The following is a 57,671-nucleotide window of genomic DNA, read 5'->3' as shown; positions in this document are numbered from 1 at the left end:
CTGACCACCATTTGACTTAATCCTGGGTCTGCGACGACATTAAGTTTATGCTCTTCTCCTAATGAGGTTATAATCTCAAAAAGGGTTAAGCCAGAAACGTCCATTTGGGTGATTTCTTCTAAACCAGTCTTTGTTTTGGCTATTTCTTCTAATTTTTCTTCAATCGTCATTTGCGTATTCTGAGCACACAACACATTGATAGCTAGGAGGCAGCTAATTAATAGTATTTTCCTTATCATTCTTTATTTTTCTATAATAATTGAGTATACCTCCTCAATTGATGTTATTCCATTTTTTACTAATCGAATTGCTTTCCCCGACAAGTTCGATTCTGCATAACCTGAAATGGATTCTTCCAGATTTGTTGAATTTTTCTTTATTTCTTGAGTTAATACATTATCAATAGGTATGATCTCATAAATTGCCGTTCTTCCCTTATAGCCTGTATAATGACAATGTTCACATCCTTTAGCAACCCAATGCTCTTCTAGACCAATAAAAGCATCATTCTTATATTCATCGCCTTGTAAAACCGAATGTTCTTTACAAGAATCACATAATTTTCTTACCAATCGCTGCGCTACAGAGATTTTTAGTGTTTCTGCAATAAGAAAGGCTGGTACTCCCATATCAATTAACCTGGAAATTGTTCCTAAAGCAGAATTGGTATGAATCGTAGATAATACTAAATGTCCTGTTAGACTTGCCCTAATTGCCATCTCCGCAGTAGCTCCGTCTCTGATCTCACCTAGCATAATAATATCAGGGTCTTGTCTTAGGAATGTCTTAAGTGCACTGGTAAACGTTAATCCAATATCTTCTCTAAGCTGTACTTGATTAATTCCTTTTAACGTATATTCAATTGGGTCTTCTACCGTGACTATGTTACTGGTAATTTTATTTAATTCTTTTAAACTAGCATATAAAGTAGTTGTTTTACCAGAACCTGTCGGACCACTAATCAGTATAATTCCTTTAGATGCTTTTAGTGCTTCTTGATACAGTTCTTTTTCTTTCTGCTCCATTCCTAGCTTGTCCATACTAAGATGCGCTGTATCTCTTCCTAGAATACGCATCACAATTTTTTCGCCATGTAATGTGGGTAGAATAGAAACCCTAATATCAAATTCATCGTAGTTAATACGACCATCTTGTGGTAATCTTTTCTCAGTAATATCAAGATTTGATTTGATCTTAATCTTATTAACTAATTCGAGGTAATTTTCTTTTTCTATTTTATATTTCTCAGTAAGTTTTCCATCGATGCGATAACGAATTCTAGCTTCATCTTTAAATACTTCAAAATGAATATCACTACTTCCTATTGCTTTTGCTTCGAAAATCAGTTCTTCTAAAAAATCTTGAGATGTTGATCTGAAATTTTCTGATTTAGCGGTGTTTTGAGTATTATTAGTATTACCTGTTCTATAATATAAAATCAAGGCTCTATTAATGGTATCAGCAGAAACCGGGTATAATTCTACCTTTTTACCCATGATTAATTCTAACTCCTCCTTAATAGGGTCTTTTGCAACTGTTTCGGATATATAAAAACTAGTACTATTTCCTTTATCTTCTTTCGGAACAATCTGGTAATTATGAGCCAAATCTGTATTAATAATTTGTTGCTCCTCCGTGGTCAATGTAATTTCTTTAGCTATATCCATATTCATAAAAAATTAGTAAAGAAAACATCAAAACCTGAAATATAACTTCCGACTTTGAGTAGAATTAAATACAATGCTAATAGTCCCGCTAAGGGTACTAAATCAGTTTTAACAACTAGTTTGATCACTAAAAACCCTAGTATCGAAAACAACATCCCAGTTATAAAAAACAAGATATAATTGTAAGAAGAGAAAAAAGGAATTACAGCAACAAAGAATAACACATCTCCTAATCCCATATTCTTCTTGAAAGGATTGGTCAGTCTTCTATTTTTAGCAGATAAATACAAATACAAACCACCAAAGGTAATGATCAGAAAAGCCAAACTATATACCAGACCAATTGGACTATATCCATTATTAAAATAAGATATCAACCCAAAAATTAAAATAAAAATTGGCAATAATATATGAATAGCTCTAAGCTTTAAGTCTTGAATAAATACCAACGTAAGTAATAGTATTATGATTATTAGAATAACAGTATCCAACGAGTTAATCTTTAACTGTTTCTTTCAATGTCTTTTTCTGATCGATCTCCCAGGTGTTATAATTACCATCATCATCAAAATCAGATAAAGAAGTAGCGGAAGCCTTGAATGAGTTCGTAGTAGCTTCTATGATTTCAATTCTATACACTGCTTGCCCACCCTGTTCAATAGTTAGTGCAGGTTCAAAACCTAGTTCATCAAAATCAGCTGTATATTTAGAATGTCTAAAAAAGTAGTTTTTCTCTAATCCATATAAATGGTTTAACATACTCTGTGCTTCTATAGATTTAGCTTGTGTAATTACAGAAGTCTGACTAGGAAGTACCATTAAGAGTAAAATACCGATAATACAAAGTACAATCAATATCTCTGTCATAGAATATGCCGCAGCATACCAGTTGTTTTTGCGTTTCATAGGTTTTTTATGTAATCTTAATGAGTTCATTAAGATCGATTTAGGGTTTGCAAAAGTATTAAATTGTGTTAACAAAATCTAAATTTTTTAATTTCCATTTATTATTTTACTCAGATCAAACATTGGTGCATACATTGCTACCATTATTAAACCAACGATTAGACCAATGACAATAATTATCAATGGTTCTAAGACTACTCCGATCATTTTAGTCTTATGCTCTACTTCTTCATCATATTCATCCGCCAGTCTAGAAAACATAGTGTCTAATTCATTAATTTCTTCTGCCACTTCTACCATAGAAATTAATTTATATTCATAAATCTTATGTTTTTTCATAGCCGCCGCAAAAGGGATTCCTTTAATTACGTCATTCCTAATAGGATCAATTGATGATTCTATTGGATAAAAACCAATCATCTTTTTCACCATATCCAACGATTCGGTTAATGAAGTTTTTGAAGTCAATAGTAAATCTAAAAACTGACAATACCTTGCCAGATATACCATCTTAACTAGTTTTCCAAAAAAAGGAATTTTTAAAATGATTTTTGATTTTATATTTCTAAATGAAGGATTCTGTCCATATATTTTAAATAAAAACATACTAGTTATAACAACAACCAATATGCCTACAAATATGGTCGGGAACTTTTCCGACAATACAATAATATTTTCTGTCAATGCTGGAAGATCTCCATCGAATTGATTAAATACGGATTTAAACATTGGAACTACATAGGTCAACATAAAGTATAGAACACCAACAGTCAATACTAAAACAAATGACGGATATGTAATCACTGAGATAATTTGTTTTCTTAATTTAATCTGACGTTTAAAATATTTATGTAGCTCCAACAGAACAGTATCTAATTTTTTAGTCTCCTCACCTATCTTGATACTGAAATACTCGTATGAAGAAAAAAGCCCTGTATCTTCTAGAGCCTCATAAAAGCTTTTTCCTTTTACAATTTTGGATTTTAATTCCAAAATCAATTCTTTTAGGTATTTCTTTTTCTGCTGATTCGCTAATATTTCAAGTGCTGTTTTGAAATCTACACCTGCATTAAGCAGTGTAGATAAATCCTTATACAACACTACTTTTTCCTTTGCTCCGATTTTTTTGGAAAAACTCAATTCTTGACTAAAAAAATCTCCAACAGATGATGATTTATTATCTGTCTTAACATTAGTGTTTTTATGAATTTTACTTATATCAATTCCCATTACAATTTCAGTTTAAGATTAGGAGCATAATCTTTAGCAATTACAAACTCTATTGGTTCATTAAATAATGTCGTTTCTACGATCATTTTAGTAATAAGATCTTCTTTCGTAATGATATTAAAATCAGACGAAATCGTAAGCTTATTTATAGACAAGGTATCTAGCATATGAACTTGTCTTCTAATAAGATATTTATCAGTAATTTTATATTCTATTTCTTTATTATTATAAGGAATCACTTTAAATCCTTTATAAGATTTTACAATCCTCTCTGCATTAAAAAAATCGGTTCTTAGTTGTACATAACTTGTTGTCAATTCATTTTGTTCATCTATAGAAACTTGGTAATTTATTACCTGTTTTACAAATGAGGCATATGCAAAATATATTAACCCCATTATGATTGACATAATAGTCAGGTTAATTAACATTTCTAAAATGGTAAATGCTCTTACCTTACTCATTGCTTTTTTTATTGGCTAACAAATAGTTATATACAATAGTATCTGAAGCTGTTCGTACTATATATTTTACATTCTTCAACTCCTTTTTACTTTGAAAATCTTCAACTTTCTTTTGAATGGAATATGTTTCAAATTCATATAATTCATCATCAAAATCACTAGTTATTTTAGCGTCATTATATAATTCTGCTACTTTAAATTTTATTTTATAAGAACTCAAAGACGAGCTGCTATTTAAAACGGCAGCATACAACCTAATCGCTACTAATAAACAAGTAGCTATAATCGAAATGGCTATTACCGATTCAATTAATGAACTTCCTTTAAGGAAATATTTATTGTATGTTTTTAATTCTTTCAAGTCTATTTTCTCCCGTATTTCCAAATAATGGTAATCTTACAAAGTTATTTGGTAATTCTGTAGCATCGATTACACCGTTTAAGATAACATCAGCATACTTAGAACTTCTAGTTTCTAATTGTAACTTATGTGTATACAAAGAACCTATAATACTCCCCTTTAATTCCATGATACCATTACAGTAAACATCTCCTACAACTAAAGAGTTTTCATCAATGGAAACAAAGTTATTTTGCTTTTCTCTAAAACTCGATCCATTGATTACAATTCCACCATAAATCTCTACATCTTCGGCTATGTTAATTTTCTTTTTATAGTCTCTTGTAGAAGCCTCTATTACAATACAAGATGGATATCTTAATTTGACATCCGATTCTATTTCAACTCCTTTATCTGCATAAATTTGTAAACTTCCTTCAAAACCTTCTTCCAGCACTACTTTTGGTGCTTGAATAATAACATCTTCAATTTTTGTTGTATCATCAATACGAATGGTATCTAAAGATTTAATAATAAAATTGCCTTTTATATTCAATCTATCCAATGATTCTCCTTTGTCCAAATAAACTATAGCGGTTTTCTGGTCGAATCCGCGAAAGATTGGTTGGTTTTCCTTTAACTTGGACAAGGTCGTTTCTATAGTGTTATTTGGGTATTCTAATTTGGGAGAAATTATTTTAGGTAAATTTTGAGAAGAAACGGTAATATTCCCTTCCAGTTTTGGATTATTGGCTTGTTGATTACCTAAAATATTTACCACTTTATATCTTTTTTTTGGGAGTCTTACATTTCCCTTGATCTTAGTAATCCCTGAAATTTTAAGTTCCTCTCCAAAATCACATAGATATAGTGCTAATGGATTCGAATCAACAACTTCTCCAATTATATAATTTCTATCAATTGTATCTTTTTTGAAAAAAGCCTTTCCCAATAATTTAGAATACATCCCCCATCTTTCTTTTGTGAATTCGCATATTAATCCATCATTAAATAAATCGACTTGTTGCGTATTTGTTTTACCCAATGATGTGGAATTCGACAAAAAGTAATCAAAACAAGAAGAACAACGATCTATAAGCTGTTCTTTTACAGATTGTCTGGTTGCTAGAGTTTTATTGATTGTGAAGACGTATATAAGTCCACCACTGAGAATAGCAATAATCAGACAAACGTAAATAGCATATAATAAAGAACCCGCTTTTAGCATTTACTTATTGTTTTTTTGGAGTGTTCTTTTTACTAGCTTCTTTCTTTTTTGCTAACTCTTTACGTTTTTTCTCTATTTCTTTCTTTTGCTTTCGGATCTCTTTTTCCTTCTTAGCTTTCTCTTTTTCTTCAGGTGTTTTCTTCTTGAAAATATCTTTAAAAAAGTCTTTGGTCTTTACTATAACACCCTTCTTCTTATCATCCTCAATTTCTTCTTCAGCGGCTTCTTTAATTACTTTTTCTCCTTTTTTGAAATAAAGCGTATCATTGGTATTATGACTAATCCACCTACCATGCTTTTTATTGTTTTTATATTTTCCACTAACTAATAAAACACCAGATTCTGTAAACTCATTATAAGTTCCTGAAAGAAATCCTTTTTGCCAATTTGATATATTTTTTATTTTTCCATTTTCATACCAGTTCCTCCAGGTATCATTCTTAAGGCCATAATAAAAATCCCCTTGTTCCGCAATTCCATTACCTCTATAGGTTTTATTATAGTGTCCGTGTAAAATTTGGCCATCACCACCTCCAAAAGAGGAATGAATTTTTCCACTTTTATACCAATGATATTCTTTAAAATCTTGATAACTTAATGTATTCTTATTAGAAACGTAGAATGTATAATTATAATCATCATCAGAAATAACCTTTCTAGTTATATCCTTGTTGATATACTGGGTAGATCCGAATAGCAAAATCAGTGTAAATAATAATTTCATTTTGGGTAAATTTTAGGGTTTGCAAATAAACTACTTTCATCCGAAAAAAAGAACAAAAAATGCAGTTTTTTGATAATCAAACATATACAGATAAAACATAAAAACATGACCACGGCACACATACCCCTACGCAACCGTAGTCATTGATTTTTGAGTAAAGTTAATCTGAATAAAATGCCTACCATAATCATCAAACTAAACTATTACTATATACATGTGTCTTGAATGATTATTTTGTTACCCTCTATTCTTGACTTTTTTATATTTTTTCCTAATTAGACCAATATATGGTGTATAAAAATCAACTTCTTACCAAAAAGACTTAGTATTTAATTTTTATAATAACAAAGTTTAAAGCTGAAACCTGCTTTTGAGTTTCTAAAAAGAAATATAACTAAGCAACTTCTTCTCCTGCAGAAGCTTCCCATATTTCAAACCATTCTTCATCTGTAATCTGAAGTGATAACGAATTTACGGCAGACTGAATACGGCTTATTTTTGTGGATCCCATTACCGGTACTATTCCGGAAGGATGTTTTAATAGCCAAGCGGTTAATATCTGATCAGCAGGAACATCATATTTTTGTATTAAACGATTCACTACTTCATTGATTCTAACAACACTTTCCTCTGGTTGTTTCGAAAAAAACTTCCCTCCAGCAAGTGTAGAATATGCCATGGGTTTTATTTCATGCTTTATACACTGATCCAAAGATCCATCAATAAATGGCGATAGTTGTAATGGTGAAATTTCTATTTGATTGGTTTGTAGCGGAAAAAATGCGTTTAACATTTCAAACTGAGAAGTAGTAAAATTAGAGACTCCAAAACTCAATACTTTACCACTTGATTTTAGCATTTCAAAAGTTTCTGCTATCTCTGACGGATTCATTAAAGGACTTGGTCTATGAATCAACAACATATCTATATAATCTGTTTGTAAATTCACCAATGATTGTTCTACAGATTCTATGATATATTTTTTGGTTGTCTTATAAGATTTTATATTATTTTCAGGTCGATTAGGAGTTACTAATCGAATACCACATTTAGTAATCAATTGTATTTGTTTTCTTATCGAACTTTTGCCTTTGATGGCATTACCAAATAATGTTTCTGTAGTATAATGTCCATAAATATCAGCATGATCAAAGGTTGTTACACCAATAGCGATACAATCTTCGATTAGTTTTTGAGATTGGTCAATGGTTAGATTTGCTCCCCATTCACCCCAATTCATGCATCCTGCTACTATTCTAGAAAATAATGATTCGTTTTCTGAAACCTTTGTGTTCATTTTATTTAATTTTTAGACTATAACCTACAATACAATAGATGTTCTTAATAATTTATTGCTTCATATATCAATCTCTGAATCTCTGATCGAATATCATTGGAGATCAATTTTCGATTCGCAGAATCAGGAAATGTCCGATTACTTAGAAATACGTAGATTATTTCTTCATCAGGATCTGCCCAGGTAAACGTCCCGGTAAAACCACTATGCCCGTAACTATTCATTGATATACAACCGCAGGTAGGTCCAACATCACCTAACTGAGGTTTATCAAAACCCACACCTCTTCTTACTCTTTTATCGCAATATGTACAGGTATTAAACTCTGCAATAGTAGCACTACTGATAAACTGCTTTCCGCCATAATACCCTTTATTAAGATACATTTGCATCATCTTCGTAACATCATTAGCATTCGCAAATAATCCTGCATGACCTCCAATACCACCAAACATAGCTGCTCCCTGATCGTGAACATACCCATGAATAATCTCTTTTCTGTATGCTTGATCATTTTCGGTAGGAACGATTTGTTTTTTATCAAACCTATTTAAAGGTAAATACCCCATATTACTGGCTCCCATAGCACGATAAAAATGTTGTTGAGTCAAAGCGTCTAAATTATTTCCATAATGTTCTTCGATAAAGGATTTCATTAAGTAATACGGAAGGTCACTGTATTTATAACTAAGCCTATTTCTTAATTCACTATCTCTTATTCTCAGCATTAGAGAATCCTTCATATCACTTCTTAAATACAAGTTACCCGTCACTTTGATATTAAAATCATCAGAAGGTTTATTTCTATAGTATTTCTTATCAGGTAGTGTAGTAACAGAATCAAGTGTTTTTAAATAAAAAGGAATCCAAGCCCTTAATCGCGCATAATGCGACAACATGGATCTTACTGTAATATCTTTTTTATTAGAATCACTAAACGAAGGTAGCATCTCTCCTACTCTAGTATCTAAAGACAAAATACCTTTATCTTTTAATTCCATTGTTAATGGTAATGAAGAAAGAATCTTCGTTAAAGATGCTAAGTCATAAATATCTGAGCTTTTAACTTTTCGGGATTTCGAATAGGTATGGTATCCATAATTTTTATTGAAAATCACTTTACCTTTTCTCGCGACCATTAGTTGTAAACCAGGCGTCATTTTTTCTTTTAATGCAATATCCACTATTGAATCTATACGCGCTAACTTATGAGAGTTCATACCAACTGTTTCGGGTATACCATACGTAAGGCGTTTTAAAGATCTTGTTTCAAACCCTGTTCCTAAAGGAAAATCTACGCCAAGACTTACCGGAAGTTTTCCTTTTGCTTCTATAGCTCCAAAAAGCAATTGAGCCGCTTTTTGTTGGGCAACAGCACTATTTTGATACGCCATTAAAATACCTTCAAAGTTTGTGGTCGTTTGAAGATCTAACATTGCGTAAGGACGAGAAAAAATACTTAGCACCGTATTATTTAGTCTTGCTATTTCATATAACCATACCAATTCTTTATCCTTTAATTTATAGTCTTTCCAAGGATTATCGTTTGATTTGTGTAGACCAACAATGACATAATTATAGTTTCGCAACTGATCTAATATATCAGACAGCTGATTACCTTTTACCCAATCTACTTTAGTATACTTATTCAGCGCTTCTAAAAAGACTTCTCCAGAATCATCTCCTAAAGAAACATATGCTACTTTTTTAAGATCTAAATTCTTGACCGGTAATATTGCTCTATCATTTTTGACTAAAGTTAAAGAATTCTCTACCAGTTTATGATGCAAAACCTCATTGGCAATGCTATTAAGCTCTTCGTTAAGGTACTCAGTTTTTACAGGTTTATATTCATGAAGTCCTGCCTTATATTTTGCTAGCAGTATTTTTTTAACGGAGTGCGATAAGCGTTCCTCCGTAATTTCACCTGCATAGTAGGCGGATACAATTTTCTGAGAAGCTAGTGGAACATCTTCTGATATTAAAAGAATATCATTTCCTGCCTTCAAAGCTGCAAGATCAATATCGCCAGGGGCTTTAAAATCAGAAGCTCCTTTCATATTCAATGCATCTGTAATAATCAGCCCTTCGAAACCAAGACTGTCTTGCAAAATATTAGTAACTACGTTCTCAGAAATTGAAGATGGATATCCTGATCGGGGTTCTAAACTGGGAATATTAAGATGTGCGACCATCACACTGGACAATCCGTCAGCAATTAGTTTACGATATGGATATAGTTCTATACTATCTATTCTTTTTTGATCAAAATTAATAGTTGGTAATGTTTTATGAGAGTCACTATCCGTATCTCCGTGACCAGGAAAATGTTTTGCACTTGCCAGAACACCTTCTTTTTGCATTCCTTTCATAAAAGCTAATGCCTTTTCTGTAACATTATCTTTGTCTTCACCAAAAGAACGATTCCCTATAATTGGGTTTTTTGGATTTGTATTCATGTCAACAACGGGTGCAAAATTAATATGAACACCTAATCGTTTACAGTGTTTAGCTATTTGTCGACCCGTCTCTTCTATTAAATCATTATTCTGTATGGCCCCTAAAGTCATATTCCATGGAAAAGCTTTGGTAGAATCCAGTCGCATAGCTAATCCCCATTCTGCATCCATTCCAATAAGCAAAGGTACTTTAGAAAGTTCTTGGTACTCATTATTTAGTTTAGCCTGACGCTGCGGCCCTCCTTTTGAGAAAATAATTCCACCAATATGAAATTCTTCTATCAGCTTTTTTATTTTGTCCGTCTCTTTCTTTGGTTTTAAAGAAAAAACATCAACCATGAATAGCTGTCCAATTTTTTCCTTTAGTGTCATTCTATTATAAATACTATCTACCCACAATCTTTGGGCAGCATATTCATCTTTAACAATAAGAGGGCTTAATGAAGCTATATCAATTTTTAATTCAATAGTAAGAGAATCAGATTGACCTCCATTAATCGAATCTTCTATCTTTAAAACATCAGACTGCTGGGAATAAACTGATAAGGTGAAAATAAAAATTATACAGGAAAAGTATTTTCTAAAAGTATATCGCACAAAAAAAACTAATTTAAAAAACGGTTATGCCAACTTTCTTTAGCAGGGACTTCCCAATCTGTCTTATATTCGGCTATATTAGTTACCAGATTATTAAACACAATAGTATTAGGAGATACAGATCGGTTTTTTGCCATTTTTCTAAAATCCGTAAGCGATTTATATGCTACAAACTCCCCTTGCTTATAAGAAACATTCATTTTATCCATCAAGTCGACATTATAATCGCTTTCTAATTTCTGGATGAAATGTACAGAAGCATCTATAGAACACCCGGTAGCTGCATTCGCATCTTGATCTAGAGCAATGCTAATAAACCTTTTATATTTTATATCATATCCTGCCTTAAGATCTGCACCGTGTGCAGTCCATTGTGTTATAAAAGTATCTAACCTTTTTTTTATCTCTTCTAACTCCTCCGAAGTAAAGGATCTATTGGCCTGATATATCCAAATTCTCGAAGTATCAGGCAGCTCATTAAAATCTACTAACATCCGCTTTCTTTTTATTCTCTAAAATAACAAAAACTATTTCTAATTGTTGCAACAAAAAAGAGTTAATATGAACAAACATATCAACTCTTTAATTATTGCATTTCATTTATTAAAAAATACTTTTATAAATCTTGAGCATTTGCAATTAATTCTGCCACATCCATTACATCAATACTATCTTCTTTCTCTTTATTTTTAACACCATCAGTCATCATAGTATTACAAAAAGGACAACCAGCTGCAATAATATCAGGTTTTGTTTCCAGAGCATCTTCAGTTCTTTCGATATTAACATCCTTATTACCTGGTTCTGGTTCCTTGAACATTTGTGCTCCTCCAGCTCCACAGCATAACCCATTACGCTTGCAACGCTTCATCTCTATAAGCTCCACTTCCAATTTTCTAAGTAGATCTCTAGGCGCCTCATATACATTATTTGCTCTTCCTAAGTAACAAGGATCGTGAAAAGTAATACGTTTTCCTTTAAACTTTCCGCCTTGTACAGTTAATCTTCCTTCATCTAACAAAGACTTAAGAAATTGTGTATGATGCATTACTTCATAATCTCCTCCTAATACAGGATATTCATTTTTTAATGTATTGAAACAATGAGGACAAGCCGTAACTACTTTCTTTATTTCATAAGCGTTCATTACTTCAATATTAGTAACTGCCTGCATCTGGAACAAGAATTCATTACCTGATCTTTTAGCAGGATCACCAGTACAACTTTCCTCCGTACCTAATACAGCAAAGTCTACATTGGCACTATGAAGTAATTTTACAAAAGCCTTAGTAATTTTCTTGGCTCTGTCATCAAAACTACCAGCACAGCCTACCCAAAATAAAACTTCTGGTTTTTTTCCTTCAGCCATATACTCTGCCATTGTTGGCACCTTTACTGTTTCACTCATATGTATTTACTATTTATATATTATGATTTCCGTTTGAAAAATTATTCAAAACAAAAATTCATATTTAATCGTGTTTTCCGTCGTCAAAAACTTCGATGGTTACTACTCTCTCTACCAGTTCTGTAAATTTCCCAGTATAACGAGTAGCTTTTACCAAGTGATTATCAATCCAATGATAGTTTCCTCCTCTTGGTTTACCCATTAAAAGACTATGATACTTAAATCCATGCTTATTTAACCAAGTCTCTGTAACTTCTCTATGATCTTCTGTTCTAGATGTAAAAAAACATATAATATGTCCTTCTTCATGCCATTTGTTTAATGTAATTAATGCATCCGGGAATGGCGCACAAGTAGCCATTCTCTCTGGCTCTTCATTAGGAACATCTTCTGTAATTGTTCCATCAATATCAATAAGATAGTTTTTAATCCCTTCTGGTAAAACAGGACTGATATGCTCTCCTGCTTCTATCTTATCGTGCAATAGTTTCTCTACTTCTTCCTTCTTCATAATTTCTAAATTCTCTTAAATTTTTAAAGTTTATGGTTAATAGTTATGGTTAATAATATTATAATTTTTTATTCCTGACTCCAGTTTAATCTATCCATTTGGTTAAATGGCCAAGGAGCTCCATTATTTTCTATATTAGACATCATATTATTAAGGTCTGTCGGTGCTGCACTTTGTTCCATTACCAAATATCTTCTCATATCTAAAATAATTGATAATGGACTAATACTCACCGGGCATGCTTCTACACAAGCATTACAACTTGTACAAGCCCATAATTCTTCTGTGGTAATATAATCGTTTAACAATTGCTTACCATCATCAACAAAACTACCATTCTTATCAATATTATCTCCTACTTCCTGAAGACGATCTCTGGTGTCCATCATTATTTTACGAGGCGAAAGCTTCTTACCTGTCTGGTTTGCGGGACATTCGCTAGTACAACGTCCACACTCTGTACAAGTATATGAATTAAGTAATTGTACCCAGTTTAGATCTGTTACATCAGAAGCACCAAATTTTTCTGGTTCAGTTTCGGTTTCACCCTCCGCAGGAGCCGCAAACGGATCTGCATTAGGATCCATCATAAGCATCACCTCCTTGGTAACCGCTTCTAGGTTATCCATTTGTCCTTTAGGCTTTAGATCCCCATAATATGTATTAGGAAATGCTAAAAGGATATGTAAATGTTTAGAGAAATATAAATAGTTTAGAAATATTAAAATTCCTATAATATGCATCCACCAAGCGGCTCTTTCAACAAGAATCAAGCTTGCTTCTGATATTCCGTTAAATAATGGTGTTATATATTGACTTACTGGATAGGCTCCAGCTTTTATGTAATGCTCTGCCCCTAAACTTTGTAATTGGAAATCCGCAGCATTCATGGTAAGAAACAGCGTCATTAATACGACCTCAAAATACAGAATAATATTACCATCATTCTTAGGCCAACCTTTTAAAGTCTTAAAACGCTTAATATTAATAACATTTCTTCTTATCCAGAATATAAATACACTCACTAATACTAAAAGCGCTAAAATTTCAAAAGAACCAATTAGGAAATCATAAAAACCTCCTAAAAAAGCAAATATTCTATGTGTCCCTAAAATACCATCTATAATAATCTCTAGCACTTCTATATTAATAATAATAAATCCTAAATAGACTACAACATGTAATATCCCCGAAATAGGTCTTCTTACCATCTTAGATTGGCCAAGAGCAATACGTGCCATATTATTGAAGCGCTCTTTTTTGTTATCAGTTCGATCTACATCTTTACCCAATCGAATATTCCGAATGACTTTACGGATGTTCTTGGTGAAATATCCAATTCCTGCTATTAAAGCAATTATAAATATGATATTAGGAATATATTGCATAGTTTGGTAGTAGTTAATTTATTGAATCTGTAGGTTTTACGTAAGGTTTATTCTTTTTCCCAAAGACAGAGACATTCACATATCGTGTGGGGTTCAATCGAAGATCCTGTAGTAATAATTCTAGTTCTTTGCTGGCTTTTTCTAAATTACCATATAATTTATCATCCTTGAGTAGCTTACCTGCAGTTCCATTTCCAACTTCTAGATCTTTAGAGATTTTTTCGAAATTAGCCAAAACACTGTCTAAATCATTAACCAGCTTACCTATGTTAACCTTGGATAGGGAATCCGAGAATTGGTTAAGATTCGTTGACATTTCATCGAGGTTAGCAAGCGTACTGTTTAGTTTCCCCTCATTACCTGACAAAATATTGTTCAACGCTCCAGAGGCTCCCTTAAAGTTTCTAACGGTAATACTTAAGTCTTTAAATATAGAGTTCAGATTATTTTTATTATCAAGAGATAAAATTTCATTTACTGAAGTTAATAACGTATCCGCGTCTTTTATTGCTGATTCTAATTTCAGCTGAAGCGGTGTTAACTGTTCATTTACCAATTCCAAAAGGCCCGCTTCTACTTTTCCCGGAAGCGTATCTTGATCTTTTGCTTCTAATCCTTGTTCATAAATAGGTTCTATGGCAAGGCTTTTACCTCCAATCAAACCTCCTCCGTACACCTTTGCTAAGCTATTTTTAGAAAAAGAAAAATTACTATTAACATTGAACTTGACCAATAGTTTCCCTTTAGTGTCAGCAAAACCGATAGAGATCACTTTACCAACTACTAAGCCATTTATGGTAACAGCGGAAGAAGGTATTAAACCTTCTACATTATCATATATAGCATAAAAAGTCCTATCATCATTCAAAAGGTTTTTACCTTTTAAAAAACTATAACCAAAAATCAAAAGTGCTATAGCAGACAGTGCTAAAATTCCTGTTTTAACTTCGCGAGTAAATTTCAAAATAGCATATGTTTAGGACACAAATTTAGAATAAAAAAAATACTTCTAAAGATTATTAACGAACGAATTATCAGTATTTATTTAGATTAATTCGAAGAAGTATCAGTTTTTAACGCTTCTGTAAGTGGAATTAACTGATTATCCTTAAATGCTACCACAAAACAAGAGGTATACCCTTTATCGACAGCTACTGTTTTTAACTCCTTGATTAAATTATAATTAGAGGTATTTCCGAAATAATACTTATGCAATTCACCAAACTGAACTTTAGATAATTGATCCAATCCGTTAAAGTTTTTCGGATCGAGCTCAATGTCATTAGAACCCGCTGCAATTTGGACCTTAAAAGTTATATTCTCATACAACTGTTCTCCCACTATTCGCGTGATAGAATCATTATTAACCGTTTCTGGGATTTCAGGTTCTGGAACATAATATGCTGCATCCAGACTCTCTTTATAATCTACAATTGATTTGATTATGGATTTAGCCATTTCTTCCTGGCCTTTTTTAGAATTAAGATATTTACCTTCTTTATTATTCGTAAGAAATCCTAATTCTATAAGTACGCTTGGCATATATGTTTGATGTAATACAACAAAACCAGCTTGTTTTACTCCTCTACTTTTTCTTTTTAATGTTCTATTGAATCGATTCTGCACAAAACTTGCTAACGTAAGACTTTGATCAAGATATTCTTCTTGCATTAATGTTAATCCAATAATAGATTCTGGAGAATTCGGGTCAAACCCATCATAGTTTGCCTCGTAATTATCTTCCATTAAGATAACAGAGTTTTCATTTTTTGCTACATTAAAGTTTTCATCGTTAGCATGTAAACCAAGTACAAACGTCTCCGTTCCATACGCTTGAGAATGATGAGAATTACAATGTACAGATACAAACAAATCAGCTTTCGCTTTATTTGCTATTTTTCCTCTTTCGTGTAATTCGATAAATTCATCGGTCTTCCTCGTATAAACCACCTTAAATCTATCATCTTTTTCTAAAGCTGCTCCAACTGCTAACACTACTTTAAGTGAAATATCCTTTTCTTTATAACCATTACCTCTATTTCCAGGGTCATGTCCACCATGTCCAGCATCTAAAACCACCACAAACTTATCCTTACTATTATCCTCCGCTACTGATACAGAAAATGCAGATAGTATAAAAATCAATACAATCGACAAGGAGCTATATATTATTTTCTTTTTCATATTTACACAAAATTATCACTTAGCTTGAAACATTACCTAATTGTTTCCGTATTTAGTATAATAATTCTAAAATCATAAGGTTATGATCTTAGAAATTACAATACAAGTTTTATTTATAATAACGTTAGAGCCCTGTATTTGATATAAATATTTATTTTTTCACCAATTACAATCTCTACATAAAAAATATATGTAATTTTGGCACTTCAAAAACTAAGCCATAGTTTTACAAAAATAGGATTTAAACCATTGCAAACAACGGTACGTAACATACTTTATTCACTAAGTTTTTCACTATTTTGTATTTGTTATACAACTGCACAAGAGTTTGATAAAACCACTAAGAAACCAGTTCCGGTTCAAAAGGATACTCTTTCTATACCTAAGAACACTGTAGATCCAAAATCAGAAATACTGGAGAATGAGAAAGATCAAGACACCACCAAGAAAGATACCATTGTAGAACCACCACAATTATTGACGGATAAAGTAAAATATAAATCTACTGATTATATGAGACTTAGTCGTAGAGAAAACAAAATGTATCTCTATAATGAAGCCGAAATTATATATGGCGAAATGCAGATTAACGCAGGACTTATCATCGTTGATAATGCTAAGAATGAAGTATATGCCTACGGTATTAAGGATTCTGTTGGTGACTATTCTCAGACTCCTGTTTTTAAACAAGCTCAGAATATAGTAGAACCGGATTCTATTCGTTTTAATTTTGACACAGAAAAAGCTCTTATTTACAATTCTCGAACCAAACAAGGTGAAATGAACGTTAAAGGAGAAGTGTCTAAAAGAGTAAATGACTCTGTAATATATATGAGTAATGTAAAATTCACTACTGCAGAGGATGTAGATAACGCAGATTATTACTTTTATGCCAGACGAATAAAACTAGTACCTAAAAAGAAGATTGTAACTGGACTTGTTAATATGTTTATCGCAGACGTTCCTACACCTCTTGGTCTACCTTTTGGGTATTTTCCTTTGGAGGAAGACAGAACTTCTGGCTTTATCATTCCTAGTTATGGAGATGAAAATAACAGAGGATATTTTCTCCAGAATGGTGGGTACTACTTTGCGCTAAGTGACTTTGCCGATTTAACAATAACGGGGGATTACTATACAAATGGTAGTTATACGCTCTTAACAGAATCTGCATATGCAGTACGTTATAAATATAGAGGTAATCTTAGGTTTAGGTTTGAAAATAATCTAACTAGTGAACGAGGTTTTCCTGATTTTGCAAGAACTACTACATATAATATTCAGTGGACCCATAATCAGGATGCAAAATCAAACCCTAACTCCAGGTTTTCTGCATCGGTAAACTTCGGAAGTAGTGACTTTTTTCAGCAATCTACAAATCAGTTAAATACTGGTAATTTCTTAAACAATCAGCTTACTTCTTCTGTTTCCTATGCTAAAACGTTTCAAGGAGATCCACAAGTAAATGTTAATTTAGCCGCCAATCATAATTCTAATACTCAAACAGGAATAGTTAATCTTTCTTTGCCTAATGTAAATGCTAGTGTATCACGAATATTTCCTTTTGCTCCAAAAGTTGGCGTTAAAAAAGGAATCATTCAAAATATCAATACCCAATATAACTTTAGAGGAGAAAATAGAATTCAGACTACGGATGAAGAGCTTTTTACAGCTGATATGTTTAAAGGAGCAAGTATAGGAATGCAACACACAATTCCTATTAGCACCAATTTTAAGATCTTTCGATATTTAAGTGCTACTATGGGAACTAGCTTTCAAGAGAATTGGGTGTTTGAAACAATCGATCAAAGTTACGATCCAGATGCTAATGATGGTGTAGGTGAAGTAGTAAGAGATACTATTACTGGTTTTGATGCATACAGAACTTATAATTTCTCTACTAGTTTAGGAACTACTATTTATGGTACATTTAACTTTAAAAAAGACAAGAAAATACAAGCTATTCGTCATACAATGAGACCTGCCATAAGCTATAGTATCAATCCAGCTTTTAATGAGTTCTATGATGAATATACTATCTCTGATAATCTGAGCACGCCAGATATTGATGAAACCGAAGTGGTTGAATATTCGCGTTTTGAAGGTGGCTTCTTTGGCGCACCAAGTAATACTTTTTCGAGTAGTATAGGTTTTTCTTTAAGTAATAATTTAGAAGCAAAAGTAAGAAGCAGGGATACCACTGCTACTGAGCCAAAAAAAGTGGTGCTATTAAATAATTTAAATTTTCGAACAGCCTATAATATTGCCGGTGACTCACTTCAAATTAGTCCTCTATCAATAACTGGAAATATTCCTATCGTTCAGAATAAATTAGACATCAACTTTAGTGCGGAGTTAGATCCCTATGCATTAGACAATAACAATCGTAAAATTGATGTTTGGAACATTAATAATGGAGGTAGTTTATTTAGGTTAACACGAGCTAGCGCTAATTTTGGATACTCGTTCTCTAGTAAAGATTTTGAAAAAGGAAAATCCGATGATGATCCTTTAAGCAACCAAACCTTAAGAAATGGTGGTAGGCCAGACAACCTATTTGGTGGAGGAACAGATTTTAGAGAAGAGCAAACCTATCGACAAAACGATAACAATCGAGAACAAAAGGATGTTCAAAATTATAATTATAAAATCCCTTGGTCTCTGCGTTTATCCTATACGGTTAATTATAGCAATAATGCCCGACAAAACGAAATATCCTCTCATTCCATTATGTTCTCAGGTGATGTAGAATTAGCTCCTAAATGGTCTGTGGGTGTATCCTCTGGATATGACCTTAAAAATCCTGGATTTACATATACCAACCTCAGATTCCAAAGAGATCTGGATAGCTGGAATATGAGTTTTAACTGGATACCCTTTAGTGACCGAACATCTTGGAACTTTTTTATTGGAATCAAATCTTCAGTTCTTAGCGATATTAAGTACGATAAAAGACGAGAACCAGACAGACAGCTGTAATATAGTTTTACTCTTCAATACCTCTACACCTCTAAAGAAGGCTTAGGAAGAGAGGCTGAAGAATTTATAATTAGTTTACAAAATCAAATAAACAATAATACTTTTTACACATCATGAAAAAAATTATAACTACTTCTAAAGCTCCAGCTCCAATAGGACCTTACAATCAAGCTATTCTTAACGGAAATACACTATACACTTCTGGACAAATTGCTATCAATCCAGAAACTGGTGAACTAGTTATGGATGATATAAAAACGGAAGCTGAACAAGTGATGCAAAATCTTAAGGCAATTTTGGACGAAGTAAACATGACTTTCGAAAATGTTATTAAAACTACTATTTTCTTGAGTGATATGAATAATTTTTCAAAAGTAAATGAAATATACGGAAACTATTTTGATGAAGACACTGCGCCAGCTAGAGAAACGGTAGCAGTTGCTGCTTTACCAAAATTTGTAAATGTAGAAATCTCTGTGATTGCTGTTAAATAAGTTATCATTTAAAAAAACACACTATAAAACTCAAGTAAATTTTACTTGAGTTTTTTTATTTTTAATCATGCTTGACTTTACAATTAGTTCAGAAGATAGTTTATCCAAAATAATTACAGAAAAAGGAATCACCTCTTGGTCTGAACTCATTACCTATGTAAAAAATATACCTTATGGCAGAAACTCCAATAGAACTGATAATTCATTAGTTATTACGGAAAACAAAGGAACTTGTAGCTCTAAACACGCTTTGTTAAAAACGATTGCCGATTTAAATGGAATGAATGATATTGAGCTCATTATCGGAGTGTACAAAATGAATGTTACTAATACTCCTAAAATAGGAAATGCACTTCGAAGTAATAATCTGAAATATATTCCAGAAGCACATTGTTATTTAAGATATAAGGACGTAACAATTGATGCTACCTCAAATTCATCGGATTTTGAAAGAATTAGAAATGATGTTATGATGGAAAAAAACATACAACCAAATCAGGTAGGAAGCTATAAAGTGAAATACCATCAAGATTTCATCCATGAATGGATTCTATCGAAAAAGCTTAATTTTTCATTTAGTGAGATATGGAAAATTAGGGAACAGTGTATTCATAATTTATCTCAGTAGTTTTTACAACCCTTTGAGCAACAATTGCGCAGTTGCGGGATTAGTCGCTAAGGGCACATCATAAACATCACATAACCTCATCAACATAAAAATATCAGGTTCGTGAGGATGTTTTGCTAATGGGTCTCTAAAAAAAATAACCATATCCACTCTTTTTTCAGCAACACCTGCTGCAATTTGCGCATCTCCTCCTAGAGGGCCCGATAGTAGTGCTTCTACATCAAAACCAGCTCGTTTTGCTTTCTCCCCAGTCGTTCCTGTAGAAATAAGTGATATATTCTTAGATTGTAAGATTTCTTGATGCTCATTCAGAAACTGAACCATTTCTGCTTTCTTACCATCGTGTGCTATAATTGCTATTGTAATCATTATATCTATACTGAAAGAATATCCGAAATACGGAGTAATTCTTTATTTATACTATGATCTTCTTTTAATCCTTCATCAAAATTAGTTGCTACGATCTTATTGTTAAGTACTCCAACCATTACATTCTCCTCTCCGTCTAACAACAATTCTACCGCCTTTACACAAAGTCGACTTGCCAATGTCCTATCAAAACAAGAAGGAGAACCTCCCCGCTGCATATGCCCTAGAACAGTTACTCTTACATCATAATCAGGTAAATTATCAGTAACATAATCTGCAAGTTCATATACATTCTTTCCAATTTTATCACCTTCACAAACAACTACAATACTCGAAGATTTACCAGAACGTTTACTTCGTTTTAAAGACTCTAACAACCTATCTAATCCAAGATCTTCTTCTGGAATTAGTATTTCCTCTGCTCCAGCTCCTACTCCACTATTTAACGCTATAAATCCAGCATCGCGTCCCATCACTTCTATAAAAAACAAGCGATCATGGGAACTAGCGGTATCTCTAATCTTATCAATCGATTCTACAACAGTATTAAGCGCAGTATCATACCCTATTGTAAAATTAGTACCTGCAATATCATTATCAATGGTTCCAGGAACACCTATAATAGGAATATCGTGCTCTTTACTAAATATTTCACCACCTCTAAAAGTACCATCTCCACCAATTAATATCATGGCGTCGACTTCATTTTTTTTAAGATTTTCTGCTGCTTTTTTTCTTCCTTCTACTGTCATAAACTCTTTAGATCGAGCTGATTTAAGGATTGTCCCTCCTGCACTTATTATATTACGCACACTTCTAGCATTCAGCTCACAGTAATCATTTTCTATCATTCCTTGATAGCCCCGATAAAAACCAATACATTTTACATTGTAATATGAACAGGAACGAGCAACTGCACGTATAGCGGCATTCATCCCAGGAGAATCCCCGCCAGATGTCATTACTCCGATAGTTTTAATTTGTCTAGCCATTTATTGCGTGTAAAATTTAATCAAATTACTTATTCTTGTCCGTAAAATTAATGAATTCTGGCGTGTCTATTTTGGTTGTATCCTGAGTTTTTACAACCAAAGTATCTTTTTCCTTTTTAGAATTAAAAACCTTTTGCCAAAGTTCATTGAAATTATTGAAATCCACCGAGTAAGATAGTCCCAAACCTTGTTTATATCCTTGAGACTCTCCAATAAACTGAATCTCATTCTGACGATTAAAAATCTTTCCTTTCAATGTTCCCTCTTCATTAAACAAATATTCTACTTCTACATCACCTGTTACTACAGATTCACTTACGCCACCTATAGGAACTCCTACTCTACCATTAATAAGAATTTTATTATTGATCTGAGTCGATACCGTAACTCCAAATTGGTCTGCAGCCTCTTGATCAATGTTTCTATTTCCCTGAACATAGTTCACACCAACTCTAAACTTATCATCATCACCAGAAAATATACCATTTACCAATCCTGCTGCACGCTCCACTAGATTTCCTGTTATAAAAGTCGGATCTAAATTTCCACTATAAAACTGCCCTTGGGTAACTAATGATAAGGCCTGTAGTTCTTTTGTTGCTTGGTCTTCTAATTGATATTCTAATTCACTCTTAGCAACAGAGCTTAGATTTGGTAATTCTATATTGAAGTTAAGATCAGGTTGTATTAATTCTCCATTTAAATCAACTACTACTTCTACTGGAATTTTTCGATTGACCGTAGCATTCTCTAATAATACTGCAGGATTCGCTTCGGTTTTATATACGGCACTTAAATTAAGTTTCGCTCTAGTTGGACTACCATCCCAGTTGATACTCCCTCCTGATCTTACTGTAAAATCTTTACCAACTAATGCGCCATATCTAAAATTATAACTTCCTTCATATGCTACAAAATCCCCCCACATATTAAACTTACCGTTCGTATTTATCTCAATAAGCAATGTACCTGCACCACGCCCTTTTAAAGAACTACCTGTTTTTTTATCTACAACTACTTCTACCAAAGCGTTATCATTTACATCGAGATCAAAATTAAGTTCTAACCCTTTGATTTCTTTTAGTATGATTTCTTTACCTTCTAAACGTGCTTTCTTTTCTTCTAGGGTTAAAAAATGGATATAGGAGTTATCACCAATCGATTCGGATTCATTTAATGGGATTTTAAAAACAGTTCCTTTTTCTGTCGTGGCATTCACATTAATAACTAAACCGTCCGTAGGTCCTTCAATTGTTGCATCTCCACTAATGAAACCTGTTCCATAATACAAGGACTCTTCATCCTCTTCTGTATCCAATACCAATAATCTTTCATTAGCAGTTAGCTTGAGTCCCAATTCCCATTTAGAAAAGCGCTGATGTCCGATGAATCCTCCTAAAATTCCTCTGGTATCATATTTTGTATCTGTAATATCTATATCATCAAAGTTAAAACGCTGTTCGTTTAAGATAATTCTGGAATCGTTATCAAAATCAAGGTCCACGTTTAGGTATGGAATTTTTAACCCCGCTTGATTTAATTTTAAAACTCCATCGATAGAAGGATTTACGTAATTCCCAGTCACCTTTGCATTACCTGTTACCAATCCTCTAAGGTCTGATATCACAATTCCACCCAAAGCACTAAATCCAGACATATCTAACTGATCCAAACTTACATCTATATTCATATCTGGATTATTATTAGAAACATCAATGGATCCTATTGCAGAAAGTATTTTTTGATCGTTCTTATTCACCAACCTGGTATTTACATTGTATTGAGTAAGCGACTCATTACCAGAAACATTCACCCTAAGCTCACCTAAATCTGAATCATTTACAGCCAAATCATTAATAATTACTGTGGAACTTGGAAAATAGACTCCCTTGTCCTGAAGTATCGTTAAATCTCCATCTACTATCCCTGATAATTTTAGGTTCTCTATATAGGGTGTAATTTTGTTTAAATCTACATCCTCGAAGGTTGCTTTGATATCTTTATTACTTTTACCTTCCATAACACCAGAAACACTTATTTGTTCTTCTTCGTGCCTTAGAAGGATGGATCGAATATCAATATTTTGAAAATTATTATCAAAAACTATTTTATTACTATTTTTACTTCTATTGGGATTTGCATACCAGGTATATCCTTTAAAAGTAAAGTCAGATTTTTTAAATCCTAGAACAGAATTATTATCTTCATTAATCGTATGATAAAACTCCAAGTTGTAATCATCCACATTATTCTTGCCTCCTTTAAACTCTGATCGCATAAATAACGTATCTTTTAACGTCACATTAATCAAACTAAATTCGGATACATCATAATACTTCGTATCGATACTATCAATAGCTACATAAGTATTAAATAAGGGGTTCTTATTATCAACTTGTATATCTACTTCTTTCATTAAGTTATCAAATGCCTTAATCGACGGAGACTTGAAAGTTAACTTAAATTCAGAATCGTTACTTTCTACTTTACCTTTGATAAATGTATTAGGTGCGAATTCAATTTCTGGAAAAAATACATCCACAATTTTATTATAAATTTTGAAATTAAATTCCATGAATTCATTATCAGTGATCTCGGTAGGTTCAAAATTTGCATATAAACTACCTATAGAATTACGAAACAAATCATATACATTCTCGAATCTAAAAACTCCTTTAACACTCCCATCAATAATGTCGGGACTATTCACAGTTATAGTTCTTACGTTCTGATTGTCAAAACTAGAAGTGATCTCAAAATCGTCAAAGTAATAACTTGCATTTGGGTTTTTGTATAATGTTTTTTCGAAAGAAATTGTACCAAAAGCGTCATTAATTCCGGTTCCTTTCATTTTCATCATTACGTCACCATTAAAGATAGACATACTATCTCTGGTAAAAATATTTAGCTGTTTTAAATCAATATGATCCACATTTGCTGTAAAATCATAATTATTGATTTCCTTTGATAAATCAGCTACTCCGTTGAAAGTGAATTTTACATTGGGGTCATCAGAAATTAGTTTCCCATCAAAAACCGGATCTTTTAGATTCCCGAATACATTTAAGTTAGTGTAAGAATATCCATTAAATTCTAACTTTCTTATATCTCCTTCTAATTTCGTATCAAGATTTTTCAAAGTAAACCCACTTCCATCAACATGAATATCGAAAGCCGCATTTCCTAATCTTGATTTACCTAATAATTGTCCTATATTAAAATTATTAGAAATCACATTCCCATTGTAAGTTGCTTCTTTTACATTATCAAGATTTCCTAGTAAAACAAACGCATTGATCTTTCCTAATTGAGAATAGAAATTCATGTCTACATCGACATCCTTAATAGTTACAATCGTAGTACCTACACCTTTTACACTTCCTAATTGATATAGTTGTTTTGGCAAAGACTCTCCTAAAATTCCTGGTAATAAATTAACAAGGTCATAATAGTTAGTCGTTAAGTTCTTTAAATCACCATCTAATCGAAATTTTGATGCATTTGTTACTGCATTTCGTATTCTAATATCTCCTTGAATTATAGACCGATCTAATCCTGTAATGTTTGAGTTTAGTACTTTAAAATCATTAAGCGTACCTTTTACGTTCGTATTTTTAATAATCAGATCTTCGTCGTTACCAAATTCTTTATAAAAAGGTATTAAATCATTCGTAGAAATAGTCGCTTTTGTAAAATCAGCATCAATATTGACACTATTCTCAAAATCTACGAGCCCTCCCCTTTCATACGAAAACACAATTTCTCCTTCGATTTTAGAATCGACAGTTTCTATTAACAACTCACGAAATTTCATTTCGGTAGGTGTAATCGAAAATCCAGTTTTTAGATTAGAAACATTCAGCCCTCTATGGTCTTTGAATGAAAGCATATTGGTTGTAATATAGAAATCTTCTCCATCCACTTTTAAGCTTTCTGCTTCTAAAGTAATATCCCTTAGTACAACAATTCTGGGGGTGTTTAGATTTTCATCTATATAACTAAACTTACTATCCTCCATAGTAACATTTCCAGTAGTCAATAAAAACTTTGTATTCGATGTAGAAGTTTTACCTGTATTAAATTTTCTGATAAACGTCATTAAGTTATCACTACTCTCATCCTTGTACATTTTCATTCTAAATGTGAGATCATTTATAGCAACATCTCCTAGTTCCGGCTGACCCTTAGTAATTTCTCTAATATTCAGAATTGAAGTAGCGATACTTTTAGCATATAACAAAGTATCCTGATGATGATCTTTTACAAAAATTTCTTTAAGATTAACATCTCCCGAATATGTAAGTCCTACGCGACCTATGTTTATATCTACGCCATATTCTTTATTAAGATACGTTGTGATTTTTCTACCAAAAAAAGTTTGAACTGCAGGAATGGAAAATAAGATCACCAGTAGTACAAATAGCGAAATAAGGGTAAGTAAAACCCTCTTCAATATTTTCCCGAATTTTTTGATACGTTTTATTGTTTTAACTTTGCAGACAATATTAACAATTTCTATGCCCTTTTCCTCATAATGAGCTCACAAAATGTATACATCTTAGGTATTGAATCTTCTTGCGATGATACCTCTGCCTCCATATTATGCAACGGTAGAGTATTATCAAATGTTGTAGCCACCCAAAAAATTCACGAACAATACGGCGGAGTAGTTCCTGAATTAGCTTCTAGAGCACATCAACAAAACATTGTCCCTGTAATTGATCAAGCTATAAAACAAGCGAATATTGACACCTCTGACCTAAGTGCTATTGCCTTTACAAGCGGTCCTGGTTTAATGGGATCTTTGCTCGTTGGTACTTCATTTGCCAAGTCATTAGCATTAGCATTGGACATTCCTCTAATTGATGTTAATCACATGCAGGCACATATTCTGGCACATTTTATAGATGAAGACGAATTTGAAAAACCTGATTTTCCATTCCTTGCTTTGACGATTAGCGGTGGTCACACCCAGATCGTAAAAGTCAATGACCATTTTGATATGGAAATTATTGGAGAAACTATCGATGATGCCGTAGGAGAAGCCTTTGATAAAAGTGCAAAAATATTAGGCCTTCCTTATCCTGGTGGACCTTTAGTCGATAAATATGCACAATCCGGAAACCCTAAGGCATTTCCATTCACAAAACCACGTGTTGATGGATTGAATTTTAGTTTTAGCGGACTTAAAACTGGAGTGTTATATTTTGTTCAAAAGCAGGTAAAGGAAAATCCTAATTTTATTAATGAAAACCTAGAAGATGTTTGTGCATCTATTCAATATACAATTATTAATATCTTAATTGATAAGCTAAAAAAAGCATCCAAAGAGACTGGAATAAAATCTATTGCCATTGGTGGTGGTGTTTCTGCCAACTCTGGGATCCGAAAAGCATTGAAAGAAGGAGAACATAAATATGGTTGGAAGACTTTTGTACCAAAATTTGAATACACCACGGATAATGCCGCCATGATCGGGATCGTTGGGTATCTAAAATATCTTAAAAAAGATTTTACTGATATGAGTGTTGTGGCCAAGGCCAGAATTAAGTTTTAATTTAGTAGTAAGTATTAAGTAGCAGAAAACTGAAATGATACTACTTAACTAGTTTTAATCCAATATACAATTAGTAATCGTCTATTATAATATGCAATTATTCTATAGCAAAGATATTACAGAAACTATTGATGAATTCGAGTTCTCTAGAGAAGAAAGTAAACATATTTCTAAAGTATTACGAAAAAAGGAAGGTGACACTCTGCAGATCACAAATGGATCAGGGTTACTTTGCAAAGGAGTAATAACTTTTTCTAGCCCTAATAAATGTATTATACAACTAGAACATAAAGAACTCAAAACTCCTAAAAACTATCGATTACATCTTGCAGTTGCACCAACTAAAATGAACGATCGATATGAATGGTTTTTGGAAAAAGCCACCGAAATTGGAATTGATGAAATCACACCAATCATTTGTGATCATAGTGAGAGAAAAGTTGTAAAACTAGAACGTTTTGAACGTATTTTACAAAGTGCAATGAAACAGTCTTTACAAAATTATTTACCAAAATTGAATCCTGCCATTTCATTTTCGGATTTTATTCAAAAAGAAAACAAGGATCAATTGCTTATGGCACATTGTGAGGAAACAAAAAAGCAATCATTAAAAGATATATTGATCCTAAAAAACAGTACTACCATATTAATTGGTCCTGAAGGTGATTTTTCTACTAAAGAGATTGAAAAGGCAATAAAAACTGGTTATAAACCAGTTACTTTAGGAGAAACTAGACTGAGAACAGAAACTGCTGCTATTGTTGCTGTTCATAGTATTGCTTTTCTGAACTCGTAATGAGATAATTTGGTGTCTTTATCATTATTACCAATAAAAATAGAGTATTAAAAATTAGGCCCTTAACATGTATCTTTACGCCTTTTGATGGTTATTCGTAAATTGATGACACTACAGAACCTGCCCCTCAGTTACATCAGTTAATACCATTATCTGTCTAAAGTTTATCAATGAATTCATTATTTCAGTGCAAGATATTAATGGATTACCAATTGGTGGTTTCTAAGAATAATTTTAATGCCTTTTTACATCAATTAAGTCAATTAATTATTTTTAAGGTGTTTCCTTAGCAATCGATGTTTCTTCCGAATAAACTATTAACTTTAGCTTACAAAAGTAAAATTATTGTTACGTAATAATTAAGGTTGATAAATTACTAAAACCTATGGTTTTACCCTTCTTATTTCTTCGTATATTTAACGCTCAATTTTCACTCAATTATAATTACTATTATGAAAAAACTTTATTTTTTACTTTTTACTATTACACTCTCTTTAGCTTCTTATGGTCAAAACCCCATAATAACTGCTATTGTGGATGGAGATTGTTCTGGAGGAAATCCGAAATTATTAGAGATTTATGCTGACGGAATGGTTGATTTTTCTTTATACTCTTTAGAAAATCAAATTAATGCTGGTACAACTTGGGGAAACACTCAGGATCTTTCTGGACTTGGAACAGTAACAGACGGGTTTGTTTATATCACTACTACGGGAAGCGCAACTAGTATTACTTCAGAATTCCCCTCATTGGCTACTGCTAATATTATTACCTCTAATACTATAAACCTTAATGGAGATGATAGAGTTAGAATTATATTAAATAGTTCTGGTGCAACGGTAGATCAATACGGTGTAGATGGTACAGATGGAACTGGTGCTACTTGGGAATATGCGGATTCTTATGCTAAACGAGTTGATGGAACAGGGCCTGATGCTGGCTTTATAGAAGTAAACTGGACGATACCTGGAGTAAGAACTTTAAACAATCTTGGAACTTGTCAAGGTGGCGCAGATACATTTGAAACACTTATCGGTGGTATCGGTACATATACAACTACTGTGTCTACAACACCTACAATAAATGTTGGTGGTGCAGTTTCAGGGTTAGATTATTTTGAAGCAAATGGTCCTTCTAATGAGGGTACGTTTACAGTTTCTGCTTTAAACTTAACCACAGATCTTACAGTAACTGCTCCAATGAATTTTGAAGTATCACTAACTACAGGAACTGGTTTTGGATCTTCCGTTGCAATTACTCCTAACATGGGAACAATCGCAACTACTACAATTTTTGTACGTTTAGCGGCTGGTTTAACATCTAATTCTTATATGGGAGATGCTACTGCATCATCTACAGGAGCCGCTGATCAAACTGTGGCATTAAGCGGAACTGTTTCTCCGGCTGATCCTCAATTTACAATTACTGGATTTATTGGTGATTTTTCATATTTTGAAGGAGCAGGTCCTTCTGCTGAAGACAGTTTTAATGTAGAAGGTTTATTCCTTACTAATGACATTACTGTAACTGCACCAATGAATTTTGAAGTTTCGCTAACTACAGGAACTGGTTTTGGATCTTCTGTTTCTATTATGCCAACTACGGGAACTGTAAATAATACTGAAATTTTCGTAAGAATGGTATCTGGTCTTACTGCTAATTCATATACAGGAGACATTACAGTATCTTCAACTGGCGTAGCAATGGATGAAACCATTGGATTAAGTGGTACAGTATCTCCGGTTGCGACATGTGCAAACGTTGGTGATATTATCATTACAGAAGTGATGCAAAACCCATCAGCTGCTGGAAATGATCCTAATGGAGAATATTTTGAGCTATATAATACCACAGGAAGTCCAATTGATATACAAAGTTGGATCATTAAAGATGAAACTTCTACTACAGAAACACATGTTATAGCATCATCAGTAGTTGTTCCAGCAATGGGATATGTGTTGTTAGCTAATGAAGCAACTCCAAATGGAGGAATTACACCGGATTATACTTATGATGTAGTTTCTCTAGGAAATTCCACAGATGGGCTTATTATAGAATGTAGTTCTACAATTATAGATCAGGTTATTTGGGATAATGGCGCTACGTTTCCTGATCCTACAGGAGCGAGTATGGAATTATCCATTAACGATTTAAATAGTACCGCTAATGATGATGGTGCTAATTGGGCCGAAGCTATTACTTCATTTGGTAGTGGTGATCTAGGTACTCCTGGTGCTGCTAATGATAATGCAAGTACACTATCGGTTGATTCATTTGATGAACCTACAAATAACTTCGCTATATCTCCTAACCCAACAAATACAGGTTTTGTAAATATTACTACAAAATCAAATACTACTGTTAATGTTAGCATTTTTGATATGTTAGGGAAACAAGTTATTTCTAAAACTTTAAATGATACTCGTTTAAATGTATCAGATCTAAATACTGGTATTTATATCGTGAAATTAGATCAAAATGGCACATCAGTTACTAAGAAATTAGTGATCAAATAAGCTTTAAATTATACTAATTAAAAAGAGCATTATCAACAATGATAATGCTCTTTTTAGATTCTAAGTTTTAGTATTAAAGTAAATCTACATATAACTGATCCAAATATTTTCTTCTCTATATTCTCCGAAATCATCTTCTATATTGATAGTCACTAAATTCAGAGCTTCCTGTACTCTGTATCCGCCTGATCTATTGATTTCTTTCTTCAATAGGCCTTCCCAGAAATTAATATCACCGATTATATTCATAGAGTTTTCACAAACCTTAATAATCTCTGCTCCACTTTTCATATGAGTTCTTATCCAAGGATCCATAATTTCACCATTCTCCTTTAAATTCATATAATCCTTCATCTTCATCTCAGGATACTTATATTTTAGAATAGGTCGTATGGGAATTATAAAATTCTTAAACCCTAAATTTTCTTTAACTTTTTTACCATTTTCAATTAATAACTTACTATATCCTTTTCTGAGATAGCCCTTAGCAACTATAATTTGCAACCCTCCCAAGCTATTTGGCTCTATTTCATTTTCGAAATCATTGATTCCCTTTTTCAATAGCCAATCCCATCCTTCATTAGGCAATTCACTTAATGGTTGATCCCAAAATAATGGTATCGCATTCATAAAACCGATTAAATTATTATCGTCACTCACTATGAATAATTGGGTCTGCGGAAAGTACTTCTCTAGCCTACTCCAATACTTTTTAGTGACTTGAGAATTTAGAATAACATCAGGGAAGGCCAAGTTTATTCCGTTTCTGTATTGACCTATAAGACGATCATCTAAATCAGAAAATGTTAGATATTTAATCAAGGTAGCTATTTTATTTGTTATAAAAACGAGTAAGTACTCCTCTTCAAAAGATAATATTCATTTCAAAACAAATCTTCGAATCCCAATGAAAACAAGTATTAAAATCGAGTATCCTATAAAAAAAGGTATTACGTATTTTTCTAAATCAAGTAATAGCATTATTGCCATAAACAATAACTGAAACCCAAGACCAAAAACAGATATCAATGTCATAAACCATTTTGGAAAAGGCTTGCTATTATTTGCATCCTTATCAAGAAAGTATATTGTTTTATCAAAAACTATATAAAGGATATCATAAATTCTATAAAAGATATTTACCGTACGTTGTTTCTCTCCTTCCATTGCTGTAGGCGCTGTATCTTCAAATACTCTACTAGTAGCATCTCCTTTTACAGTATTTCTTAAGATCACATAATAATAATTATAAACTGTTCCTTGTAATTGAATTCCAATAAAGGCGAATAACATAAGAATAATAGAACTATCTGTGATATACCAAAACGTAAGTAAAAATAAAAAGTTTAAAATAATATCAGCTATGGAATCATAATAACGACCTGTATAAGAAGGCGTGCATTTTATTCTTGCCAATTCACCATCTGCAGCATCCAAAATAGACTTTAAAATCAAGAAAAGTGCGGCTGCAGCATTATATGAATATAACATACAAACAATTGCCATAATACCTGAAACAATAAACAAAGTAGTCACATGAATGGGTGTCAATCTCGTATTTTTCAATGAATCAGCGATCCAATGTCCTGGAGATCTCCCATAATCGGATACATCTAAAAATTGATACTGTTTTGGTAATTTAGCCATATATGTAATTTGTGTTTTTTTTGGTGCAAAGAATCTTATCAAATTATTATTCGCTAATGTATTGTAATTTTGAATTCTTTTGGATGATAATCCATTACTTTTCTTATATCTTCAGCTTTCTCATCTCCAATCAACTTTTTACATATGTACAATCCAAGATCTAAGGATGAAGCTACTGCTCCAGCTGTAATTACATTATTATCATCTACAATTCTACTATCCAAAACTGTATCGCAATATTTCTCTAGTGATTGATATTCATTAAAATTTGTTGTTGCCATTTTTCCTTTGAGAAATCCTGCAGCTCCTAATAACAAACTTCCCGTACAAATTGAAACTAAATACTTAACTCCATTTGCTGTTTGTAACCAATCTATAAATTCTTTATCGTATTGTAATGCTCTGGTTCCAAAACCTCCAGGAACTATTACCATATCATAATCAGACAAATCAGGTTTTATTTTATCAACTACAATTTCTAACCCAAAACTATCCTTAATGGTTGTGTTTGTTGCACATAAATCCCAATCTAAATGTTCGATGTGTTTTTTTGTTTTTATGTTTTTTATTGGATCATAAATCCCTATAAAATCTAAAAGCGTTATTTCATCAAAAAGTATATAGGCTATTCTCATCTTTCCAGCTTATTGTTATCTAAAAGATTGACATCAACTCTTTGATATTAATACATTTTATTAGTATTGGCTGATTTTCTTGGAATCTGTTGTATTGCATCCCAATGCTCGCATATTTTCCCCTGCGCATCAAAACGAAAAAAGTCCATAGTAACGTATTCATCATTTCCAGGCCAAGTCTGATGCGTATGAAGAGACACCAAATTTCCCTCTGCAATGCACCTTACAAATTCAATTGATTTATCGGGATACTCCTTTTGCATCCTTTCAAAATAGGAAACGAAACCTTCGATGCCATCAGCTACATCAGGATTGTGCTGGATATACTGATTACCAAGATATTTTTGCACGGCCTCTCTAGGGTTCCCTTCATATGCCATTTTATAAAAAGCGATAGCCTTCTTTTTATTTTCTGCTAGGTTCATAAACTTTAATTATAATTTATTTTTCACATAGTCCAAACTATCATTTTTTCTTTTGAACGCTCTCAATATATGCATCAATAATCTCTTCTAAAATATCCAAGGGAACTGCTCCGTTTTTCAAAACCGCATTGTGAAAATCTCTTAAGTCAAAACGATCGCCTAGCTTTTTCTTTGCTTTTTCTCTAAGTTCTAATATTTTAAGCATCCCAATCTTATATGCACAGGCTTGTCCCGGCCAAACAATATATCGTTCAATTTCTGTAGTAACCTCTGTTGTGGTCATCCCTGTATTTTGTACCATATAATTAATTGCTTGTTCTCTTGTCCATTTTTTATGATGAATACCTGTATCTACGACAAGTCGAACCGCTCTAAACATCTCTGCCTGTAACCTTCCTAAATTTCCAAAAGGGTCATTTTTATAAAAACCTAACTCCCAAGCCAATTGTTCGGAATACAACGCCCATCCTTCTATGTAGGATGTAAAAAGACCTATAGTTCTAAAAATGGGAACTCCTTCTAGTTCTGATTGAATCGCAATTTGAAAATGATGCCCCGGCACTCCTTCGTGATAGGCTAGTGTTTTCATCCCAAATTTTACAGATTCGTGAACGTTTCTAAGGTTTGCATAAAATACACCTCCACGAGAACCGTCCATAGCGGGTCTGTTATAATATGCACCCGCTGATCCTTCTTCTTTAAATTCCGGAACTCGTTTTACCTCAAGACCAGCTTTTGGTCTTATATCGAATGCATCGTCAAGACCTGCACTAATTTCGGATAGTATACGATCATATTCATCGAGTACCATTTGTCTTCCTTCATCATTATTTGGAAAAAGAAAACGTTCTTCTTTATTTAATTCCTGGATGATAGCACCCAACGTTTTTGTAGAGTCAATATATCCTTCTGCAGAAAGAATTTCTTGCATTTCACTTTTTATCCTAGCTACTTCTGATAATCCAATTTGATGCACTTCTTCGGGATCAAGATCTGTCGTGGTACGCTGCTTTAACTGATATCTATAATACGCTTCTCCTTCCGGTAATTTCCAAACTCCATCATCTGTTTTAGCCTTTCCTTTAAGCTGTTCGAAATACGCAATGAGTTTTTTATAAGCCCCAAAAACAGTCGTTTCTATTTCCTCTTCGACTCGTTTTTTTAGAGTATCTTTTTCTTCTTGAGACAGCTCTTCTAATTTGTCAATTTTAGTTTCGAAATTAGTATATAGAATGTTTGATTTTTTCTCACCAATAAAACCTTTCATTTCGTCTAATACACGATCCGTAACAAACTTTGGAGGAATAACACCTTTATCCTCTCTTATCTTTAAGCTCTCTATTAATTGATCAAACTTAGTATCAAAAAGAGATAATCGTGTGATATACGCTTCGGCATCGCTTTTATCTCTAAGCTTATGCGAATTTTCCATCAAGCTTGGTAATGAACTCTGTATACCTCCCATTTGATTAACAGGATAATCGTGATAGAAAAATTGCTCACCATCCACTAACCCTTCCAGATAAAATCCTAAAATCTTAGTGTTCAATTGATTCGGTTCTGATTGGTTTTCAAAATCATAACTTTGTAAAGTTTTATAGTCTTCTTTCATTTTATTGAAAGTTTCCCATTGCTTCGCATCAGAAATATCATCTAATTCATCCTTAGACCAGTCATAGATAACAGGAATTCCCATCGAAGTGGTAAGTTCAGGGCTATCTAAAGCCAGTTCTAAAAATACTTTGTCATAAAAATGATTGATATTAAAAGGTCGAAACCAGATAAGATTAACAAGCCAAAGTAATCCCAAAACCAAAATGATAAGTAAAGTTCTTGAGGTCCAAAATTTCCATGTACGTTTTTTAGCCATGATGAATGATTTATGTGTGAATATGATTGATTGTCACCGTGGGATGATACGCTAAGATAGCGAATGTAGAAGGAAATAATTATTTATAATATTCCGATTCGCTTTTTAAAAAATACGCTGTTCAAATATTAATAGGATATTATGGGTGTCAAGCACCAAAAATTCCTTTTTGAGTATAATAATGAGGGATATTTATGTCATTTATAGTTTTTATAAGTGTTTCCGGTTAACTTATATAAAATAGACTTTTAATCAACACATTATTTCTTCTCTTACATTATTGCTTTACAAATTTATAAGTTGATAATTTATTGTTATCTAAACATATAAAGTATACTCCATTAGGTAATTTAGAAATGTCCAATTTATGATTATTAGAAATCAACACTTCTTTAACTACTTTTCCAACAGTATTATAGATTTTAACTTTTTCTTTATCAGAGTTTTTTAATTGAATTGTAATAAAATCCGATGCTGGATTTGGGTACATAAATAGGTATTCATTAAGTGAGAAATCTGCAATGCTAAGTGTCGTTAAATTTATGGTTTGCAGTAAATCATTATATCCTGTTACGGAATCCCAAGTACCTGAATTAGCAAATTGTATACTATAATCGGGATTTGTTTCTAATAAAGTTTCATTATCAGGCATCCAAAGATATAATTGAAATGTTCCAGATAATTGAAAATCGAAATTTTGAGTAATGGAAACAGTAGTTTCCCAGGTTCTAATATCCGTATTGATTAATTCTTTTGTAATGGCATTTGTGGCGGTATTCTTTATAACTAGATAAACGTTTCTTTGTTTAAAAGGTCTTGCAAAACCAGTATTGGATATACTCAAAGTCAAATCAAAACCTGTATCATCTAATGTTACTGTAGATGAATTTAACACAAATCTATAGCCTACGTTTTTTAAAATATCGTTATAGTGATTTGAGCTAATTACCTGATCCCAAAAAGGTGTATAGTAATCTCTATTAATAGTCGTCCAATTAGTTAAATCTAATTCATTTATAGCATTTTCTCCCGTGGTTCTAAAACCATTATCGCAAGGACTCAATCCATTAGTTTCTCCTGTCATAGGTAAATACTTGGTTTCATTCGAGATATAATTGTAATCCGTTGTACCTATAGGATTCTCACATTGACTGGATATAGAATACGTTCCTTGATCACCCCAATCATTCAGAAAAGCATCATTAAAGAAACCGATTCTGGCATTAGCAGTATTTTTATAAGCAGTTTGTTCGGTTAGTTGCGAAACCCCGTACATGTTGGTTTTAATTCCTGCATATCGAACTTGAATCGGAACTTCTATAGGCGTAGCGGTTAACATGGCATCAATAATTTCCTTACGATTGGCCCATTGCGCTGTAGAGATGTTACCATCTGTACCAAATTCTGTCGAATTGGTATAATACCATTCTCCCCAAGTACCGATAAAACCTGCTTGATGAGAAAAAATGACATCTTTGTTAGCATTTAATATTGGTGATAGTTGAGAGATGTGAGTTAGTATTTGAGATTTTATAGGCTGTTGCGCATCTGTTCCTTGGGCATTAGAATAAGAAAAACGTACTATAATTTTAAAGCCTGCTTCCCTTACATTATCAAAATCGTTTTGTATGTTATTCAAAAAAGTAGTGTTAATATCTGAATTCAAAAAAGCATCTAGAAGAAAATATCGATACACGACAGTCACTTTATCCGAACTACTTTTCCAGCTATTCAATGTAGAAACAGGTAAATTATTTGCTCCAGATGTGATTGCATAGTCACTAGAGGTTATAGAATATTTTTGTAAACCTCTTTCAGGATTTGCAATAATATTGGTGGATTCTGTATAGTTTACTGTTTGTGCTACTAATGAAATTTGACATACTATAAAAAATAGCAATGCAATTGACTTTCTCAAATTTGTTGTCTTATAAGTTTTCATAGTGGTTATTTTTTGAAAGCATTTATAAAATCCTGAATAAGCTTAAGTGTTGTTGCTAAAATTCATGCTCTATTCATTAGCTTAACGAATTAATATACTTTTTTGTATAAAATTATATGACCATTATTAAAAATAGGGACACAGTAGTTTAAAGCGTATTGCACAATAGTAGTAATAGATAAAAATGAACTAACATTTTTGTGTAACGCTATTTTAGGAAGAGACAAACTATAAACTAAAAAAAACACAACAATGATTGTTGTGTTTTTTTTAGTTTAAACACTTGGGAAATTTAATTAGATATTTATTTTGGTGGCTCCAGTAGTCTTTAATTTGTCATTTTGTGTATAGGCGATGATAGATAATTCATCGCTATTACCTATCCAATCAGGAATAGATAAAGTGATCAACCCAGATTCTTCTTCTTTAACCAAACGATCAACAACAATATTAGCGTTTTTAAGGGTTCTGTTTCGATTCTCTCCTCTACTGATTTTTGTTGTTCGTTCTGATATGACTAATGCAAAAGTAACTTGATCAAATGTCAAACCTTTTATATTATATCCCATTACAATCTGATCATCTTCTTTTTTCAAATCAGTAAGTTTTATAGTATTGGTAGTTTTAGATTTTGAATAGTTTCTTATCGCTGCTAATGCTTTAGTACTATTAGATCCTGTAAAATGCTCACTGCCATTAACTACTAATTGCGGTGTATAAATAGATCGGCTATTAAATTGTATAGCATAATCCCTTTGGTAATCGCTAAATGTTTCATCACTGAAAGGATCTCTCCAACCTAATCGGTTCCAGTAATCCACATGATAGGATAAAACAAAAACATTATCATCTTTATATTTATCTTTAATAGTATCGAGTAATTCATCAGCTGGAGGACAACTGCTACACCCCTGTGAGGTAAATAATTCCATTACCACAATTGCTTCACGATTATCCTGAGCAGTAATCAATCCGGAAATTGTGATCGTTAATAGTATAAAAAGGTTTCTTATCATCTCGTTTATTTTAGTACTTTTAAAGTCTATTATTTAGACGATGATGATCACAAAACTTACAGGTTTTATTTGCCTCTTATTATTTTCTGGAACCATAGCAGCTCAGGATATTGCAGTATTACAATATAATGGTGGTGGTGATTGGTATAGTAATCCTACTGCATTACCTAATCTAATTAGCTACTGCAACCAAAATATTCGCACAGCGATGAGTCCTAAACCTAAAACTGTAAAACCTGAAAGTGTAGACATTTTTCAGTATCCGTATATCCATATGACTGGTCACGGAAATGTTTTTTTTACAGAACAAGATGCAGAGAATTTGAGAAACTACTTATTAAGCGGTGGTTTTTTGCATATTGATGATAATTACGGTATGGAGCCTTATGTCAAAAAAGAATTGATTAAAATATTTCCTGATAAAGAGTTAGTAGAGCTACCTGTTTCTCATCCTATTTTTTCTTCGAAATATAAATTCCCAAAAGGGTTGCCAAAAATACATGAACATGACGGAGAACGTCCACAAGCATTAGGAATTACTCACAAAGGAAGGTTGGTATTGTTATTTACCTTCGAAAGTGATCTGGGTGATGGTTGGGAAAACCCGGAAATTCATAATGATCCAGAAGAAGTTCGTCAAAAAGCACTAAAAATGGGGGCGAATATAATCAAGTATGCTTTTGAGAATTAAATAAATGACAGCGCAATTACATCACGAGAACACTCTTTTTGTCAAAAAACAATTTCCTATCACTTTGGTTTGTGACCGCGTTAATGCTCCTGCAAATATTGGTAGTATTTTTAGAATTGCCGATAGTTTTGGAATCGAAAAAATATATTTCTGTGGAGAAGACATCACAGTGATTAGCAAACGAATGCAACGTACCGCTAGAGCTACTCATGAGATGATCCCTTACGAACAAGAAGATCAGATTCTACCAGTTATAGATAAATTACAATCTGAAGGATATAAGATCATCGGATTAGAAATTACAAAAAATAGTGTTCCAGTATCAGAAATAGATTTTTCTGCCAATGATAAAATTGCCCTTATTATAGGGGATGAAAGTCAAGGTATTTCTGAAGAGGCATTAACTAAAACAACAAAAAGTATACACATAAATATGTATGGTACTAATAGCAGTATGAATGTCGCTACAGCTACTGGAATTGCGCTATATGAAATTACCAAACAGTTGATGGTTGATGGTTGATGGTTGATGGTTGATGGTTGATGGTTGATGGTTGATGGTTGATGGTTGATGAAAATTATTATTTAAATTTTAAAAACTAAGATTTCTACAAAAAATAGTTGCTTATGAGTTCTAAAACAATCGCTTATGGTATTCTGAGAGCAATAGCAATCCTTGTTGGTGTGCTGGTGTTACTCTGGTTTTTATATAAAATACAGTCCATCTTACTTTATATCACCTTTGCAGCTGTTATTTCATTGATGGGAAGACCGTTAGTACAATTCTTAAAAAGAAGATTAAAGTTTAATAATACTCTTGCCGTAATGTTTGCCTTATTCATTACGATTGGATTGTTTCTTAGTTTGTTTTTATTATTCGTTCCTATTGTTACAGAACAAGGACAACTGATTGGATCCATCGACATTAATGAAGTTGGTGATGATCTCGACCGTTTAAATCAGGAGATCAGTGATTACTTTAATGTCGAAAAACTAAACTTCATAGAATTGATAAAGCAAACGGATTTGATGCAATTTTTTGACCTTAAGGCAATACCAGATGCTATCAATACTTTCTTAAGTGGTTTTGGCGCAGTATTGATTGGGTTGTTTTCAGTATTATTTATTTCTTTTTTTTTACTGAAGGATAGTAAATTATTAGAAAATAGCTTGCTTGTTTTCGCAAAGAAAGAAAATGAAACCAGGTTTATGCGGGCTTTCACTAAAATCAAGGACCTATTATCTCGCTATTTCGTTGGTTTATTGCTTCAGATATTGATTCTATTTATATTATACACTATCCTGTTATTAATTTTTGGAGTCCACAATGCGATTGCTGTGGCTTTAATTGCAGCTATCTTTAACCTCATCCCATATGTAGGTCCATTATTTGGTGGAGCCTTAGTATTGATATTAGCAACAACTAGTAATTTAGGGTATGATTTTCAATCTGTAATTTTACCAAAATTGACATATATTTTGATTGGTTACATTGTAATTCAATTGATTGATAATTTTCTAAATCAACCTTTGATTTTTGGGAATAGTGTAAAATCACATCCTTTAGAAATTTTCCTAGCTATTCTTATTTTTGGAGCCTTATTCGGGATTGGTGGATTAATCGTAGCTGTACCCTTTTATACGGCTATTAAGGTAATTGCCAAAGAATTTTTATCCGAGTATAAAATTGTGAAACAATTGACTAAAGAACTATAATCACCAATTACATACAAAATACTTCAAACATGAAGAAAACACTCTATGATTTAACCAAAGAAGAATGGAATACTTTATTCCCAATCCAATTAGTTGACCATAACCCAGCTTGGAAAGGTGTTTTCATGCAAGAAAAGCAACTTATATTAGATACTATATCAACAGAAGCAATCCTACAAATTGAACATTTTGGAAGTACTTCGATTCCTACTATCAAATCCAAACCCTATATAGATATTATAATCGAAACTCCAGAGGAATTACTTTTTGATGATACCATTATCAAACAATTTAAAAAAATTGGATATACTTATTTCTTAGTGCCAAAAAGAGAGCTATTTGATGCTTATATGAGTTTTGGAAAAGGGTATAAACTTGATGGTACTAAAGAGCAAATTTTTCATATCCATATGTGCCCAAAAAATAATCTAATGTGGGAACAAGTAAAGTTTAGAGATTATCTGATCAGTCATCCCAAAAGGGCTATGGAATATGAAAAACTAAAAATAAAATTAGCTGCAAAACATAAAAATGATAGAGGTGGTTATGTTTTATCAAAAACAAATTTTATTAATGAAACTTTAGAATTAATAGAAAACACTTCGACAAGCTCAGTGTGACAAATACATTTCAAAAACTGGTATCTCTAGAATATTTAATACCGACATCAAAAGATTGAACACCGAAATCCTACATACAGAAATACAAGAATATATCTTTAAAAAATCTGACGAGAACATAGATCTGACAAAGTTGATACTCTCAGGAAGCCCTTTTGAACATATAACTGTTCAGGAATTGGCGCAACAGATCAGCGGAAGATTAAAAGCTAAAAATAAATTACCTCTATGGCATCAAACAAAAGGTATTTATTATCCTCCTACCCTTAATTTAGAACAAACCTCATCTGAGGCTACGGCGATTTATAAAAGTGAGTTAGTTTCTTGTGATACATTAATAGACCTTACAGGTGGTTTCGGAATTGATGATTATTATTTTTCTAAAAAAGTAAAGCGTGTTATTCATTGTGAGTTACATCCATTATTAAGCGAAATTACATCTCATAATTTTCAGGTTTTAGGCGCCAATAATATAGAAACACATGCTGGTGATGGATTGAAAATCCTAAAAAACAATGAAGAAATCGATTGGATTTACATCGATCCATCTAGAAGACACGATAGTAAAGGAAAAGTTTTCTTTCTGGAAGATTGCCTACCAAATGTACCATCCAATCTGGATTTATTATTTTCAAAAAGCAAAAATATTCTTATTAAAACTTCTCCGCTGCTTGACATCCATTCTGGACTAAAATCATTGCAGTTCGTAAAAGAAATCCACGTAGTTGCACTAAATAATGAAGTAAAGGAACTGCTTTGGATTCTGGAAAAGGAAACTAAAAAAGACACTATCATCCACACGATCAATCTGGTAAAAGATAAAAATATACCATTTTCCTTTTCATTAAAGGAAGAAAGTAATTTTTTACCAAAACTTTCTTTACCAAAAAAATATATTTACGAACCTAATGCTGCCATTATGAAAGCAGGAGGTTTTTGTAGTATCTCAAAGGCTTATGAACTAGAAAAACTCCATAATCATTCTCATTTATATACTTCGGATCAGAACATAGAATTTCCCGGAAGAAAATTTGAAGTGATTTCGGTACTACCCTATCAGAAACAAATTATTAAAAAAGAAAAAATTACAAAAGCCAATATCACCACACGTAATTTTCCTGAAACTGTTTCTGCTATTCGTAAAAAGTTTAAGATTAAAGAAGGTGGTGAAACTTATTTATTTTTTACAACAAACCTTCTAGACGAGAAAATAGTTTTAGTATGTAAAAAAATTCGGGTCAACATTTAAAACTAATTTAAATGTGACCCGAATTCGAAATTTATATTTTATCCATCATATAGGCAATCCTATTTAGAATCTGATGGTTGCTCGATCATAAAGAAATTTTTATTAATAGTTTTTACCTCATAATCTTTATTTTCTACAGAATATCTTAGCTCTTCACCTTTTACCATAATTACAAATCCCTCGTCAGTAGGCATCATTTTAAAATCTTTATCTGCATCTTTTAAGTATGAAATCTGAATAGTATTATCAAAAGAATTATCAACCTGATCGTCAATCGTAATCACCTTAGTAATTCTTTCTTGTGTGTCTACTCTATCTTGATTCAATTTATATTTGTCTTCTTTTTCTAATTTAATAGGATCTATTTCTTTGTTCCAGATGGTGATTTCGTAAGGAATGGTTGTATTTCCTCTCTCTAATTCATAAGTTTTTACAATTGTTTCTTTAGTTACCTCCATATTATGCTCTTGTGCAGTTGCAAATGCAAAGGTGAATAATAAGGCTACAAATGGTATTTTATTTAAAATTTTCATGTTTATATTTTTGAAATTATTAATTACTAACTTTTATTTAGTTTTATTTAAATATCAACGACGTTTAATGAGCCGTTAGTTAGCATTAATCTTTTCATTTCTTTTTCTCATCATTTCCAGTTTTTTCTCTAAAGTCACTATCACATCGTCCGCTTTTAAGCTCATGTCACTCACTAAACCATCGATTTCTCTAGAAAATTCTGCTTTCTGTGAATTAAATTTTGATGTGATCTCGTTGGAGATTGTATTCGCTCTTTCTGCTAAATCATCCGTTGTGTCTTTTACCTTGACTTTAATTTTCTTTCTGGTATTTTTTCCTGTATCGGGTGCAAATAATAGTGCTGTTACTGCACCGAGTGCTGCTCCTGTTGCTAATCCGATAATTGTGTTGTTACTACTTGACATAATTAAGTTTTAAATATTAAAAATTAGTTTTAAATGAATTTGAAATATTCAAATCAAAATTCTTATAACTAAAAATTATAACGACTTATATATAATTCTAAAAAAATTTTTGAAAAAAGCTATAAGGTAATAGTGCTTACAATGAAATCTCTAATAGTTAATTTAAGAGATCAAGAATATGAAACAAACATATTCAATAGCTTTATAAAATTTCAAATTCGTAGGAAATGTGATTAATTATTAATCTATTTTCCGCAACATTAATTTATTCTTTTGTTTAAATAAATCAACACTTTTAATATATGGCAAATGGCAATTTTGTCAAGTGCTTTAACGTGTTTTAACCTTTAAAACCACTTATTAACATAAAAATATGTTAAAGGGGAATTTTTATGTTATTTTATTTAATAAAACTCACATAGAGTCAAATAAGACGATACTTACGCAAAAGTTTTAATACCTATTATATTTGTTGATTTCTTACAAATATTTGGTTCTCTATAGCGTGTATGACTAGACCTGCAATATTCTTAGAACCCGTTTTTACTAATAAATTATTACGATGTCCTTCTACTGTTCTTGGGCTTATAAATAATTGTTCTCCGATTTCTGCTGTAGTTTTTTGTTCACAAATTAGTTTTAGAACCTCTCGTTCTCGTTTGGTTAAGTATTCATCATCTCTGGATTGTTTATTCATCTTCAATGAAGCTTCTTCCAGAATACTCATGACATTTTCATCATAATAAAAACCCTTTACAGCTACATGGTTTATGGTACTTATAACCTCGGTAGGTGTAGCATTTTTGGCAAGATAAGCAACAGCTCCTTGCTGCATCATATTAGTAATAAAAGGTTTGCTATAATAACTTGTTAGTGCGATGATTTTAATTTCAGGAAACTTTTTCTTGACAATCTTCGTGGTTTCTACCCCATTAAGATCTGGCATTTTAAGATCCATTAAAATGATCTCTGGTAAATCTCTTGTTAGGTTTAATTGTTTGATCAGGTCATTGCCGTTCTCCGCCTGAATATTAATTTCTATATTACTTTCTTTATCTAGGATGAAAGTGATTCCTTGTCTAAATAATGTTTCGTCATCGGCAATAGCTAGTTTAATGATATCTTTTTTCATGGTTGAGGTTTTTTAGTGCTAATGTTAAAATTTGCTCCATTACCGATCTCACTGTAATATGAAAGCTTCCCATCGAGTATCTCTACTCTACTTTCGATATTTCTGAGGCCTATTCCCTTATTTTTATTTACCGATTTTATATCAAATCCTTTTCCATCATCAGAGTATTCTAAATCTAATTGTTCGTTAGTCTCATTTATTTTTAATGTTATATTTTCTGCTTTACCATGTCTGACCGAATTATTTAGAAGTTCCTGAATAATCCTGAAGATATGCAATTCATTGCTTTTAGACAATAGATCTTTATATTTTATCTCATAATTTACCTTCACTTTTTTACTACTGATAAATTCATCACAAAGTTCTTCTATGGCCGCCTGAAGACCGAAGTTTTCTAAAATCGGCGGTAAAAGATTGTGAGCTAATCTCCTAGAACTTTCTAAGGTTTTGGTGGTTACGGATAATATATGTTGTAAGGTATGTGCCTGCTCCTCTTTTGCTAATTTACCATCTATTAATACATTGGTACTAAGACTTACCACATTCAATTTAGCACTAATAGCATCATGCAGATCCTGTGCTATTCGTTTACGTTCTTCTTCTTGCGTTTCTATAGTGCTATGTAACAAGTCTTTTTGGTAAGACAATGCTAAGTTTGCTTTTTCTAGTTCTTTCTGGACAATCTTTTTATTGGAAAAATAGAAAAACAACAATAAAGCTGAAGCCATTAATAATAAAATAGTAATACCTGCAACTAGCATAAATATTATTGAATTTTCTTCTGATAAAACGACTTCCTCCATTCTATAAAAATTAGAATTTGATAAACTATAAATAATACTGAATTAATAATCCAGATTGATTTATTTAGCACTGAATTAGACGAAACAATATAGTTTCCTGCTACAAATAATAATGTACTACCAGTTAGATATAAAAACACACCTGAGTTTATATATAAATATTCTTTTTCTTTCCCCAACATATTATAAAAATGTACTATTGAATACATTATTAATGGAACCGAAGTAAGAACAATTTCAAATAGGTTGAATTTATAAAATAAATTAGGTTTATATAAATATTGGAATAATATAGTAATTACAACTCCTACCAAAATGATATTAATTATTTTTCTTTGAGTTTTATTTATCAATAAATTCTTAAAAAAAAATGACAGAAACATGAATTGACAAACAAAGTAAAAATGGGAAAGAAATAAATTATTCATCCCTTTACTCTGATAATACGAAGTAATTATTATTATTGTAAAAGTAACCGTTAGATATACACTCATAATATTAAAAGCTCTTCTTCTTTTCAAAGAAAAGCTTTTAATACATAAGACTGTATTAATAAACAGTATAAAAGTTCCTAAATGAGAAAGTATTTCTACTATAGTCATAAAATTTTATCAAACTCTAGTTTAGTTTACTATCATTATCACAGGTATTAGGACACGGTAATGTAAAATCATAGATACCACTATTAGAACTATCGCCTAAACCTACCGATTTTCCGTCTATTTCCCCATTAATAACATCTCTATATACACCATCAACCTCTTGTGTACCGACAATTAACAATCTTTCTTCTACTGGACCTCCATCTTCAGATCCAATGGCCATATAGGCTCTTACATCTAATTTATTCTTAGAAGCTCTTTTCTGAGCTTTTGCTGCTGCCTTGTCTTTTAGAATACCCATTTCGTTTAAGACTTCGATTAAATCTACTGCCGGGATTAAAAAGGCTTTACAATTATCAGGACATTGTTCTCTCCAGGCCGCTGTCCATTCTGCTGCTACATCTGATTCTACTGTGTTTTCGTTGTTTGGGTTACTCATTTTGTTTTTGGTTTAAATTAGTAATACGATTAAATAAGCTTACAAAATATAGGGTAACAGTTTGTAAATAATCTGCTTAAATTAATAATGAATTTTGATATTATTGTTATATCTAAAATTAGCATTGCCTAAATTTAGGATAAATACTATGGAAATCATTAAACCAGTATGAAAAAATCATAAAAAAACAGTTTACTTAAAGGAAACCAATCACTTATAAAAGAGTAACTTAATCATTATATCTTAAACGCATAAAAAGAGGGCGTTATTTTAATTCAAAATCTTAAGGTTCTAATGATGTCAAAACCTGACAACATATAGAGGTGTACTGTTAGATCTAAAAGAACATCAAAATCTAAAAATGTTATATTTTAAAACATTAGATCACCAAGACTATTTTTTATTAAACTCAAATATAATAGCTTTTTATAAAGAAGATTTCTATAGTTGCTATATCATTGATTATCGAGCGGACTCTCATTATCACAAGTATTAGGGCAAGGTAGAGTAAAATCATAAATCCCGCTCGTAGAATTAGGAGGTCTTGTTCCTTTCCCATCAATAGTACCATTTATAATATCTCTATGTACACCAGAATCATCTACCTGAGTTCCTACCATAAGTATTTTATTTACAGAAATTTTTCCTGTTACTTCGATTCCCATATAGACCCGAACTCCCTGATTCGTAGTATCAGCAGATGAGGCCGCATCATCACTGATAACCCCCATCTCATTAAGGACTTCTACTAAATCCGCAGCAGGTACAAGATAGCTTCTGCTAGCCTTCGTAGTATCTGGATTTGCTGCCCTCCAAGCTTGAGTCCAAGCTTTTGCTGTACTCAATGAAACTGTATCTATGGCATTTTTTACTTGTGCTGCTTCATTATCAAGACCCATCGCCGAAGACTCTTTCCCCGGCAATTCTCTTGGACTAAGTGCTTTTTTTAATTTTTCTTTTGCGATAAGGTGACTCTTTTCCTTGTCAGTTAAAACTGCTGAGAATCCTGCTTCCCGTATATTTTCTGCGAGTAACTCCCCTGTTGGCTGGTTGATTTTGTCTCCATTTCTCCCTTCTTGTGTGTAATAAACAAATAGTAAAAGCCCTGATATCATGACGATCAGTGTAACATTTTTAATTTTCATTGGTTAAAGGTTTTAAAATTAGTATTCCTTAAATTTATGATAAATACTACGTATTTCGTTAAAGAAATGTGAAAAACTTATCCCTTACAAAAGAGAAACTTTCCTTTTAGCTAAAAATTAAATAGATAAAAAGCAATCAATTTTCCAAAAGACCTCACAGGTTTTGAACACCTGTGAGGTCTTGTTTTCTATATAATTTCCCTAGAATCAATAAAAGAAATAGGCTTACGACTCATCTCAGGAAACTTTTTAGCTTTTAAAGCTGCTTTAGTATTTAATACTAAGTCGGGAACTACTCGCAGATTTGCTCTAAGATGTTCTTTTAGCTCTTTTTGCTGCAAAGAATTTAAAGAATCAGATACATGAATTAATAATCTATCGGTACCAAGCTCTCCAATCACTACTTCGATCACATACATACCTAATCCTTCGAAACTGGTAAGAACTTCTATAACACTTTGCGGATATAATGTAGTTCCTTTATACTTAATCATGTGCTTCTTTCTACCAAGTACAGGACTTAATCGCATAGTAGTCCTCCCACAACTACACGGTTCCGTATGTGCCTGTACCATATCACCTGTAGTATAACGTAACAAAGGCATCGCTTCAATACCAAGTGTAGTGATTGCCAATTCTCCTACTTCTCCTTCTTCAACCGCATTACCATATTCATCAAGAATCTCAGTAATGATCAATTCAGGACGGTGATGCCCTCCTTGATGTGCTTCGCACTCTGTAAATGCCGTACTCATCTCAGTAGACGCATAGGTAGAATACAGATCAATATCCCATTTCTCTTTGATCTTGCTTCCTAAGGTATTAAGATTAAAATCTTGATCTCTTAGTGGTTCTCCTATGCATATCGCAGCTTTTACCGAAGAGTTTCTATAATCAATACCGTGCGTTTCTGCATAAGAGATCAATCTTAATAAAAAAGAAGGGACTACTACTAAATATGTCGATTGAAAACGTTCTATAGAATCCCATTGTAATTCCGGAATACCGGACCCTACACGAACCATTGCTGCACCCAATTTTCTTGTTCCTAAAAAATATGCAAGACCCGCCATAAATCTACGATCCAAGGTTGTGGTTAGTTGTACCACATCTGTTTTGGTTACTCCTGCAGTTTCAAAAGAAGCCGCTTCGTTATAAGCCAATCGTTCTAAGTCTTTTTCTGTGAGGGCAAAGGTAACTGGTTTACCTAAAGTTCCTGAGGTCGTTACATAATCCACAATTTCTGATTTAGGTACACATAAAAAATCATCATTATATGCTTGTAAATCGTCCTTGGTAGTGATAGGAAGTTTTTTAAGGTCCTCAACGGTTTTGATAGCTGATTTTGAAATATCAAGCGTAGCGAACAATCTTCTATAGTAAGGAGAATATTGCGAAACAAAATCTACTAACTCCCGAAGTTTTTTATTCTGAAGATTTGATATTTCTGTTAGTGTAGATTGTTCTATATTCCTAATCATTAACTTATATTTTTCGTTCACACTTTCTGATATATTTTTTTAGATTCTCCATATCAGGAACTGTAGTTACTTCTCTTTTCATAGCTTGCTTAAAAGCTACTAATGCCTTTTTGTAATCTTTTTGTGTGTAATGATATTCTCCAAGCACAAAATATGTTGCCCAATAATTAGGGTTCAAGTTTTGAAATTTGGAAAGCTCCTCTTCTGATACCCTTTCTTCTGTATCGGTAGCAGCTTCAATTTTTCTACTTAGCACCCTAAATTCCTCATAATTAGCATACGTTTGGGTATGAATAAATGGATCTTCCGAAACATTTAGAGATTCTGAGGCAATCACAACTTCTGCCTTTTGTTCTTTTAATCTTCCGAAAACTTCATCTAAATCGTAGGCAACGAATTCTCCCATTTGATAAGGATTTGTAGAAACCCAAACTTTCCGTTCTTCGGGTTGAAATACAATTCCGTGATGCGCTAACATTTGATTCAAAGCCTTTTCATTACCATATCCTATTAACTCATTGTCCAGACCATCTCTGTTTCTTAATATGGCTACTGCTTTTTCTGGATTCAGTTTATCATTTTCCGATAAAAGCTCTGTCATTCGCTGATATCTATAGAAAGAATGACTTTCTGCTATTGCTTTTTGATTACGCTTATCTTCGACATAAGTATTACTCTGAAAATGATTAGAACACACCAATTGATTGGTATTTAGAACATTATAAACTCCAAAATTATTTGGTGAAACCTCTATCAATGCTGCTCTTTTATCTTTGGCACTACCTATCATAATAGATTCTGACACAAAGACTTCTCTCTTTTTAGCAATCGCTATAGCTTCATCAATTGTAGAGGCATATTGTAATATTTCTCTTGTCAGAATTGATATGGGGGTTTTAGCCACCAATGGAATTTTAGATTTACCAGCATTAATCGTAATAGTCAATCCTTCTTCATTCATTCCGGATAATGCTCCCATCATTCCTGCCCATCCATAAGTCATAAACTTATAGCCTTCTGAAGGATTCATAAAAGTGACTAATTTTTCTTTGGAAAAATCATCTCCTGCATAGAAGTCAAAATTACGTCCAATAAGTAATTTCCCATCCTCAGTTTTATCATCCCAAGCCGCAAATGAAGTACATCCTACCAGCATCAAATCTTGTAATGCATGTCCAATATCGTGGGCTCCGTGAGCATACAACATACGAACGTAAGGCTCTGCAAAATCATTATAATCATTGGAGGCATATCTAGAAACTCCGTAGATTTCGGTTTTATACTCTTCAGGGACATTAAGATGTAACTTACGATTATACCAGGCTATGATTTTACTTAAAAACTTAAGATACCCTTCTGAAGGAATCAGTTCTGTAATCTTTCCGATAAAAGCGTCTTCCTGTATTTTGATCAATTCTCGCCCTAAACTTCCAGCAGCAATTCCTCTTTCTAAAGGTTTTCCTTCCAGATACATTTCCCATAATCCCTGCTTATTTTTACGCAGCAAATTATTATTGAGTGTAAAAAAAGTTTGGCTATGTTTTATTCTGGTGGTATCAACACTTTCTATTCCAGAAATATCTGGTCTTGCTGCCAATGATTTCTTCACACCACAAGATGATGATGCTATTACAACAAACAGAAAAAATATATAATAGAAAAAATTCTTCATTACGAATCGGATAGTTCTTTTTCTGCCAAAGTATTTTTTATTTGTTTTAACAAATGTTCCTTACCTACTAATTCTCCACAAGTTACAACTGCGCTAATCGTTACACCTAGCACACCATGCATGTTTAATCCCTGACCTGTAAATAATAGGTTAGGAATCTTAGTTCTTGGTGATAAAAAAGATTTCATAGGGTTATCAGCATCTTTAACAAAACCATATGCAGAACCTTCATGACAACCGATATAATCTCTATATGATAAAGGAGTAGAAGTATGCACTGATTTGATACATGATCGAATATTTGGGAATTTTTTCTCTATTTCTTTGAGATACACTTTAATTTTACGTTCTTTAAACGCTTCATAATCCTCTCCTCTATCGTTCTTTATTGCTACTGTATTAAAGGTATCTGCCCATGCTTCTACTTCTTCAAAACGCATATACGCAATAGAAGTAAGGTTATCCGCGTATCCCTTGTTTTTCACATCTTCACTCATAGAAATTAGATACGCTTCTGGCCAGCTTTCTTCTTCATAATTTTGCGTAGTCCAAACTTTTTCTAATGAATTCGTGTGATAATAATTTTTATTAAGGTAGGGAAACGTACCTTTCTTAAAAACAAGATACAGACTAAAAGAAGAAATAACACTTTCAGTATTTTGTATCCTTTTATAATATAAATTCCTAAAACGTTCCTTACCAATAATCTGAAGCGTAAGTTTAGGATCTACATTAGAAATAAAATTATCTCCATAAAAAGTATCTCCTTTGGTGGTAGAAACGGCTACTAATTTATCTTCTTCAAAATTAAATTTATTTACTTCCTGATATTTAAAAATTTTACCTCCAAGTGCTCTGAATCTTTTTACCAACAATTTAGCTATCTGACTTCCTCCCTGAATGCATCTCCAGGCACTCTCCATATATGAGTTAACAGATAATGCATGAACATAAAATGGTGTTTTTTCTGGATCGCCTGCGTACAATAGGTTGGAACCGGCAAGAACCGCTCTTAACTTAGGATCTTGTACAACACTATCTATATAATCTTTGGCTTTAAGTGTTAATAGATCTTCTCCATAATATCGATCTCCTTCTTGTAAATTATACAATGGAAATCTATAGCAAGTATCCCGTACTTTACTAACATATTCCTTTATTCCTTTTTCTTCTTCAGGAAAAAACTTCACCAACTGTTTTACAAAATTATCATATCCTTGTGCGTGGGGATACTCGAACTCATCATTATCAAAAGTAATTAGATCATAGCCATCAACATTCATTTTTTTGATTTTCAGATCATCCATAATATCCAGGTACTTAAAGTACTTATACAAATTCTGGCCTTTATCCAAACCTCCTATATAATGAATGCCGGTATCGAATATACTTTTGTCTCTAACAAAAGTCTGTAAGTTTCCTCCGAACTGGTTGTTCTTTTCTAAAACACATACCTTCTTACCTTCTTTAGCTAGGATATTTGCAGAAACCAATCCTCCTAATCCACTCCCAATAATAATGACATCAAATTTCTCTTGCATCTATTTAATTCTATTCAAAACTGTTAGCCCAAACTCTTGAATAGCTACTCTAAAGGTAGTTTTCATTAATTCGGGAAAATCATAACTTTCAGAAAATATAATGATTCGTTTTATATCTTCTGATAGTATTTCTTTTATGTATTGTGGTTGTAATGGTGTAGTTGTATGTAACAAAAATACATCAAATTTTGTCGATGTCAAATCTTGATCATCTACAAATGCTACTTTATTCCTTTTAGTACTGTAGCAGTTTTTTGCGATAGCCAATTTTTCTTCTTGAGTAAGTATTCCTTTTAGCTTCGCATAAGGTCTTTTAAAACTTAGATATAGTAAAAACTGTCCATAATCATCGCTATATTGAAGAACACGATCTTTATGATCAATAAAACTTGCTGCCTTGTAGTACTTTTCTTTGTTCAAAACATAATCAGCTTTGATTTCTTTAAAGCAACTTTTATATCTATAATTATTTAACAATGCTTTTTTATAATAATCGACACCTTCCAGATCTTTTTGTAACTCAAAAAATTGTTCTCTAAAATAAGCACTTATCTTTTTAGTTCTTTCTGCATAACCGCTTCCAAATTCCTTATTATCTGTAGAAATCCTTGGCAAAATTTTCTGTTGTATTGCTCCATCGTGAATTATAAAATCACCTTTAGGAGATACTGTGGCATTCCCGTGAATTACCACAGGAAGTATATCCAAATTCAATTCTTGAGCGAGATAAAACGACCCTTTATGAAATCTGCTCATCTTAGCGGTGTCAGTTCTGGATCCTTCTGGAAATGCTATTAATGAATATCCCTGTTTCACTTTTTCGCGTAAATGCTCTACACCACCTTCTATACCTGATGATACAGGATAAAACCCTGCTAGTTTTGCAGCTCTTCCGAAAACTGGATTATCATACACCCAATCCTTCACCAAGTATATGAGTTTAGGGTATAACATTCCAACTGAAATAATATCTAAAAACGAAGAGTGATTAGCGATAATGATGCATTGCTTACTAAAATCTTCATTTTCTGGATTATATATTCGTTTTTTCACAAAAGGGTTAGAATATAAAACAGATCTCATCAACTTAGATGTAACGCTATGAAAAATGGCCATTTTCTTTTTCATACGTGCTGGAAACCAAGGAATAATCAAACTACTAATTAGTGATACAATAAATCCCCCTATGATAAAGTATCCAAAACTAAAGAGCGACCATAATGTCTGACGCATTCTAAGTGGAGTCAAACCTTTTTTAACACGATTAGTAATGAATGCTCTAAATAGCATTGGTTGGATCGTAAACGCAACTAAAACTGCTGATAAAATTCCAATTAGCGACACTATAGAAATAGATCGAAGCGCAGGATGTTTAGCAAATATCAGCACCCCTACTCCTAATATGGTCGTTATTACCGATAGTAAAATCGAGGTTTTATATGTGGACAACTCTTTTACTCCATACGTAAATTCTTTTACAAGTCCATTGGTTATAAAAATGCTGTAATCTACTCCCAAACCAAAAATAAAAGTAGAAATAATAACATTAAAAATATTAAAATCTATACCCAACATTTTCATAACTCCCAACGTAATTACCCAAGTAATTGCAATTGGCAATGCAGTTAACAATGTTAGCATAGGATCTCTATAAAATAGTAATAACAATAAAACTACTGCTATCAAAGAATACCCGATTAATGAATTAAAATCATTCTTAAGATTTCCTAGTAAAGTTTCATTTAGCTGCTTTCGGTCAATAACCACTGTATTCGCTATCTTACCCAAAGAAGTATTCATATCATCTGCTTTCTCATGATCCACTTTTATTGCGGAAACCACTGTAGAAAAACCATCTTCATTAGTCACAAATTCATCTAAATATAATTCTTTGATATTTTGATATTCAGTAAAACTTATCGGTTTGATTTCTGAAGTTAATGTTTTATAAAACTGAGTAAACGTTTCTGGTTTAAAACCAACAACACTTCCTTTTTCTATTAATAAATTAGTAATAGCATCTACTCGTTGTTTTGTCCAGAATTCATTCCATAACTTTATTTTTTCAATTTGGGCTTCCTGAGAAAGAACTACTCCTCCTACAGAGCTAAAATTAATTAATTCCTTATTAGATTTCTTCTGTTGTAAAGTCTCAAACAATTTATTGTTGGCATTCAAAGCTTCATTTAGCGATGTTCCGTATGACACCAGATAAATTGACTTCGCCTTATTGTTATTGATTCTGTCCAGATCTTCTTCTGCCGCTATCAGCTCTTCTGGTTGATAGTTCATTGTACTTAGATCCGTATTAAACCCTACTTTATGAAACAGAAACAATCCAACAATAAATACGATCCCAATAACTGAAATAAGAATTTTATTTTTATGAAAATCTGTTTGCGAGATTCTATCTATGAATGTTTTTCTTTTCGCTTTTTTACTTTCTGAAAAACGATATACCTGTGGAATAAATATCAATGCAAAAACAGATGCTCCTACTACACTCACACCAGCAAAAATTCCAAGATCATTTAACGCTTCGGACTTTACAAAAATCAAACACAAGAAAGCAACAGCTGTAGTTAAACTACTCATGATAACGGGCATAGAAACGTCTCGATATAGTTCTTTTATATTATTATTATTTCTAAAATGTGTCAGAATATGTAACGAATAATCTAAGGTAATACCTAATAATACAGAACCTATACCTAATGATATGGCAGATATTTTTCCTTTTATTAAATACAAAATTGCGATGGCAATGATTGCTCCAAAAACAGTAGGAGTAAAAATAATCAGTGGTACCGTGAGTTTTCTATAAAAGAAAATTAAAATAAGTAATAAGATACTCATCGCGATACTAACCGTAAGCTGTATATCGTGCTTTATTTGTTTAGCATTTGCTACCGCATATAATGTAGCTCCAAATAAAACGGCTTCTGCTTTTTCTGAGTATTTGTTATTTAGGCTTGTTGTTATTTTTTTTAATCCTTCAACAAAGAATGTATTTTCTCCTGTTTCATTAGTCGCTAATGCAGGTGTAAGAAATAGCAATAAATTTTTTCGGTCTTTCGTCATCAAAAAACCATTATATAAATCATAATTATCACCTAACTGTAATTGAGCTAGTTTCTGGAGCCCTTTTGGCGTTAGTGCTAGAGGATCCTTAACAATAAACTTTTTGGTAACCAAACCCGTCGGGGAAATCAGAGTTTTGTAATTATTCTCAATAACTTTGGTAATAGAGTCAGGATTAATTTTCTGATCTATATTTTTATAATCCGATTCAGTAAGAAAAAATGGAAGATGTTGATATACAAAATCATATAGTTCCATCACATTATCATCGGCAACCTTACCTTGTATTTTTTTTACATATTTAGGAAGATGTGTATTAATAGAATCAATATAAGCAGAAGCATACGCGACAAGATCATCTGGATTTTCGTTTTTATTAGTGATATTAACTACAATTTTATCCGAAAACGATACTGTTTTTAGAACTTTCTGTGTAACCTCGGATTTATCACTATTAGGAATTAACCGAGTAATATCTTCTTCGAACCCAATCTTACTTGCCAAAAACACAAACACAGCAAAAACACCAATAATTATTGGCCAAGCAATTAATCTATTCTGTTTAATATACTGATGTACTGAAAGAAAAAACTTATGCATCGATTGCATTACTTTTAGGTTTGCGAGAGCTAAAATACAAATACGCAATGACTCCTGAAATCGATGACACCAATGTTGCTAAAATAAAACTCCCTAAAATATATTGTCCCAAACTTTTGAAGATATCAGTACCGGATTTTATATCTTCTATATTAAGCGTGGCGTCCATTTCTCTTCCCATAGCTATCGCACCAATCTGATAACTACCATAAATAATAAATGGAATAAATGGAGGTATACTAATATTAGAGAATAAAAATGCAATAGGTTTATTTAGCTTTAAAGCAATTGCCAATGATATAACCAAAACAGTCTGAAATCCCCATAAAGGAGCAATACCTATAAACAAGCCCAGTGCAATAGCACTTGCTTTTTTTATTGGAGGGTCATTGCTTCTTAATACATTTTCTCGCCAATATTGCTTAAACCCTTTTTTTTTTACTCTATTTATAAGTCTTTTAGGTAAATAAAATAACAAAGTTAATGTTACTAACCAGGTATTCAAGATACTAATACGAGTAAAATCTTTGAAAGGTCTAAAATGAGATACTCGTTCGGTTTCGTCATATAGGACTTGAACCGGTATATTACGAACTTCCACATTTCTCCATGCAAGTTTAACAATCACCTCTATTTCTAGCTCAAACTTTGTGGTGAATAATTTTAATTTACTAATCTCCTTTATTGGATATAGTCTATATCCCGACTGCGTGTCTTTTAGTTTGATACCAGTTTCTACATAATACCAAAAATTAGAGAATTTATTTCCAAAACTGCTTTTACCAGGCACCGATGGATCATCCATATTTCTAGAACCTATCAGTAGTAGTGAAACACTAGGGTCTTGCTTCTCTAACTCATCCAAAAACAAAGGTAAATCATTAGGAAAATGCTGGCCATCACTATCAATCGTTATTATATAATCATATCCTAAACGATCCGCCTGCTTAAAAGCCTCTCTTAAGGCCATCCCTTTTCCTTTATTCTCCGGAAAAGTAATAATTGTAAAACGATCTTGATAATTTTCTAAAATACGAGCAGTATCATCAGTAGAACCATCATTAACAATAAGAATCCTATCCGTATATTTCAAAACACCTTGAATCACTCTCTCCAAAGTTTTCTGGTTATTATAGGTAGGAATAAAAACACAGCAATTTAGTGTCTCAAAACGATGATCTATTAATGTAGTTGTAGTCACAGTGCTATTTTTTCCATTACAAAAATAGGATATGAGACGATTAAACAAATAGAAATACTATCTAATTCTTTTTGTTTTTTCAACAAATGATGAAATTTTGATTTGTTCTGTCTTATTATTCTTAATTAAAAAAATTACTATTTCATCTTTTTTGGTAGTAATCATTTGATTTTGAAGCTCACTATCAGGCCTGATGTTTAATAAATACTTCCCTTTTTTTGTAATAGTTTTAGTGATTGAATTGGAGCTTACATCCATAATATCAAATCTTAACTTATCTTTTTTAACATCTAATTGAGGGAAAGTAATATCTTCTATTTTCAGGTTTTGATCATCTTTTGTTACTTCAAATTGTATCTTATATTGCACATATTGATCTTGATTAGGTCTTCCTGGTACGGTTATTTCCTTAACAGCAGATACTAATAAAATTTCTTCTTTACAGGACAAGAGTGTAGAAAACACTAAGAATGTAATTATCACGGATACAT

50 protein-coding genes (2 of these 50 only partly in view) are annotated in these 57,671 nt (G+C 32.3%); 11 read left to right on the top strand and 39 right to left on the bottom strand.

The features are described from left to right. The 17 genes from D1818_RS25115 to D1818_RS25035 all read right to left on the bottom strand — a co-directional run. On the bottom strand, positions 1–239 hold the 5' portion of the coding sequence (locus D1818_RS25115) for a type II secretion system protein GspD (protein WP_118463326.1). Its footprint begins 1,684 nt before the window's first position; 239 of the gene's 1,923 nt are visible here — the first part of the coding sequence; the start codon lies at positions 237–239; its stop codon lies beyond the left edge, outside the window. Between the two features lie 3 nt (positions 240–242). Then, the gene (locus D1818_RS25110) at positions 243–1,673 is read right to left on the bottom strand and encodes a GspE/PulE family protein (RefSeq protein ID WP_371682593.1); all 1,431 of its coding nucleotides are present in this window, start codon (positions 1,671–1,673) and stop codon (positions 243–245) included. Further along, entirely contained in the window at positions 1,670–2,158 is a 489-nt protein-coding gene (locus tag D1818_RS25105) for a prepilin peptidase (RefSeq protein ID WP_118463323.1), read from the bottom strand. The genes D1818_RS25110 and D1818_RS25105 overlap by 4 nt, the downstream gene beginning before the upstream one ends. A gap of 4 nt (positions 2,159–2,162) precedes the next feature. Beyond that, the gene (locus D1818_RS25100; protein WP_118464138.1) at positions 2,163–2,573 is read right to left on the bottom strand and encodes a type IV pilin protein; all 411 of its coding nucleotides are present in this window, start codon (positions 2,571–2,573) and stop codon (positions 2,163–2,165) included. Positions 2,574–2,660: 87 nt separating this feature from the next. Continuing rightward, positions 2,661–3,803, bottom strand: a complete 1,143-nt coding sequence (locus tag D1818_RS25095; protein ID WP_118463320.1) for a type II secretion system F family protein — start codon at positions 3,801–3,803, stop codon at positions 2,661–2,663. After that, positions 3,803–4,267, bottom strand: coding sequence for a type II secretion system protein J (locus tag D1818_RS25090; RefSeq protein ID WP_118463317.1), 465 nt, complete (start codon positions 4,265–4,267; stop codon positions 3,803–3,805). The genes D1818_RS25095 and D1818_RS25090 overlap by 1 nt, the downstream gene beginning before the upstream one ends. Continuing rightward, on the bottom strand, positions 4,260–4,628 hold the full coding sequence (locus D1818_RS25085; RefSeq protein WP_118463314.1) for a hypothetical protein: 369 nt from the start codon (positions 4,626–4,628) through the stop codon (positions 4,260–4,262). Before D1818_RS25085 ends, D1818_RS25090 begins: the two co-directional genes overlap by 8 nt. Then, positions 4,603–5,835 carry a hypothetical protein gene (locus D1818_RS25080; protein ID WP_118463310.1) on the bottom strand — a complete coding sequence of 411 codons (1,233 nt, stop codon included), beginning with the start codon at positions 5,833–5,835 and terminating at the stop codon, positions 4,603–4,605. Before D1818_RS25080 ends, D1818_RS25085 begins: the two co-directional genes overlap by 26 nt. A 4-nt stretch (positions 5,836–5,839) precedes the next feature. Further along, positions 5,840–6,559 carry a toxin-antitoxin system YwqK family antitoxin gene (locus D1818_RS25075; protein WP_118463307.1) on the bottom strand — a complete coding sequence of 240 codons (720 nt, stop codon included), beginning with the start codon at positions 6,557–6,559 and terminating at the stop codon, positions 5,840–5,842. Positions 6,560–6,953: 394 nt separating this feature from the next. Then, positions 6,954–7,856 (bottom strand): aldo/keto reductase family oxidoreductase, encoded by a 903-nt coding sequence (locus D1818_RS25070; RefSeq protein WP_118463304.1) that lies wholly within the window; start codon positions 7,854–7,856, stop codon positions 6,954–6,956. A 44-nt stretch (positions 7,857–7,900) separates the two neighbouring features. Further along, positions 7,901–10,783 (bottom strand): glycoside hydrolase family 3 N-terminal domain-containing protein, encoded by a 2,883-nt coding sequence (locus D1818_RS25065; RefSeq protein ID WP_233558551.1) that lies wholly within the window; start codon positions 10,781–10,783, stop codon positions 7,901–7,903. 137 nt (positions 10,784–10,920) lie between these two features. Then, positions 10,921–11,406, bottom strand: a complete 486-nt coding sequence (locus D1818_RS25060; RefSeq protein WP_118463301.1) for an ABC transporter ATPase — start codon at positions 11,404–11,406, stop codon at positions 10,921–10,923. A 122-nt stretch (positions 11,407–11,528) separates the two neighbouring features. Beyond that, complete coding sequence (locus D1818_RS25055) at positions 11,529–12,320, bottom strand: (Fe-S)-binding protein (protein WP_118463298.1); 792 nt, start codon at positions 12,318–12,320, stop codon at positions 11,529–11,531. A 64-nt stretch (positions 12,321–12,384) separates the two neighbouring features. Continuing rightward, positions 12,385–12,831 carry a phosphoheptose isomerase gene (locus D1818_RS25050; RefSeq protein ID WP_118463295.1) on the bottom strand — a complete coding sequence of 149 codons (447 nt, stop codon included), beginning with the start codon at positions 12,829–12,831 and terminating at the stop codon, positions 12,385–12,387. Between the two features lie 68 nt (positions 12,832–12,899). Then, positions 12,900–14,219 (bottom strand): (Fe-S)-binding protein, encoded by a 1,320-nt coding sequence (locus D1818_RS25045; RefSeq protein WP_118463292.1) that lies wholly within the window; start codon positions 14,217–14,219, stop codon positions 12,900–12,902. A gap of 13 nt (positions 14,220–14,232) precedes the next feature. Beyond that, positions 14,233–15,183 (bottom strand): MlaD family protein, encoded by a 951-nt coding sequence (locus tag D1818_RS25040; RefSeq protein WP_118463289.1) that lies wholly within the window; start codon positions 15,181–15,183, stop codon positions 14,233–14,235. An 86-nt stretch (positions 15,184–15,269) separates the two neighbouring features. Further along, the gene (locus D1818_RS25035) at positions 15,270–16,403 is read right to left on the bottom strand and encodes an N-acetylmuramoyl-L-alanine amidase (protein ID WP_118463286.1); all 1,134 of its coding nucleotides are present in this window, start codon (positions 16,401–16,403) and stop codon (positions 15,270–15,272) included. 198 nt (positions 16,404–16,601) lie between these two features. Between D1818_RS25035 and D1818_RS25030 the strand changes: the two genes are divergently transcribed. The 3 genes from D1818_RS25030 (at position 16,602) to D1818_RS25020 (ending at position 20,504) form a co-directional block, all read left to right on the top strand. Next, positions 16,602–19,382: a putative LPS assembly protein LptD gene (locus D1818_RS25030; RefSeq protein ID WP_118463283.1), complete on the top strand. Its 2,781-nt coding sequence runs from the start codon at positions 16,602–16,604 to the stop codon at positions 19,380–19,382. Positions 19,383–19,495: 113 nt separating this feature from the next. Then, positions 19,496–19,876 carry a RidA family protein gene (locus tag D1818_RS25025; protein WP_118463280.1) on the top strand — a complete coding sequence of 127 codons (381 nt, stop codon included), beginning with the start codon at positions 19,496–19,498 and terminating at the stop codon, positions 19,874–19,876. 67 nt (positions 19,877–19,943) lie between these two features. Beyond that, positions 19,944–20,504, top strand: coding sequence for a hypothetical protein (locus tag D1818_RS25020; RefSeq protein ID WP_233558549.1), 561 nt, complete (start codon positions 19,944–19,946; stop codon positions 20,502–20,504). Between the two features lie 3 nt (positions 20,505–20,507). Here D1818_RS25020 and D1818_RS25015 read toward each other — a convergent pair whose 3' ends face one another. From D1818_RS25015 to D1818_RS25005, 3 genes are read right to left on the bottom strand one after another with little or no spacing between them, the layout of a single operon-like run. Beyond that, a complete protein-coding gene (locus tag D1818_RS25015; protein ID WP_108803185.1) occupies positions 20,508–20,870 on the bottom strand; it encodes a methylglyoxal synthase in 363 nt (120 codons plus the stop codon). Between the two features lie 8 nt (positions 20,871–20,878). Beyond that, positions 20,879–21,865 (bottom strand): 6-phosphofructokinase, encoded by a 987-nt coding sequence (gene pfkA, locus D1818_RS25010; protein ID WP_118463277.1) that lies wholly within the window; start codon positions 21,863–21,865, stop codon positions 20,879–20,881. A 25-nt stretch (positions 21,866–21,890) separates the two neighbouring features. Further along, on the bottom strand, positions 21,891–26,318 hold the full coding sequence (locus D1818_RS25005) for a translocation/assembly module TamB domain-containing protein (protein WP_233558548.1): 4,428 nt from the start codon (positions 26,316–26,318) through the stop codon (positions 21,891–21,893). 81 nt (positions 26,319–26,399) lie between these two features. Here D1818_RS25005 and tsaD point away from each other — a divergent pair, with 81 nt between their 5' ends. The 3 genes from tsaD to D1818_RS24990 all read left to right on the top strand — a co-directional run bounded on the left by tsaD (position 26,400) and on the right by D1818_RS24990 (position 30,734). Beyond that, positions 26,400–27,422 (top strand): tRNA (adenosine(37)-N6)-threonylcarbamoyltransferase complex transferase subunit TsaD, encoded by a 1,023-nt coding sequence (gene tsaD, locus D1818_RS25000; protein WP_118463270.1) that lies wholly within the window; start codon positions 26,400–26,402, stop codon positions 27,420–27,422. A 91-nt stretch (positions 27,423–27,513) separates the two neighbouring features. Next, complete coding sequence (locus D1818_RS24995; RefSeq protein ID WP_118463267.1) at positions 27,514–28,218, top strand: 16S rRNA (uracil(1498)-N(3))-methyltransferase; 705 nt, start codon at positions 27,514–27,516, stop codon at positions 28,216–28,218. Between the two features lie 452 nt (positions 28,219–28,670). Then, entirely contained in the window at positions 28,671–30,734 is a 2,064-nt protein-coding gene (locus tag D1818_RS24990; RefSeq protein WP_118463264.1) for a lamin tail domain-containing protein, read from the top strand. A gap of 84 nt (positions 30,735–30,818) precedes the next feature. Here D1818_RS24990 and D1818_RS24985 read toward each other — a convergent pair whose 3' ends face one another. The 7 genes from D1818_RS24985 to D1818_RS24955 form a co-directional block, all read right to left on the bottom strand. Next, a complete protein-coding gene (locus D1818_RS24985; RefSeq protein WP_118463261.1) occupies positions 30,819–31,556 on the bottom strand; it encodes a hypothetical protein in 738 nt (245 codons plus the stop codon). Positions 31,557–31,613: 57 nt separating this feature from the next. Further along, positions 31,614–32,381, bottom strand: a complete 768-nt coding sequence (locus D1818_RS24980) for a CDP-alcohol phosphatidyltransferase family protein (protein WP_118463259.1) — start codon at positions 32,379–32,381, stop codon at positions 31,614–31,616. A gap of 53 nt (positions 32,382–32,434) precedes the next feature. Further along, the gene (locus D1818_RS24975) at positions 32,435–33,016 is read right to left on the bottom strand and encodes a DJ-1/PfpI family protein (protein ID WP_118463256.1); all 582 of its coding nucleotides are present in this window, start codon (positions 33,014–33,016) and stop codon (positions 32,435–32,437) included. 47 nt (positions 33,017–33,063) lie between these two features. Next, positions 33,064–33,441, bottom strand: a complete 378-nt coding sequence (locus tag D1818_RS24970) for a nuclear transport factor 2 family protein (protein ID WP_118463253.1) — start codon at positions 33,439–33,441, stop codon at positions 33,064–33,066. 40 nt (positions 33,442–33,481) lie between these two features. Next, complete coding sequence (locus tag D1818_RS24965) at positions 33,482–35,311, bottom strand: DUF885 family protein (protein ID WP_118463251.1); 1,830 nt, start codon at positions 35,309–35,311, stop codon at positions 33,482–33,484. Between the two features lie 277 nt (positions 35,312–35,588). After that, a complete protein-coding gene (locus tag D1818_RS24960; RefSeq protein ID WP_118463249.1) occupies positions 35,589–37,253 on the bottom strand; it encodes a DUF4832 domain-containing protein in 1,665 nt (554 codons plus the stop codon). A gap of 296 nt (positions 37,254–37,549) precedes the next feature. Next, positions 37,550–38,269 (bottom strand): thioredoxin family protein, encoded by a 720-nt coding sequence (locus D1818_RS24955; RefSeq protein WP_118463246.1) that lies wholly within the window; start codon positions 38,267–38,269, stop codon positions 37,550–37,552. A gap of 43 nt (positions 38,270–38,312) precedes the next feature. On the opposite strand from D1818_RS24955, the gene D1818_RS24950 reads away from it, so the two are divergent. The 5 genes from D1818_RS24950 to D1818_RS24925 all read left to right on the top strand — a co-directional run bounded on the left by D1818_RS24950 (position 38,313) and on the right by D1818_RS24925 (position 42,545). Continuing rightward, complete coding sequence (locus tag D1818_RS24950; protein WP_118464127.1) at positions 38,313–38,960, top strand: DUF4159 domain-containing protein; 648 nt, start codon at positions 38,313–38,315, stop codon at positions 38,958–38,960. 4 nt (positions 38,961–38,964) lie between these two features. Continuing rightward, positions 38,965–39,483, top strand: a complete 519-nt coding sequence (locus D1818_RS24945) for a TrmH family RNA methyltransferase (RefSeq protein ID WP_118463243.1) — start codon at positions 38,965–38,967, stop codon at positions 39,481–39,483. Positions 39,484–39,587: 104 nt separating this feature from the next. After that, on the top strand, positions 39,588–40,676 hold the full coding sequence (locus D1818_RS24935) for an AI-2E family transporter (protein WP_118463240.1): 1,089 nt from the start codon (positions 39,588–39,590) through the stop codon (positions 40,674–40,676). Positions 40,677–40,705: 29 nt separating this feature from the next. After that, positions 40,706–41,296 carry a GrpB family protein gene (locus tag D1818_RS24930; protein ID WP_118463237.1) on the top strand — a complete coding sequence of 197 codons (591 nt, stop codon included), beginning with the start codon at positions 40,706–40,708 and terminating at the stop codon, positions 41,294–41,296. Positions 41,297–41,351: 55 nt separating this feature from the next. Next, positions 41,352–42,545 (top strand): class I SAM-dependent methyltransferase, encoded by a 1,194-nt coding sequence (locus tag D1818_RS24925; protein ID WP_118463234.1) that lies wholly within the window; start codon positions 41,352–41,354, stop codon positions 42,543–42,545. 59 nt (positions 42,546–42,604) lie between these two features. On the opposite strand, the gene D1818_RS24920 is transcribed toward D1818_RS24925, so the two are convergent. The 12 genes from D1818_RS24920 to D1818_RS24860 form a co-directional block, all read right to left on the bottom strand. Then, positions 42,605–43,078 carry a hypothetical protein gene (locus D1818_RS24920; RefSeq protein ID WP_118463231.1) on the bottom strand — a complete coding sequence of 158 codons (474 nt, stop codon included), beginning with the start codon at positions 43,076–43,078 and terminating at the stop codon, positions 42,605–42,607. 75 nt (positions 43,079–43,153) lie between these two features. Continuing rightward, positions 43,154–43,483: a YtxH domain-containing protein gene (locus tag D1818_RS24915; protein ID WP_118463228.1), complete on the bottom strand. Its 330-nt coding sequence runs from the start codon at positions 43,481–43,483 to the stop codon at positions 43,154–43,156. Between the two features lie 463 nt (positions 43,484–43,946). Then, a complete protein-coding gene (locus D1818_RS24910; RefSeq protein ID WP_118463225.1) occupies positions 43,947–44,615 on the bottom strand; it encodes a response regulator transcription factor in 669 nt (222 codons plus the stop codon). Next, positions 44,612–45,418 (bottom strand): sensor histidine kinase, encoded by an 807-nt coding sequence (locus tag D1818_RS24905; RefSeq protein WP_118463222.1) that lies wholly within the window; start codon positions 45,416–45,418, stop codon positions 44,612–44,614. The genes D1818_RS24910 and D1818_RS24905 overlap by 4 nt, the downstream gene beginning before the upstream one ends. Before the next feature lie 618 nt (positions 45,419–46,036). Continuing rightward, entirely contained in the window at positions 46,037–46,459 is a 423-nt protein-coding gene (locus D1818_RS24895; RefSeq protein ID WP_118463215.1) for a hypothetical protein, read from the bottom strand. Between the two features lie 455 nt (positions 46,460–46,914). Then, on the bottom strand, positions 46,915–47,604 hold the full coding sequence (locus D1818_RS24890) for a hypothetical protein (protein WP_118463212.1): 690 nt from the start codon (positions 47,602–47,604) through the stop codon (positions 46,915–46,917). A gap of 188 nt (positions 47,605–47,792) precedes the next feature. Next, positions 47,793–49,085 carry a phenylacetate--CoA ligase family protein gene (locus D1818_RS24885; protein WP_118464124.1) on the bottom strand — a complete coding sequence of 431 codons (1,293 nt, stop codon included), beginning with the start codon at positions 49,083–49,085 and terminating at the stop codon, positions 47,793–47,795. 4 nt (positions 49,086–49,089) lie between these two features. Further along, positions 49,090–50,757, bottom strand: coding sequence for a C45 family peptidase (locus D1818_RS24880; RefSeq protein ID WP_118463209.1), 1,668 nt, complete (start codon positions 50,755–50,757; stop codon positions 49,090–49,092). Beyond that, the gene (locus D1818_RS24875) at positions 50,757–52,298 is read right to left on the bottom strand and encodes an NAD(P)/FAD-dependent oxidoreductase (RefSeq protein ID WP_118463206.1); all 1,542 of its coding nucleotides are present in this window, start codon (positions 52,296–52,298) and stop codon (positions 50,757–50,759) included. Before D1818_RS24875 ends, D1818_RS24880 begins: the two co-directional genes overlap by 1 nt. Beyond that, positions 52,299–55,988 (bottom strand): MMPL family transporter, encoded by a 3,690-nt coding sequence (locus D1818_RS24870; RefSeq protein WP_118463204.1) that lies wholly within the window; start codon positions 55,986–55,988, stop codon positions 52,299–52,301. Continuing rightward, positions 55,972–57,180 (bottom strand): DUF2062 domain-containing protein, encoded by a 1,209-nt coding sequence (locus D1818_RS24865; RefSeq protein ID WP_233558613.1) that lies wholly within the window; start codon positions 57,178–57,180, stop codon positions 55,972–55,974. The genes D1818_RS24870 and D1818_RS24865 overlap by 17 nt, the downstream gene beginning before the upstream one ends. 57 nt (positions 57,181–57,237) lie before the next feature. Further along, a protein-coding gene (locus D1818_RS24860) for a hypothetical protein (RefSeq protein WP_118463202.1) crosses the window boundary here: on the bottom strand, positions 57,238–57,671 show its 3' portion. The gene runs 7 nt beyond the window's last position; the window shows 434 of its 441 coding nt (coding positions 8–441); its start codon lies beyond the right edge, outside the window; it ends in the stop codon at positions 57,238–57,240.

Origin of the sequence: Aquimarina sp. BL5 (assembly GCF_003443675.1) — a bacterium.
Classification (GTDB): Bacteria; Bacteroidota; Bacteroidia; order Flavobacteriales; family Flavobacteriaceae; genus Aquimarina.
This window is presented reverse-complemented; position numbering and strand designations above follow the sequence as displayed.

Coding starts and splice junctions, on each gene's coding strand:
- D1818_RS24975 (WP_118463256.1), bottom strand. CDS start 33,016: ATGAGAATAGCCTATATACTTTTTGATGAAATAACGCTTTTAGATTTT.
- D1818_RS24995 (WP_118463267.1), top strand. CDS start 27,514: ATGCAATTATTCTATAGCAAAGATATTACAGAAACTATTGATGAATTC.
- D1818_RS24980 (WP_118463259.1), bottom strand. CDS start 32,381: ATGGCTAAATTACCAAAACAGTATCAATTTTTAGATGTATCCGATTAT.
- D1818_RS25035 (WP_118463286.1), bottom strand. CDS start 16,403: ATGAAAAAGAAAATAATATATAGCTCCTTGTCGATTGTATTGATTTTT.
- D1818_RS24990 (WP_118463264.1), top strand. CDS start 28,671: ATGAAAAAACTTTATTTTTTACTTTTTACTATTACACTCTCTTTAGCT.
- D1818_RS25060 (WP_118463301.1), bottom strand. CDS start 11,406: ATGTTAGTAGATTTTAATGAGCTGCCTGATACTTCGAGAATTTGGATA.
- D1818_RS24920 (WP_118463231.1), bottom strand. CDS start 43,078: ATGAAAATTTTAAATAAAATACCATTTGTAGCCTTATTATTCACCTTT.
- tsaD (WP_118463270.1), top strand. CDS start 26,400: ATGAGCTCACAAAATGTATACATCTTAGGTATTGAATCTTCTTGCGAT.
- pfkA (WP_118463277.1), bottom strand. CDS start 21,865: ATGGCTAGACAAATTAAAACTATCGGAGTAATGACATCTGGCGGGGAT.
- D1818_RS24965 (WP_118463251.1), bottom strand. CDS start 35,311: ATGGCTAAAAAACGTACATGGAAATTTTGGACCTCAAGAACTTTACTT.
- D1818_RS24885 (WP_118464124.1), bottom strand. CDS start 49,085: ATGATTAGGAATATAGAACAATCTACACTAACAGAAATATCAAATCTT.
- D1818_RS25075 (WP_118463307.1), bottom strand. CDS start 6,559: ATGAAATTATTATTTACACTGATTTTGCTATTCGGATCTACCCAGTAT.
- D1818_RS25020 (WP_233558549.1), top strand. CDS start 19,944: ATGCTTGACTTTACAATTAGTTCAGAAGATAGTTTATCCAAAATAATT.
- D1818_RS24915 (WP_118463228.1), bottom strand. CDS start 43,483: ATGTCAAGTAGTAACAACACAATTATCGGATTAGCAACAGGAGCAGCA.
- D1818_RS24910 (WP_118463225.1), bottom strand. CDS start 44,615: ATGAAAAAAGATATCATTAAACTAGCTATTGCCGATGACGAAACATTA.
- D1818_RS25110 (WP_371682593.1), bottom strand. CDS start 1,673: ATGAATATGGATATAGCTAAAGAAATTACATTGACCACGGAGGAGCAA.
- D1818_RS24895 (WP_118463215.1), bottom strand. CDS start 46,459: ATGAGTAACCCAAACAACGAAAACACAGTAGAATCAGATGTAGCAGCA.
- D1818_RS25100 (WP_118464138.1), bottom strand. CDS start 2,573: ATGAAACGCAAAAACAACTGGTATGCTGCGGCATATTCTATGACAGAG.
- D1818_RS24880 (WP_118463209.1), bottom strand. CDS start 50,757: ATGAAGAATTTTTTCTATTATATATTTTTTCTGTTTGTTGTAATAGCA.
- D1818_RS24930 (WP_118463237.1), top strand. CDS start 40,706: ATGAAGAAAACACTCTATGATTTAACCAAAGAAGAATGGAATACTTTA.
- D1818_RS24945 (WP_118463243.1), top strand. CDS start 38,965: ATGACAGCGCAATTACATCACGAGAACACTCTTTTTGTCAAAAAACAA.
- D1818_RS24890 (WP_118463212.1), bottom strand. CDS start 47,604: ATGAAAATTAAAAATGTTACACTGATCGTCATGATATCAGGGCTTTTA.
- D1818_RS25050 (WP_118463295.1), bottom strand. CDS start 12,831: ATGAAGAAGGAAGAAGTAGAGAAACTATTGCACGATAAGATAGAAGCA.
- D1818_RS24950 (WP_118464127.1), top strand. CDS start 38,313: ATGATCACAAAACTTACAGGTTTTATTTGCCTCTTATTATTTTCTGGA.
- D1818_RS25045 (WP_118463292.1), bottom strand. CDS start 14,219: ATGCAATATATTCCTAATATCATATTTATAATTGCTTTAATAGCAGGA.
- D1818_RS24955 (WP_118463246.1), bottom strand. CDS start 38,269: ATGATAAGAAACCTTTTTATACTATTAACGATCACAATTTCCGGATTG.
- D1818_RS25025 (WP_118463280.1), top strand. CDS start 19,496: ATGAAAAAAATTATAACTACTTCTAAAGCTCCAGCTCCAATAGGACCT.
- D1818_RS25070 (WP_118463304.1), bottom strand. CDS start 7,856: ATGAACACAAAGGTTTCAGAAAACGAATCATTATTTTCTAGAATAGTA.
- D1818_RS25095 (WP_118463320.1), bottom strand. CDS start 3,803: ATGGGAATTGATATAAGTAAAATTCATAAAAACACTAATGTTAAGACA.
- D1818_RS24960 (WP_118463249.1), bottom strand. CDS start 37,253: ATGAAAACTTATAAGACAACAAATTTGAGAAAGTCAATTGCATTGCTA.
- D1818_RS24870 (WP_118463204.1), bottom strand. CDS start 55,988: ATGCAATCGATGCATAAGTTTTTTCTTTCAGTACATCAGTATATTAAA.
- D1818_RS25090 (WP_118463317.1), bottom strand. CDS start 4,267: ATGAGTAAGGTAAGAGCATTTACCATTTTAGAAATGTTAATTAACCTG.
- D1818_RS24875 (WP_118463206.1), bottom strand. CDS start 52,298: ATGCAAGAGAAATTTGATGTCATTATTATTGGGAGTGGATTAGGAGGA.
- D1818_RS25080 (WP_118463310.1), bottom strand. CDS start 5,835: ATGCTAAAAGCGGGTTCTTTATTATATGCTATTTACGTTTGTCTGATT.
- D1818_RS24970 (WP_118463253.1), bottom strand. CDS start 33,441: ATGAACCTAGCAGAAAATAAAAAGAAGGCTATCGCTTTTTATAAAATG.
- D1818_RS25055 (WP_118463298.1), bottom strand. CDS start 12,320: ATGAGTGAAACAGTAAAGGTGCCAACAATGGCAGAGTATATGGCTGAA.
- D1818_RS24935 (WP_118463240.1), top strand. CDS start 39,588: ATGAGTTCTAAAACAATCGCTTATGGTATTCTGAGAGCAATAGCAATC.
- D1818_RS24905 (WP_118463222.1), bottom strand. CDS start 45,418: ATGGAGGAAGTCGTTTTATCAGAAGAAAATTCAATAATATTTATGCTA.